Genomic DNA, 55,162 nt, shown 5'->3' on the forward strand with positions numbered 1-55,162 from the left:
CCTTCAACCTGGGGTGGAAGCTGGCCAACGTGGTAAACGGCCATGCCGATGAGTCGACACTGGACAGCTACGACGCGGAGCGCCTGCCTGTCATGCGCGCCCTGCTGGAGAGCGTCAAGGCGCAGTGTGTGCTGCAGTTCAACTTCGACGAAAGCGGCCTCACGCTCAAGCGGCGCATGGCCGAGCAGATCATCCCGTTGCCGGATGTGCAGCGCAAACTGGTGCTGGAGCTGTGCGGGCTGGAAGCGCCGTATCCGCACGAAGCGGGCAACCACGCGCTGACCGGCTGCCGCCTGCCCGACTTCGACCTCCTCACGCTCGATGGCCGGTCGCTTCGGCCGGCCGAGCTCCTGCGCAATCGCAAGTTCCTGCTGCTCGACCTCGAAGGCCAGAGCCGCCAGTTCGAAGCGCTGCAGTGCGCCGGCCTGCCCTTGAACGTCGTCAGCGCCCGCGTCGGCCGCGTACCGGCAGCGATGGACGGCGTGACGGGCATCCTGGTGCGCCCGGACGGCTACGTCGCCTGGGCCAGCAGCGCCTTGGCACGGGCCGGTGAGGTCGAGGCGCAACTGGGTCGCTGGCTCACGCGGAGCAAGCCGTGAACACCCACCGCACCCTCCTGGCCGGTGGCTGGGTCCTCAGCATGGACCCCACCATCGGCGACCTGCGCCGCGGCGACGTCCTGATCGAAGGCGAGCGCATCGTCGCGGTCGCCCCCCACATCGAGACCGAAGCGGCCGAGCGCATCGACGCGCAACGCATGATCGTCATGCCGGGCTTCGTCGACACCCATCGGCACACCTGGCAAACCTGCGTGCGGCATCGCTATGCGGACATCGATCCTCAGATCTACTTCGCGGAAATGCTCGGCGCCAAGGGCGCTGCTTTCCGCACCGAGGACGTCTATGCCGGCACCCTGCTGGGCGCGGTGTCGGCCCTGGACAGCGGAACGACCACGATGCTGGACTGGTCGCATGTCCAGAACACACCGGAGCATGCGGACGCCGCGATCCTGGCCTTGCGCGACGCCGGCATCCGGGGTGTCTTCGCCCATGGCTGGCCGCTGGTCGAGGGGCATTCCTGGATGTTCGACAGCGAACGCGGTCATCCGCAGGACATCCGCAGACTTCGCAGCCAGTACTTCTCTTCGGACGACCAGTTGTTGACGCTGGCGATGGCTGGGCGCGGCCCGGAAATGGCACGCCGCGAGGTCTGGCTGCAGGACCTGCGCCTGGCGCGCGAACTGGACATCCGCTCCACCATCCACATGGGCGCGTATGCGCGCAATGCACCGGTCCGCGCGATCGCCCAGATGCACCAGGCCGGCGTGCTGGGCGACGACCTTACCTTCGTTCATTGCTGCTTCTGCGGGGACGACGAACTGGCCATGATGGCCGACGCGGGCGTGACGGCCTCGTTGGGCGTGCACTGCGAACTGAACGCGCAGGGAATCGGCGATATCCCATTCGACCGGTTGCTGGCCGCCGGGATCCGTCCCAGCCTGAGCGGCGATACCGAAACGAAATGCGCCGGCGATATGTTCACGCAGATGCGCCATGCCTTTGCGCACTACCGCTCCTGGATGGGTGGCGGCCATTCGAAGGCCGCGAACGCACCACCGACCATTACTTTGCGTGACGTGCTCGAGTTCGGCACGATCGCCGGTGCAAAGGCCACCGGGCTGGCGCACAAGACGGGATCGCTGACGCCGGACAAGCAGGCCGACCTCATTCTGGTGCGGCAGGACGACCTGAACCTCACCCCCGTGTCCGACGCCGTCGGGGCCATCGTGCTAGCCGCGCATCCAGGCAATGTCGATTCCGTCTACGTCGCCGGACGCGCGGTGAAGCGCAATGGCCGCATGCTGCACATCGATGTCGACGCGCTGCGCGCCCGCGCCTTCGACTCGCAACGACACGTGCTGGGGGAGATGTGATGCCGGCCATGCCGCAGCTTGATCCCCAACTCGCCGTGGTGGTTGCTGTCCTGCAGGCACGCGGTGCGCCCCCACCGTTCAGCGGCACGCCGGACGAGGCGCGCGGTCGCATGCGCGCCGCTGTCCTTGCCGCGCACGAGCGCTCCGGATTGCCGGATGTGCAGTCTGTGGAGGACACCGTTGCCGCGCACACAGACGTGCGCGTTCCGGTGCGCGTGTACCGCCCGCATTCGCACCAGCCTTCGCTGCCGACCGTCGTCTTCTTCCACGGCGGCGGCTTCGTGCTCGGAAGCGTCGAGCTGATGGACGACATCGCGCGCAAGCTGTGTCGCGACATCGAGGCGGTGGTGGTGTCCGTGGACTATCGACTCGCGCCGGAGCATCCCTTTCCCGCCGCGCACGACGACGCGCTGGCTGCCACGTTGTGGGCGCTGGCCAACGCCGTGGCCCTCGGTGGCGATCCCGCGTGCGTGGCCGTGGCCGGGGAAAGCGCGGGCGGCAATCTCGCTGCCTCGTCGGCTATCCAGGTTCGCGACCGCGGCTTTGCGCTCGCGGGTCAGCTGCTCATCGTGCCCGGCGTCGATTTCGCACGCGACACGGTCAGGCTCGAGAGAAACGATGGGTGTGCGTATCCAATGCTCACGCCGCACGACCTGCGGGAGGTGGCGCGGCTCTACCTGGGCACGGCAGCGGACCGTGCGACGGACTTTCCTCCGTCTCCCCTGCACTGCGCAGACTTGGGCGACTTGCCCGCCACGGTCATCGCCGTGGCAGGGTGCGACCCCCTGTACAACGAGGGGCTGGCCTATGCGGCGCGGCTGCAGGCGGCTGGCATTGCCACGCAGGTGCTGCGCTACGAAGACATGTTCCATCCCTTCTTCGGGTTCTTCGAGGTCTCAGAGGCTGCACGTCGCGCCAATGACGAAATCTGCAGCTGCTTCGCAGCGACCCTGCGTGCCTGCCCCGACGACACAAAGGAGGCTGAGGTATGAATCAAGCCCCCCATGCGTCGGTCCATTCGGTCGACCGCTTCGTGTTCAGCGTGCCCGACCTGCATGAGGCCGAGCAGTTCTACCGCGCCTTCGGCCTGGACGTGCGCCGCGAGGGCAACCGCCTGGCGCTGCACACCTTCGGTCATCCGCATTGCTGGGCCTGGGTCCATGCATCGGGCCGGTCGAAGCAGCTCGAGTACGTGCGCTATGGCGTGCATGCGCATCAGCTGGATGCCTTGCGGGAACGCATTGTCACGGCTGGCCTCGAGGCACAGCCGCACCCGCTGGGCGATGCCGAGGGCGTCTGGCTGCGCAACCCGGACGGCACACACCTGCAGCTCGTGGCAGCGTCGAAGGTGTCGCCCTCGCACAAGTCCCGCCCGGTCGTGACACCGCCCGTCGCACCGGGCCATGGCGCCGCGCCAGCGCGCAGCCGCGCGCTGCAGGTTCGCCCCCGTTATCTGTCGCACGTGCTTTTCTTCACGCCCGACGTGCCGCGAATGATCCGCTTCTCGCAGGAGATCCTGGGCCTGCGGTTATCCGATCATTCCGGCGACTTGATCGCCTTCCTGCATGGCGCCCATGGCTCCGATCACCATCTGGTGGCCTTCGCGAAGTCGCACGCGCCCGGCCTGCACCATTCGAGCTGGGACGTGGGCAGCATCGACGAGGTCGGGCGCGGCTCCGAGCAGATGCGCAATGCCGGCCATGGGCGAGGCTGGGGCGTGGGGCGGCACGTGCTCGGGTCGAACTACTTCTACTACGTGCGCGATCCGTGGGGCAGCTATGCCGAGTATTCGCACGACATCGACTACGTGCCGGCCGACAGCGAGTGGCCCGCGGCAGACCATCCGCCGGAAGACTCGCTGTATGTGTGGGGGCCTTCGTTGCCCCCCGACTTCATCACCAACCTGGAGCATCCGGCATAAGCCGGCCTTGAAAGCCACATCATGAGACTCATCGCCTTTATCGCCAGCAACGGCCTGCCCGCCTTGGGCCTGCGAACCGGTTCGCAGGTCGTCAACCTCACCGAAGTCGGATTGCCGTCGACGCTGGACGCGCTGCTCAAGCACCCCGACGGACTGAGCGCAGTGAAGGATGCCGCCGCCCGCGCGACGCAGCACCTGGCGCTCGCCGAGCTGAAACTGCTGCCGCCGCTTCAGACCCCGTCCAAGGCCTTCGCCATCGGCCTGAACTACGTCGATCACGCCTCGGAAAGCAACTTCGAGCCGCCCAAGCACCCGGTCCTGTTCCAGCGCTTTCCCTCTTCATGGGTCGCACACGGCGAGCCCCTGGTGCGCCCGCGGGTCTCCACGCAGTTCGACTATGAGGCGGAACTCGTGGCCATCATCGGTAAGGCAGGCCGCTACATCGCCAAGGAGGATGCGCTGGCGCACGTGGCCGGTTACGCCATTTTCAACGAGGGTTCCATCCGCGACTACCAGTTCCGCTCCGGCCAATGGCTGTGGGGAAAGAACTTCGATCGCAGCGGCGGCTTCGGCCCCGAATTCGTCACAGCGGACGAACTGCCGGCAGGCGCCACCGGCCTGCAGCTGACCTGCCGACTGAACGGCGAAGTGCTGCAAAGCGCCAACACGCGCGACATGATCTTCGACGTGGCGACCCTCGTTGCCGCGTGCTCGGAAGGCATGGAATTGCAGCCGGGCGACATGATCATCACCGGTACGCCCTCGGGCGTGGGTCTGGCGCGCACGCCGCAGGTCTGGCTTAAGCCGGGCGACGTCTGCGAAGTGGAGATCGAAGGCATAGGCATTCTGCAAAACCCCGTGATCGACGAAGTGTGGGCCTGAGGCCTGATCGTCCTCCCCCGCTACCGCGGGAACAATGGGCAGGCGTGCCGCGCGCAAATGGGGAGCGGCTCGTTTTTGACGGACAGCTCCTCTCAAGCCGAGCCTCTCGAACGTCGGCAACCCATTTGAAGGGGGGCATACCCCAAGGGCGGCTATGCAGCGATTGCCGTAGTCGGGATCGGAACAATCGATGTCTGCAACGAGGCCAATACCCGACAACCAAGGCAGTGTGAATCGCTGCGGGGCTCAGTCCAGATCGGGCTTCGTAGGTAGGGTCAGTACGCCGACGCATGCCCTCGGCGCCCACCGAAGTTGCGCGCTTCGGCGGCCAGAGGGTGCGAGAAACCAGCAGGAGGACACCGTATCCATTGAATGCATCAGCGCGTGTCGAATCCTTCCCGCGCCACCCAGAACGGGCGACGCGCGTTCTCTTCGCGAATGCCTTCACAGACCAGCCTGTGCCAACACTGCTGCGTACACAGCGCCACGACGCCTAGCTAGGTGACGTGCAGGTGAAGCTGGACGCCGCGTCGGGATCGCCGGTGCCGTTGTACTTTGGAAACTGCGGGTGCCTGCACATCGGCCGCTGCATGCCCTTGCCCGGCTCGACGCTGCGCGTGGCCACGATCTCGCGGGCGCTGGGATGGGTGCCGGTTTCGATCCAGTCGAACATCGGGGTGATGAGGTCGACGCTGTCCGGGCCCTTGCCGCCTGCCGGCGTGGCGGCGCAGTGGTCGTTGCCTGCCAGCACGTAGTACTCGACGAACCGGTCGGCCGCGGCCTGCCCGCCCGCTGCGGCGACGACCTTGCGGTAGTAGTCCGTGGTGTTGTTCTGCGTGATCAGCCAGTCGGTGGTGCCGTGCATGAGCAGCATCTTGCCGTTGCGGGCCCGGAACCCGCTCAGGTCGGGGTTGACTGCATCGATCAATCGGGCGAGGTGGTCGAGTCGGTTCGTGTACTGCAGCGGGTCGACGTTCAGCGGGTCTGCGGACGGGTCTTGCGCCACGAAGTACTTCATGTAGTCGCCGCCGAGAATCTGAAACGTGGTGCCTCCGATGGCCTGCCACGATGCGTCGTCGGCGGTCTCGCCGCCGACATAGGGAAAGGCCGGCCATGTGTAGCGACCACCCGCCACATCGGTGGGCTCGTACAGGACCTTGGCGGACGCCAGCTGCGCGTCGGTCAGGCAAGAGTCTGCGTCGGCGCCCGTGCATCGGAGCTTGGCCAGATCGGGCTTGCAGGCCTCGGGGTGGCTGATGATGCCGTCCTTCAGGCCGTCGAGTGCATCGCATTGGGACTGCATGAAGTTCGCGAGGGTCTTGACCTTCGGGATGCTCAGGCCCGCCTCGGGCTGGGCCAGCTGCTTGAGTATTTTTTGATACCAGAGGAACTGGCCCGTGTAGGCATTGGCCGGGGCGCGCGCAATCACGCCGTCGAACAGGTCGGGATGCCGTTGCGCCTGGATCAACGCCTGACGCCCACCGCCCGAACAGCCCTCGTAGACAAACTTCGAGCGGCCGACCGATTCGCCATAGCGCGAGCGGAGCACGGCCTTCGCCGATGCAAGCACCTTGGGCACGGCACCGTCTGCGTAGTCCTGAAGCAACTGGGGGTCCATAGCGAAGGAGCCATTGGGATGCTTGGCCGCATCGTGTCCATGGTTCGTCGCGATGGTCGCGTAGCCGCTTTCCGCGACGCCAGGGCTGTAGGCGCTGGGGTAGATGGCGCCGTCGAAGCCGCCGCCGCCGATGAACAGGACACGCTGGTTCCAGCTGCTGGGCAGCTTGACTTCGAAGGCGAGTTCCGGCGGCATCTCGCCGCGCACGATGCAGGTCTCCGGCGTGGTGTCTGTCTGGGGCGTCAGCGTCGCCTGCGTGATCGTGGCGCCTTCGAAGGCCCGGCTCAGGAAGCTGTTGCACGCGGCCTGCGCGCTTCCGGCAGCGGACGGGAACAGCGCGGGTGGCGAGTTGCCACCACCGCTGCCGCTGCCGCCGCAGGAAGCAAGCAGCGCCGCAGCAGCCACCACGGACCACGAGATGATGCGCCGGTGGGTGTCGCGTCGGCATGTGAGAGGGGCTATCTTCATTCTTTGTCTCCTTGTTGGGGCAATGCCCCCGTGAACGCGCACGCTGGCGCGGAAAGCACTCATGCGGCGGGCGTGAAAAGCACCGTGCCCTGCGCGAGCACGCTGGTCCTGTCGTCTGCGCTCTTGATCGCACCTTGCAATTCGAGAACGCAGCCGCCCTTCGAATGCGCGGCCATCGACGTCACGCGCCACTCGATGAGTACCGTCTCGCTCGCCCGTACGGGACGCAGCAGGTCGACCGAGAAGTTCATGCCCAGCACCTCCCCCCTCGTAGCGAAGTGACTGGCGGTCAGCCCCATCAGCAGCGAGGTGGTGTGGGTCGCACTGGCGATCAAGCCGCCGAAGCGCGTGCCCTGTGCAAACGCGGCATCGTGGTGCAGCGGGTTCTCGTCTCCCGCGGCCAGCGCGAAGGCACGCACTTGCGCTTCGTCGAAGGTGTGGGGTCGCGAGAAGCGATAGCCGGGCCCGACAGGCCCCAGGGCCGCGGCCGCTTCGCACTCAACCATGGCTAGCGAGCCGGGTGATGGCGTCCTGGCTTCCGGCCTGCTGGCGCAAGCGGAACTTCTGGATCTTTCCCGTGGCCGTCTTCGGCAAGGGGATGAAGATCACGCGGCGCGGACACTTGAAGTGCGCCAGCCGCTCGCGGCAGAACGCAATGATCTCTTGCTCGGTGGGCGCGGCGACACCGGCCTTCAGCTCGATGAACACGCACGGCACCTCGCCCCACTTGGGGTCGGGCTGCGCCACCACGGCGGCATGCAGCACCGCCGGGTGTCCATGGACGACGTCTTCGATTTCGACCGACGAGATGTTCTCGCCGCCCGAGATGATCACGTCCTTCGACCGGTCGGTGATCTGCGCATACCCGTTGGCATGCAGGACCGCGACGTCACCGGTGCGGAACCAGCCGTCGGCGAGCGCCTTGCGCGTTGCCGCCTCGTTCTTGAAGTAGCCCATCATCACGGTGTTGCCGCGCAGCATGAGCTCGCCCGCCGATTTGCCGTCGGGCACGACGGGTTCGAGGGTGTCGGCATCGCCGACCATGAGGCCTTCGAACATGGCGGCGCGCACGCCCTGGCGCACGCGCAGCGCCCCCTGCTCGGCGGGCGCTAGGTCGTCCCAGCCGTCCTGCCACACGCAACTCACCGGCGTGCCGGAAACCTCCGTGATTCCGAAGACGTGCTCCACGTCGAAGCCCATCGCCAGCACCGCGTTCAGCACGGCGAGCGGCGGCGGTGAGCCGGCCGTCAGCACGCGCACGGGGCGCGGCAGCCGGGTATCTTTCGCCGCGTCCGCGAGCATCGCCATCACGACCGGCGCTGCGCAGAGGTGATCGATCTGATGGCGCTCGATGGCCTCCAGCACGGCGTCGGCAGACACCCGGCGCAGGCAGACATGGGTGCCCGCCGCCGCAGTCACGGCCCAGGTGAAGCACCATCCGTTCGCGTGGAACATGGGCAAGGTCCACAGGTACTTCGGCGCCCGTGGCATCGCCCAGTTCGTGATCTGCAGCAGGCTCATGAGGTAGGTGCCGCGATGGCTGGCGACCACGCCCTTGGGGTCTCCGGTCGTGCCGGAGGTGTAGTTCAGGGCGATGGGTTGCCACTCGTCGCTGGGCCAGCGACCGGCAAAGTCCGGGTCTCCGTTCGCCAGCAGCGATTCGTAGTCGGTCTCGCCGATGGGTTCGCCGGGTGGTGCGAGGTGGTCGTTGATGTCGATGACCGCAGGCGCACGGTCGAGCAGCTTCAGCGCTGCGGCCACCGTGGCGGCGAACTCGCGATCGACCATCAGCAATTTGCACTCGCCGTGGCGCAGGATGAACGCGATGCCTTCGGCATCCAGGCGATGGTTGATTGCGTTGAGCACCGCGCCGGCCAGCGGAATGCCGAAGTGGGCCTCCAGCATGGCCGGCGTGTTGGGCGCGAGCACCGAGACGGTGTCGCCCGGTTCGATGCCTCGCATCGCCAGCGCGGACGCCAGGCGATGGCAGCGCTCGCGCGTCTGCGCCCAGGTTCGCGTCAGCTCGCCGTGCACCACCGCCACGCGGTTCGGATGCGCGAGCGCCGCGCGGTCGAGAAAGCCCAGCGGCGTGAGCGGCACATGATTTGCCGCGCAGCGTTCGAGGCCCCGTGCATAGGATGGCGCGCTCATGCGGTGGTCTCCTTGGAGGTGTCGTGGAAGGTCGTAAACGCGGAGACTGGCTCGCGCTCGGTGACGAGTGAGTTCTCGACCGACGAGGTGTCGGCGTAGCCCAGGCTCATGCCGCAAACCAGCATCTGGCCGACGGGAATGTTCAGCAGGTCCGCGATCTGGCGATGGAATTTCAGGAACGCGGCCTGTGGGCAGGTGTGAAGGTTGCGGCCGCGTGCGGCCACCATCACGCTCTGCAGGAACATGCCGTAGTCCAGCAGGCTGCCTTCCTGGAGTTCACGGTCCACCGTGAAGAACAGGCCCACGGGCGCATCGAAGAAGCGGTAGTTGCGACCGTGCTGCAGGTGCATGCGCTGCTTGTCGCCCTTGGCGATGCCGAGCAATCCGTAGAGGTCCCAGCCGACCTTGCGGCGCCGCTCCAGGTACGGCGAAAACCATTCCCGCGGGTAGTAGTCGTAGGGCTCAAGCAGCTCGCCCGACCGGCCGGGATCGTCGTCGAGCACGGCAATCGCCGCCGACAGACGGGCCTTGGCAGGCCCCGTCAGCACATGCACATGCCAGGGCTGCATGTTCATTCCGGAGGCGCTGTAGCGCGCCGTCGAGAGGATCGCCTCGACCTCTTCCCGGGGCACCGGCCGGGGCAAGAACGCCCTGACGCTGCGCCGAGTGGCAATGGCCCAGTCGACCGCTCCTTGCAGCGCGTGTGCCTCCAGCGGCGGCGCCATCATTCGGTTCATTGAGGTTTCCTTGCTATTTCGAAGCCGGGCGAATCGCCCCGTCCACACGGCTCGCTTCGCCGGTGGCTGCGCGCGCGGCCTTGGCCTGAGTCGACGCGGCGCGCGACTGGTTCACGAACGAGACCGCTGCCGCGCCGATGACGCCGGCCAGCGCGATCGCCATGAAGTTCTGCTCGATGGGCAGGCTCAGCGACACGAGCCAGCCGATCAGAATCGGCGCAGCAATGGCGCCGATGCGGCCGACACCCGAGGCGAAGCCGACGCCGGTCGAACGCACGGCCGGTGGATAGAAATCGCCAGCGTAGGCATAGGCCAGCAGTTGCGTTCCGAGCGTGGACGCACCCACCACGAACACGGCAACAAACAGCAGCTCGGTCGATTTCGTGTACGCGAGCGCGGCCAGCGACGCAGCCCCGACCACGTAGAACGCCACCAGCACATGCTTGATGTTGAACTTGTCGCTCAGCAGACCGCCGCCGATCGCGCCCACGATCGCGCCGACGTTGAAGACGATCACGAAGTTCAGGGCCGAGCCCAAGCTGTATCCCGCCATGGCCATGAGCTTGGTCAGCCAGGAGTTCAGCGCGTAGACCATGAACAGCCCCGTCATGAAAGCCACCCAGATCATCACGGTGCTGAACGCGCGTCCGGCGTCGAACAGGGTGCGCACCGGCGCGTCGTGCAGGCGGTCGGTGGACGCGCCGACATACACGGTGCCGGCTGCGTTCGGCTGCTCCGGCGCGAGCTTGGCCGCGATCTCCCCGAGCTGCCGCTGGTCACCCTTCTTGAGAAGAAACGACAGCGATTCGGGCATCGTTTTCAGGATGAGCGGAATCAGCAGCACGGGCAAGCCGGCCACATAGAACACCCATTGCCATCCATGGCTCTCGATGAGCTGCTTGGCGGTGAGCGCGACCAGAATGCCGCCCACGGAGTAGCCCGCGAAAACCATCGTCACCAGGCGCGTACGCAGCTTCGCCGGTGCGAACTCGCCCATCTGCGCGGTCACGATGGGCAACACCCCGCCGATGCCGAGGCCCGCGATGAAGCGGGCGACGCTGAAGCCGATGGGTTCGGTGGCCAGCCCAGTCAGCGCCGTGAAGACACTGAAGAGCGCCACGCACACCGCGATCATGCGAGGGCGGCCGATGCGGTCTGCCAGGGTGCCCAGGAAGATCGCGCCCAGCATGGTTCCGAACAACGCCGACCCGGCCATGACGCCGGCGCTCGTGGCATCGACGCCCATGTCTTTCATGATCGATGGCAGCGCGGCGCCCACGACCGCCAGGTCATAGCCGTCGATGACCAGGATCAACACGCACCACCAGAGCACGAGCCCGTGAAAGCCGTTGAACCGGGAGTGCCCCGCCAACGCGTGAATATCGACCTGCTTGCCGGCCTGCTGCATGTTTTCGTCTCCTGTCGTTTGATCTGTCGCGAGATGCGATGTCGACGGGAGGTTAGTTCTGCAGGCGGCACGCTTCCATGCCCGCGCGTCTCGATCTGGATGGGGCGTTCGGACATGTCGGCATCCCTGCCGGACGCCGGAGCTTCGGCTTATTGCGGCGCGGGTGCGGACGAGCGATAGGCGCCCGGGCTGACGCCTGTCCATTTCTTGAAGGCGCGATGGAAGGCGCTGGTTTCCTGGAAGCCGGTGCGGGCAGCGACTTCGGCCACCGTCAGCGACGCGCTCGACAAGAGGTCGATGGCGATGTCCCGCCGCAGGTCGTCCTTCACGCGCTGGTAGCTCACGCCCTCCTGCTGCAAGCGGCGTTGCAGCGTGGTGCCGGAAACGCAGAGTTCCTGTGCGAGCTTTTCGAGTTCGGGCCACGCCTCGGGCATCTGGCTTCGCAACCTGTTGCGCACCTGGGCGCTGGTGCTGGCGTCGTTACGGTACTTGACCAGCAGGTTGGCCGGCGCTTCCCTCAGGAAGTTGTCGACCGTGGCGGGCGACTCCGCAATCTTCAGGTCCAGCAGATCGCTTGCGAAACTGATGTGCGTGGTCTCGCCATTGAATTTCACGCTCTCGCAAAAGCGCGTTCGGTAGTGGCTGTCGTCGCCGGGCGGCGGGCATCGGAACTGCATCTCGCGCAGGGGAATGCGCCGGTGCACGAGCCAGCAGGCCAGGCCATGGACCAAGATGAACCAGGTGCCGTAGCCGAACAGCCGGCGCAGCACGCCGCCGTCATGCAGCACGACGCGCGCCTCGTCGCCGTCGCAGACCAGCTCGCCGCGGAAATCGTCCAGCGTGGCGTGGAGGAACCTCAGGATGCGGCGCAATGCGTGCGCGAGGTTGTCGGCGTTGACGGCGGCGCGCGTCATGAGCGCATAGCTGCCGCGGCGAAGCCCGTGGCTGTCCAGGCCGAAGAACTCGTCGTCCATCAGGTCGGCCAGCGCCACCCACATCTGCGAGTACGCCGCCGCCGAGATGCGCGCGCGCGGCGCGTTCAACAGCTCGCGGTCGATCTTGGCGCTTTCGAGGACGCTGCTGATGTCCATGTTTCTCAGCGCCGCGGCGTGGATCGCCTCGTGCACCAGTTCAATGGACACGGTTCCCTTCAAGCCTGCAGACTTCATACGCACTCGCTCAAGAATCAGTGGTGGGGCGAGCTCTTTATAAGCGCGTTTCGCGCTGTGCAGGATGCGGCCTCAGGGGACCCGCAGCGTCCGCAGCAATGAGATGCCGCCGACCTCTGTCGTGGGCTGTCGCGGAAGTTGTGCGACTAGGTGCTCTGGGAACCGGAAGCGCCAGGCGTCATCGAGGAAAGCCTCGACAGGACGGCGCTGCGGCAGACATCCAGAATTTCATCGGCCAGTGGCGAGTCGTCAGGACACGCCCGCGACAGCACGATGGCACCGACTGCCTGCGCAATGAGGTCGATCCGCCTGGCGCGTGCGTCGCCGCCCTGATCGTCCTCCTCTGGCGCGTCGAACTGGTTTCCCAGGGTCATCAGCAGGTTTTCAATGCCGGTCGCAAACGCCGTCTTGATCGACTCCGGTTGGCGCGCAGCATCTGCGCACAGGGCGGCCATCGTGCAACCGTCACCCGGTGCATCTCGGTGTTCACGGGACAGATAGTGATGGACAAATGCCATCGCATCGACGCCTTCGGCCTTGGCGGCCGTCTGCGCAAAACCGCAGGTCGCGGCTTGCGCCATCAGGTCGGCCTTGGATTCGAAGTGCTTGTAGAACCCGCCGTGGGTGAAGCCTGCGAACGCCATCAAGTCCGCAATCCCCACCCCGTCGTAACCACGCTCGCGAAACAGCGTGGAGGCCGTCTCGACGATGTGCGCCCGGTTCGCCTGTGCCTGCGCCTTGGTGACCTTCATGTCCAGGACCTCTCTAGATGTGCCATCGGTGAAGCCATGAATATACATTGATGTCGATCATCATCAAAATCCTTGACATCAAAGATGATGATCGACATCATTAGGCCAACTTACCTTGGAAGGCTTCCGAAAATGAGCGATACCCACCTGACCGCACCCACCCGCTTCGTCGAAGTGGATGGCGAAAAATTCGCCTATCGCCGCTGGGGCAACACCTCCAGCGGACAGCCCCCTCTGTTCTTCGTCCAACATTTCCGCGGCGGCCTGGACCACTGGGATCCCCTGTTGACCGATGGTCTGGCCGCAGGCCGCGAGGTCATCCTTTACAACGGTCGCGGCATTGCCTCCTCGACCGGCACGCCCCGCAACCGGATCGAAGACATGGCGGACGACATCGCCCTGGTGATCCGGGCGCTGGGTCTGTCCCAGGTCGATCTGCTTGGTTTCTCAATCGGGGGCTTCCAGGTGCAGGAGGTCGTGCTGCGTCACCCGCAACTGGTTCGCAAGCTCGTCCTGCTCGGCACCGGACTGCGCGGCGGCGATCCGAAGATGGAGCCCAGGGTGCTGGAGGTCGCGCCGAACCCCGTACCGACCGCGGATGACTTTCTCTACCTGTTCTTCGGCCGCTCGGAGGCTGCCAAGCAGGCAGGCCTGGCCTTCTGGGAGCGCCGCCACCAGCGCGTCGATCAGGACCCGCCCAGCTCGATGGCCGTCGCTCAAGCCCAAGCCGAGGCGCACGCCGCCTACCTGCAGCCGTTACCGGGTGCGAACCCCTATGCCTTCCTGAACGCCGTCACGCAGCCGACCCTGGTGCTCAACGGCGTCGACGACATCATGATTCCCACGATCAACTCCTGGCATCTGTCGCAGAACATTCCCAACGCGCAGCTGTTGATCTATCCCGACGCCGGACACGGCGCGCAGTTCCAGTATCCCGAGCGCTTCCTGCAACACGCGATCCAGTTCCTCGAGGAGTGATGCCGTAGCGCATCCCCGTCCCCGCCCGATCAACGACGACACAGCAAACAAGCATGACTGACAAGACGCTCTTCGAGCCCTACACACTTGGCTCACTCCAACTGTCCAACCGCATCGTGATGGCGCCGCTGACGCGCAATCGGGCAGGCGCGGGTCTGGTGCCCAGCGAGTACGCCGCCACCTACTACGGTCAGCGCGCCTCGGCGGGCCTGATCATCACCGAGGCCACCCAGATCTCGGCCGATGCCCAGGGCTACCAGGACACCCCGGGCCTGTACACGCCGCAGCAGATCGACGGCTGGCGCAAGGTGACCGACGCCGTTCATGCCAAGGGCGGGCGGATCTTCGTGCAGTTGTGGCACGTGGGCCGCATCTCCCACGTCGACCTGCGCCCTGGTGGCACCGCGCCGGTGGCCCCCTCCCCCATCCGCGCCGCGACCAAGACCTTCGTCAACAACGGTTTTCATGACGTCTCCGAGCCACGTGCCCTGACCCTGGATGAGATTCCAGGCATCGTCGAGGATTTCCGCCAGGCTGCGGCCCATGCGATCACTGCGGGGTTCGACGGCGTCGAGGTCCACGGTGCCAACGGCTACCTGCTGGAGCAGTTCATCAAGGACGGTGCCAACACCCGGACGGACGCGTACGGCGGCTCCATCGAGAACCGCGCGCGCCTGTTGCTCGAAGTCACGGCCGCCGTGGCGAAGGAAATCGGTGCCGAGCGCACCGGTGTGCGCCTCTCGCCGGTGTCGTCGGCCGGCGCCATTTCGTCCAGCGATCCGCAGTCGCAGTACGACTACATCGCCGAGCAACTCAATGCGATGGGCATCGTCTACCTGCATGTGGTCGAAGGCGCCACCGGGGGGCCGCGCGATGCCGCACCGTTCGATTTCGACGCCTTGCGCACTCGCTTCAAGAACACCTACCTGGCCAACAACGGGTATGACCTCGAACTGGCCAACGCCCGCCTGATCGAGGACAAGGCCGACCTGTTCGTCTTCGGCCGCCCCTTCATCAGCAACCCCGATCTGGTCGAAAGGCTGGAGATCGGCGCACCCCTCGCCGCGCTGGACCCCACCACGCTGTATGGCGGTGGCGCCAAAGGCTACATCGACTATCCGACCCTCGCTGATTCCAGCGTCCGGTAGTCGTTTTTCCACGCTGCATGTCGCGGCATGGACTCACCCTTTCGATCACGAGCAAAACACATGACCTCTCATTCCACTGTTCTCATCACGGGCGCCTCGACCGGCATTGGCGCCATCTATGCCGACCGCTTCGCACGCCGCGGCCACGACCTCGTGCTGGTGGCGCGCGACAAGGCGCGGCTGGAAACGCTCGCGGCGCGCCTGCGTGAGGAAACCGGCGCTGCCGTCGATATCCTTGCGGCCGATCTGACCCAACCCGGCGACCTGGCCGCCGTCGAGACGCGACTGCGCGAGGACGCCAGGATCGAGACCCTGATCAACAACGCCGGGGCCGCACTGTCCGGCCCGTTCATCGACCAGTCGACAGACGATGTCGCCCGCTTGGTCAGCCTCAACACCACCGCACTCGTGAGGCTGGCGAGCGCCATCGCCCCGCGCCTGGTGCAGGCCGGCAAAGGCGCGATCGTCAACATCGGCTCGGTGGTCGGCCTGGCGCCCGAGTTCGGCATGTCGGTCTACGGCGCGACCAAGGCCTTCGTGCTGTTCCTGTCCCAGGGGTTGAGCCTGGAGCTCGCGCCCAAGGGCGTCTACGTGCAGGCGGTGTTGCCGGCCGGCACCCGCACCGAGATCTGGGAGCGCGCGGGCATCGATACCCGTGCGATGCCCGACCTGATGGGAGTAGAAGAGCTGGTGGATGCCGCGCTGACCGGATTCGACCGCCGTGAACTCGTGACCATCCCGCCGTTGCACGATGCCGCGCGCTGGGAGGTGCTGAACACGGCACGTCAGGCCCTGGTCGCGGACATTCGGCAGGCGCACGTGGCGGAGCGCTATCGAACCGCCGCCTGAAACGGCAAGAACGCCAGAACGGAAGGAACAGCACATGACATTCAAGGCACTGCTCGCCAGCAAGACCGGCGACACCATTTCAAGCAGCCTGGTCGACTTCAAGGAAGAGGACCTGATGCCGGGCGACGTCACCGTCGCGGTCGAGTACTCGACGGTGAACTACAAGGACGCGATGGCGCTCAGTGGCCGGTCACCGGTCATTCGCCAGTTTCCGCTGATTCCGGGCATCGACTTTGCCGGTGTCGTCGAGTCGTCGACTTATCCCGGCATCGCAGCCGGCGACCGTGTGCTGGCCAACGGCTGGGGACTGAGCCAGACGCACCACGGCGGCTTTGCGCAAAAGGCGCGGGTGAGCGGTGATTGGCTGGTCAAGGTTCCCGAGGTGTTTTCGACCCGGGATGCCATGGCCATCGGCACCGCCGGGTACACCGCCATGCTGTCGGTGCTCGCGCTCGAGCATGGTGGCCTGACGCCCGAGCACGGCGACATCCTGGTGACGGGCGCCAATGGCGGCGCCGGCTCCGTGGCGATCGCGCTGCTGTCGAGCCTGGGCTATCGCGTGATCGCGTCGACCGGGCGTCTCGAGGAATCCGATTACCTGCGTGCGCTGGGCGCGGCGGACATCATCGACCGTCACACCCTGTCCGAAGCGGGCGCACCGATCGCCAAGGAGCGATGGGCCGGGGCCATCGATTCGGTCGGCAGCCATACCTTGGCAAACGTCCTGGCGCAGACCCGGTATCGCGGCGTGGTCGCGGCCTTCGGGCTCGCACAGGGCGCGGACCTGCCGGCATCTGTCCTGCCCTTCATCCTGCGCAACATCACCCTCGCCGGTATCGACTCGGTCAATGCGCCGCAGCCTGCGCGGCTGCAGGCGTGGTCGCGTCTGGCCAGCGACCTGGACCTGGACAAGCTGGCACGGACCACCAAGGTGATCGGATTGGCAGAGGTTCCTGACGTTGCCAGCCAGGTACTCGCAGGGAAGGTCCAGGGGCGCACCATCGTGGATGTGAACGCCTGACCGGATCGCGCATGCCCTTCATCGACGCTCCCAACCTCTCGATCGATGTCGACGGGACTGCATTCGCGTACCGCGACCTGGGGCCGCGCGATGGCGTGCCTCTGGTCCTGCTCAACCACTGGGGCGCGGTCCTCGACAATTTCGACCCGCGGATCGTCGATGGACTTGCCCGCAGGCATCGCATCATCGCCATCGATTACCGAGGGATCGGCGCTTCAGGCGGAACAGCGCCTGTGACCATCGATGCGATGGCGCGGGATGCGATCGCGCTGGTCCACGCACTGGGCTTCGAGAAGATTGATCTGCTTGGCTTCTCCCTCGGAGGATTCGTGGCGCAGGACATCGTGCTGAAAGCCCCCGGCCTGGTGCGCCGACTCATCCTGACCGGCACAGGGCCGGCAGGCGGCACAGGCATCGAACGGGTCGGAGCGGTCTCCTGGCCGCTGATAGTCAAAGGCCTGCTGACGCTGCGGGATCCGAAGACCTTTCTGTTCTTCACCTCCACGGCCAACGGTCGTCAAGCCGCGAAAGCCTTCCTGGAGCGACTGAAGGAGCGCAAGGCGGATCGGGACAAGGGGCCGACGCCCCCTGCCTTCCTGCGACAGCTGAAGGCCATCAAGGCCTGGGGCCGGCAGGTGCCCCAGGATCTGGGCGGCATCCGCATCCCTGTGTTGATTGCGAATGGCGACAACGACATCATGGTGCCCACTGTGAACAGCCATGACATGGCGCGTCGCATCCCAGGCTCGCAACTGGTCATCTACAAAGACGCTGGGCATGGCGGGATTTTCCAGTACCACGGCGAATTCGTGCCCAAGGCGCTGGCCTTTCTCAATGACTGAACGACGGCATCTTTCGCAACCGGCTTCAGGCCGACTTTCCCGACCGCCCCCTGTAGTGCGGGGCTGCCCGAAGCGCATTCAATCAAACACTCTGGAAAAAAGTCGCCCATGAAAGCGTTCATCATCGATCGTTACGGAAAGAATGAAGTTGGCCGCATCGGCGAAACGCCCGAGCCCGAGGTGCGGGACGATGACGTCCTGATCCAGATCCACGCGGCGAGCATCAATGCCCTGGACTCGAAGATCAAGAGCGGCGAATTCAAATTGATTCTTCCCTACCACTTCCCCCTGATCCTGGGCAACGACCTGGCCGGTACGGTTGAGCGGGTCGGCGCTCGCGTTCGCAGCTTCAAACCGGGCGACGAGGTCTATGCGCGCCCCGACGACGATCGCATCGGCACCTTCGCCGAGTTCATCGCCGTCAAGGAATCGTCGCTGGCGCTGAAGCCCAAGAATCTCAGCATGGTCGAGGCCGCATCCGTTCCTCTGGTGGCCCTGACCGCCTGGCAGGTGCTGGTCGAAACCGCCAAGCTGAAAAAGGGGCAGAAGGTCCTGATCCATGCCGGCTCCGGCGGCGTCGGCACCATTGCCATCCAGCTTGCCAAGCATCTCGGGGCATTCGTGGCCACGACCACCAGCACGGCCAACGTCGCCTGGGTGAAGGCCTTGGGCGCGGACGTCGTCATCGATTACAAGCAGCAGGATTTCGCCACGGTGCTCCGCGACTACGACGTGGTGTTGAACAGCCTCGGCAACGGCGAGCTGAACAAATCCCTCCAGGTTCTCAAGCCGGGCGGGCATCTCATCTCCATCTCGGGGCCGCCCACCCCGGCGTTCGCCATCGCGCGAGGACTGGCCTGGCCGCTCAGGCAAGTGCTGCGCCTGTTGAGTTTCAGCATCAGGAACAAGGCAAAGAAGAACGGAGGCCACTACACCTTCGTCTTCATGCGGGCCGATGGGGCGCAGTTGCGAGAGATCACCGCCCTCATCGAGTCAGGCGCCATCCGCCCGGTCGTCGACAAAGTGTTCCCATTTCAGGACACCCACAAAGCACTGGCCTACGTCGACAGTGGGCGCGCCAAGGGCAAGGTCGTGGTGCAAGTGGTGTAGCTGCCGCCTGCCTGCGCTAGCGTCTTTGATCAGGCCCTTGCCCCGCCGACTCAGGCCATCGCACGGCCGACGCGCAAGCCTCCGGTGGCCTTGGCGTTCTGTACCCGCTCTGCATGACCAGGAGATCGACCTTGAGTTCATACACAACCGCCCGCATCGGCAAGCGCGCACTGGTGACCGGCGCATCTAGCGGCATCGGTGCGGCCATCGACGCGTGGACCCACATTTTCGCTGACGCTTGAACCGCCTGTATTCCAACGCGCACGCCTGTGGTTCTGCGCATCGGTGCGCAGAAGCGGGTCAGCGTTCGATGGAAAAGTGGGGCCAATGAGCGTGGGAATCCACATCAAAGGCCTCCCGCAGAAACGCGGAGTTCGAAACCTTCGAGATCCCGAAGGACTTGGACTACGACGTGGCCGTCCCAGCGGACGACATCAGGGCGCCTGGTCACGCCGCAGCAAGCTGGTTGCGCGATCCTGCTCGCTTCAGTGACAACCCGCAGGGAGGCGCGCATCCTTCGCACGTTGCCAGCTCACTGCGCGTCGATCCTCATCCGCGAACCTGTAGGCTTCAACCGGCTCACTAGAAAATCCAGCAGTGCCCGATGCACCGCCGTGCTGTGCCGGCGCTCCAGGTACACAGCGGACAGCCACATGTCGCTGCGAACGAACTCCGACAGCACGGGCACCAGTCGCCCGCTCTCGACGTAAGGCGCGAGCATCACCGAGGGCAAGTAGACGACGCCTGCGCCAAGCAGCGCCGCCTGGATGAGCGGACTGGCTTCCGTCGCATCCAACGGTCCACGGACCGGGACCTCGAGTGGCTGACCGTCGACTTCGAAGCGCCACTTGGGCAGCGGATTCAGATGGCTGCTGAACAGCGCGATGTGATGCGCAAGTTCGCCCGGATGAGCTGGCACACCATGCTTACGCCAGTAAACGGGAGCCGCGCAGACAGTGAGCTCCATCGATACCAGTTTTCGAACGATCAGGTTCTCATTGGCTGACGCGCCGAAGCGAAGCGCGATGTCGACGCCTTCCTCCGCAAGATCGACCATGCGGTTTGTGAGCACGAGACTGATGCTGACCTCCGGATAGTGGCCAAGAAAGGCGTTGATCAATGCCGGCAATTCGGTCAGTTCCATGCCGTAAGGCGCCGAGATGCGCACGCGCCCGCTGGGGATCCGCGCGCGGTCCTGGAGCTCGGCTTGCGTGACGTCGGCCAGTTCGAGCATGGGCCTGCTTCTTTCGAGCAGCAAGGCGCCAGCGTCCGTCAGGCTGACGGCATGGCTGGTCCGGTTCAGCAATCTGACACCGAACCGGCTCTCGAGTGCCGCGATGTATTTGCTGACGGTGCCCTTGGACAGCGAAAGATGCTTGGCCGTGCGGGAGAAGCTCCCCGAAGTGGCGACCTCGCTGAATGTGCGCAGGAGATCCAGGCTGTCCACAAATGTTCTCCTTCTTGTTGGTCAGGGCGACGCTCGGTACAAGCATCTCGGACAGGTGCTCAGACGAGCCCGAGTTTTTTCCTCAGGCTCGCATCCACCGGTCCCGCCGGCATGAAGCGGCGCAATTTCGTCAACAGAGACGCCTCCCCCGGCGGCGTGCAACGCATTCGCCACGGGCCCAGCGCCGCCTCGACGATGGTGCTCGCCACGCCGTGCGGCTCGGGCGCACTGCTCACGCTCTCGGCCACGGAGAGCGTCACCAGCTCGCGTTCGCGGTCATAGCCCGCGATCCGCGCCTTGACACGAGGCGCATTGGCATCGAGGTTGGTCCGGGTGAAGGCCGGCTGCACCAGCGTGGCACGAATGCCGAACTGGCGCACTTCATGGTCCAGCGACTCCGACAGCCCTTCCACTGCGTGCTTGGTGGCCGCATAGAGTCCCATGTACGGAGCCGGAAGCACACCGAGCACGGAACTCACGTTGACGATTCGCCCGCGGCGTTTTTCACGCATGTACGGGAGCACCGCGCGCGTCGTGCGGAGCATGCCGAAAACGTTGGTATCGAACAGCACTGCAGCCTCGGCTGTCGCGGTTTCCTCGACCGCGCCGATGATCATCATTCCCGCGTTGTTGACCAGCACGTCGATGCGCATGGCCCGGTCGATGACGGATTCGATGCCCCTCTGGACAGAGCCTTCGTCGCGGACGTCCATTTCGATGAACTCCACACCAGGCAGCGCGGGTGCTTTGCGCAACTCGCGAACGGTGCCGAAAACCCGGCAGCCTCGCGCCACGAACATTTCCGCGGCGGCACGTCCGATGCCCGAGGACGCGCCAGTCACTACGACGACTGATGAACTCGACATGACTGGTTCCTTCGATCTTGATGAATGATGATGAAGCGCATCAGTGCGCGGGCTGGGTCGCGTTGCCTGGCCTGATCCTGAACCAGATCGAATACATCGCCGGCAGGAACACCAGTGTCAGGATCGTCCCCGCGAAAGTGCCGCCGATCAGCGTGTACGCCAATGCGCCCCAGAACACCGAATGCGTCAGCGGAATGAACGCGAGGATCGCCGCCAACGCCGTCAGGATCACGGGCCGCGCTCGCTGCACCGTCGCCTCGACCACCGCGTGGAAAGGGTCCAGCCCCTCCTGCTCGTTGTGGTGGATCTGCCCCAGCAGAATCAGCGTGTTGCGCATCAGAATCCCCGACAGCGCGATGAGCCCAACCAGCGCATTGATGCCAAATGCCTGCTGGAAGATGAGCAGAGTTGGCACCACACCGATCAGTCCCAACGGGCTGGTAAGGAACACCATGACCATCGCCGACATCGAGCGCACCTGGAGAATGATGATCAGAAGCGTGACCGCCAGCATGATCGGGAACAGCGGCAGCATCGCCGCGGTCGCCTTCTCCGATTCCTCGATGGAGCCGGCCTGGACGATGCGGTAGCCCGCGGGCAGCTTTTCGATGATCGGCTGCAGCTGCTTGGTGATCGCGTTCGACACGTCCGGCGGCTGCGTTCCGTCGGCGATGTCGCCCTGCACCGTGATGGTGGGCACGCGGTCGCGTCGCCGCATGACCGGCTCTTCCATGCGCATCTCGACCTGGCCGACCTGCGACAGCGGAATGCGTTGACCGCCGGCACCGGCGAGCGTGAAGTCCGCGATGCGGGCCGGGTCGAGACGCGTGTCGCCCGCCGAACGGGCGACGACCTGCACGGTGCGGATGTCTTCGCGCACGGTCGTCACTGGCACGCCGCTCAAGAGGAACTGCAGTTGTTGCGCCACGGCATTGGAGCTTAGGCCCACGGCCTGCAGACGGTCCTGATTCAAGGTGAAGTGCAGCGCGGGCGTGCGGGTGCCCCAGTCGGTGCTGACGGTGCGCATCATCGGGCTCGCATCCATGACCTGACGCACGTCGGCCGCGATCTTCCGCAATTCGTTTGCATCCGGCCCCGTGACACGGTAGGCCACCGGGAACGGCGAGTACGGGCCGAACACCAGTTGGGTCACCCGCAGCCGCGCCTCGGGCGCCAAGCCCTGCGCGATGGCCTCGCGCAGCCGCAGCTTCAGGGCGTCACGCTCTTCCTGGCTGGCTGTGCGGATGACGATCTTGGCGAAGGACGGGTCCGGGAGTTCCGGGCCCATGGCGAAGAAGAAGCGCGGTGCGCCCTGGCCGATATAGGAGGTGACAATCTGTGCCTCGGCTTGCTTAGACAGCCAGGCCTCGACTTTCGCCGTCGCGTCGCTGGTCTGCGTGATAGCCGTGCCATAGGGCATCTGCACCTCGACCAGGACCTCGGGACGGTCAGAGATCGGGAAGAACTGCTTCTTCACGACACCCATGCCGAGGATGGACAGCACGAACAGCGCGATAACGGCGCCTGCGACCAGCCACTTGCGTGCGATCACGCGCTCGAGCACGCGACGCAGGCGGTTGTAGCGCGGCGTGTCGTAGATCGCGGCGTGGCCGCCTTCGATTTTCTTGAAGTTCGGCAGCAGCTTCACGCCCAGGTACGGGGTGAACACCACCGCGACGACCCAGGAGGCGATCAGCGCGATGCCGACGATCCAGAACATGTTGCTCGTGTACTCGCCCGCTGTCGACGGCGCAAAGCCGTTGGGCATGAAGCCGACGGCGGTGACCAGCGTGCCCGAGAGCATCGGCGCCGCCGTGTGGCTCCACGCATAGGCCGATGCAGCGATGTGGCTGTAGCCTTCTTCGATCTTCACCACCATCATCTCGATGGCGATGATGGCGTCGTCCACCAGCAGGCCCAACGCCAGGATCAGCGAACCGAGCGTGATACGGTCGAAGTTCTTGCCGGTGGCGGCCATTACCACGAAGACCACGGCCAGCGTGAGCGGCACGGCTGCAGCGACAACCAGGCCCGCGCGCCAGCCCATGCTCAGGAAGCTCACCAGCATCACGACCAGCAAGGCCGCGAAGAACTTCATCATGAATTCGTCGACCGATGCGGCGATGTTGACCGACTGGTCCGTGACCTTCGACAGGCTCAGGCCCAACGGCAGTTCGGCATTGATGGCGCGGGCTTCCGCGTCCAGCGACTTGCCCAGGTCGAGCCCGTTCCAACCCTCTTTCATCACGACGCCGATCAGCAGGGCCGGTTCGCCGCCGCTGCGGATCATGAAGGTGCTTGGGTCTTCATAGCCGCGCTTGACCGTGGCGACGTCCGACAGCTTCAGGGTGCGCCCTTGCGCGACCACCGGCGTGTCCCGGATCTTCTGCAAGGTGTCGAAGGCACCGTCCAGGCGAATGAAGACCTGCGGACCTTTGGTTTCTACCGACCCGGCCGGGCTCAGCGCATTCTGGGCATTGAGCGCGGCGAACACATCCTGCGGGCCGATGCCCAGTGTGGCCAGCCGGTCGTGCGCGAACTCGACGTAGATCCGTTCGGGCTGCTCGCCGGCGATGTTCACCTTCTTCACGCCCGGCACGTGCAGCAGCCGCTGGCGCAGCGTTTCCGCATCGCGCACCAGCACGCGCTGCGGCTCTCCCTTGGCCTTGAGTGCGAAGAGGGCGAAGGTGACGTCGGCGTACTCGTCGTTGATCATCGGGCCAATCACGCCCGCCGGAAGATTGCCCGCTTCGTCGCCGACCTTCTTTCGTGCTTGATAGAACTCTTCTTGCACCTTGGAGGGTGGCGTGCTGTCCTGCAAGGTCAGCGTGGTGAACGCGAGACCGGGCCGCGTGTAGGTTTCGGCGCGATCGTAGTAGCGCAGTTCCTGCAGGCGTTTCTCGACCTTCTCGGCGACCTGGTCCTGCATTTCCTGCGCCGTGGCGCCGGGCCAGGCCGTGATGATGGTCATCACCTTGATCGTGAAGGCCGGGTCTTCCGCGCGCCCCAGCTTGAAGAAAGCGACGAGGCCGGCCAGCGAGATCAGCAGGATCAGGAACAGGGTGATCGCGCGCTCACGGACTGCGAGCGCCGACAGATTGAAACGGCCTTCGCTCATGGACGGGCTCCGCCACCCGCAGGCGCCGCGGCCGCGCCGGCAACGCGCACCTCTTCACCCTCGCGCAGCAGGTGCGCGCCGAGTGCGATCACGCGATCGCCCTGCTTGAGCTCGCCCGTGATCTGGGCGCGGTCGTCTTCCAGCGACTCCACCGTCACCGGCTGCCAGTGCACCTTCGCCGGATCACCGGTGATGACCCAGACCCCCGGCGCCTTGCCGGCGTCGAACAGGGCGCCGATGGGCACCTGCACACCGTTCTTCGCGACGACCTTGCCATCCCCGACGTGAACCGTCACCGTGGCCCCGAGTGGCGCGTTGACCATCTCGCCATCAAGCACATAGCGCGCCTCGAAGGTGCGCGTGAGCTTGTCGGCTGCATCGGAGAGTTGCCTGAGCTTGACGGCCACCGCAACACCTTCCCTGCCGAACAGCGTGGCCTGGCCGACGGAGCCGATGACCGGACGTAGCGTTTCCGGCAACTGGACCACGGCCTCCCTGCGCCCGGCCTGCGCCAAGCGGACCACCGGCTGCCCGGCGTTGACGACCTGGCCAGGCTCGGCCAGCGTCTCGAGCACCGTGCCGTCCGCGTCGGCAACGAGTTCCGAATAACGACTGGAATTGCGCGCAACCTCGGCCTGCGCTTCGGCCGCACCGAGCTGGGCCTGGGCCGCATCCGCCGCCGCCTTGACCTGGTCGTACGCCGAGGCGGAAATGGCGCCGGTGCCGCGCAGATCGCGGTAACGCGCTTCTTCGTCGCTCGCCTGCTTTGCACGCGCCCGTGCAGCGCTGACAGCCTCCTGCTGGGCACGCGCCGCCAACCTCAGGTCGACCGGGTCGATGCGCATGAGCAACTGCCCGCGCTTGACCGTCTGGCCCGCGTCCACGAAGCGCTCCAGCACCTTTCCGGAGACGCGGAAACCCAGGTCGGTTTGAACCCGCGCGGCCACGGTGCCGGTGAACGAGCGCGATGCCGACGCGGCCGTCTGGACGGTGGCTGCGCGCACCAACGGCGCCTGGGTGCGCGGATCGGGCGGCGCCTTGTCGTCGCAGGCGGCCAGCGCGAACGGCAAGGCGCAGACAAGTGCAGATGTAAGGAAGCGGCGCGAGTGCATGAGGGGCCCATAGACGAATCGATCAGGGCCCCGATTCTGATAACAGTGACCATTTTAGTCAATGGTCACAGTCGATTTATATCTTCAAGGAGACAGACTGCGCAGCACCAGACCCGACAGCTGGGCCGGCGCCTGGTCCGTGTAATGAGCGCTGAGCTGCAGGATCACGGGGTTGATATAGGGGTGCATGACCAGATAAATGGCCGCCGCCGCCTCGTCGATCGGCGTCTTGCGCTCGAAGTCGCCCGACTCGCGGCCCTGCTTCAGCAGCTCGATGAGCATCTGCCGGATGCACTCTTCATGGGCAATGGCCGAAGGCCAGCGCTCGCTGGCCGCCGAGATGGCGATCTCGTAGAGCTTGCGGTCCTGGAAGAACAGGCGCAGGCCCGAATCGACAATGGCCTTGAACATACGGCGCAGCTTCTCGGGCGGGCTTTCGACCCCGTCGACCGCCACGCGGATGCCCTCCTGGATCTCGCGCAGGCAGTTCGCGCAGATCATTTCGCCAATCGCCTGCTTGGACTCGAAGAACTTGTAGATGTACGCCTTGGAGAAGCCGATGGCCTTGGCGAGGTCGGAAACCGTGGTCTTCTCGTACCCGTACTGGCTGAAGTGCTCGGTGGCCGCGACGACGATCTGCGCGCGCACGTCGTGATCGGCCGGCCCCCGCGCTACAGGCGGAGAAGAAGTTGCATTGCTCATGACCAGAGCTTACCGCCCGGACAAACAAACGACAACAAGTGACCATATTGAATTATAGTCACACACCTTTTCCTGTCCGCCGTCCCGGAGCAACCCATGTCCCAACGTACTCTTGCCCTGCCCCTGCTGTTCAGCCTCCTCGCAGGCTGCGCTGTCGGGCCTGACTATGTCCGACCTGCCCCGAGCCTGCCGGACCGATTCATCGGCGCGACAGCCCTCGACCAGCGATCCGCCACCGCCACCGCCACCGCCGAGCTGGTGGCCTGGTGGACCGGCTTCGGAGATGCACGACTGGCCCGCTATGTCGAACTCGCGCTGAAACAGAATCTTGACCTTGCGCAGGCATCCGCCCGCGTGACGCAGGCCCGGGCCGGGCTCGGTGCGGCGAATGCGGCGCTGCTGCCCTCGGGCAATCTCGGCGGACAAGCTGCCAGGGCCTACCAGTCGGTGGAGACGCCACTGGGCCAGGTCCTGAACTCGCAGCCAGGGTTCGATCGCTACGGCAACGCCTACGAAGCGAGTCTCGGCGCAAGCTGGGAGCTGGACATCTTCGGCGGCCTGCGCCGGGGACGCGAGGCAGCGCTGGCCGACTACCAGGCATCGGAGGCCGGCGCGACCGCCACGCGCCTGGCCGTGGCCGCGCAGACCGCAGACATCTACATCACGCTGCGCGGTCTACAGGCCCGCCTCGACGTGGCACGGCGGCAAGTCGCCACGCAGCAGGACCTGCTGTCGAAGATCAACCTCCTCTACGGCAAGGGGCTGGCCGCCGAACTCCAACTGAGGCAAGCCGAAGGTGCCCTGGCGCAGGTCCGTGCATCTGTGCCAGTGTTGGAGGCGGGCGAGGCCGCGGCCATGAACGCGCTCGACGTGATGCTGGGCGCGACGCCGGGCGCGCACCGCTCCGAATTGGCGGCGGGGGGTGTCATTCCTGTCGCACCGCGCATCGGCGCCACCGGATCACCCGGCGATTTGCTGCGGCGGCGGCCCGACCTGATCGCTGCCGAGCGGCGCCTTGCGGCATCGAACGCGCGCATTGGCGTGGCCATGGCCGAGTACTACCCGAAACTCTCACTGGGGGGAACGATCGGCAGCGCCACGTCCGTGGCCAGCGGCAATCTGTTCACCGGCGGCGCCAGCCAGGCTGCGGCCCTGCTCGGCCTGCGCTGGCGGCTGTTCGACTTCGGGCGCATCGACGCGCAGATTGCACTCGCCAAGGGGCAGGACGCGGAGTTGCTCGCAGCCTACCGGCTCGCTGCACTGCGTGCGACCGAAGACGTGGAGAACGCCTTCTCCGCCCTGGTCAAGCGTGAAGAACAAGCCGCCTTGCTCGCGCAGGGCGAGGCATCGCTCGGTCGCGCGCGAGGGGCATCGTTCGCGGCCTATCAGCGAGGCGTCATCAGCCTGATCGAAGTGCTGCAAGCGGACGAGAGCCTGCTGCGCGTGGCCGATGCAAGAGCGCAAGCGCAAACGGAGTCGGCGCGCGCGGCGGTCAGCGCGTTCAAGGCGCTGGGTGGCGGCTGGCAGGCTGAACCCCTCGAAGCGGTGGCAATCCGTCCGCATTGAGACACTGAATACGTCCCGGCAACCCGGGCGATCCGACAGACTCACCCGTTGCGTTCGAAAACACCGGTTCGTCCGACCTCCACGCCGAAGGACAGAGAGACGCAGCGACATCGCACAGATGTACAGCTACAAACCTCCTGTGCCGCAGCACGAAGCGAGTGACTCTAGCGTCTTCCCCAATCTCCCCGGGCGAAGCCACACACCGTCACTGCGGCGCCGACGATGGCGCCCCCAGCCACCAGCAGGAAGGCAGACTCGAGGCTGAGCCTCCCCGCGAACACCAGCGCCGCTGCGGACAGCGCGCACACGAAGCGCAAGACACCGGCCGCAAGCGGCCAGCCGACGCGCCGCGCGCCCTGCCCCGCGAAATACAGTGACAACGCGACGGCAATGAAGCCGAACACCGGGCCCATCACCCTCAGGTACTGCCCCCCGACGGCCAATACGTCGGGGTCGCTCGCGAAGTGAGACATCCACAGTCCAGGAAAGAATGCCACGCCGAGGCCCAGCACTTCGAGCAACCCAGCAACGAACAATGCGTTCGCCAGCGCAGCGCGCCGCGCACGCACCACATCGCCGGCGCCAATGCAGGTTCCAACCACGGCGACGGCGGCGGTGCCGAAGCCGAACATCACGGGAACCAGCAACATTTCCAGTCGAGACGCGATACCGTAGCCCGCGATCGTCGACACGTTGAAGGCGCCTGCAGCCGCCGTGATCGCGGCAATTGAAAGCGTCGTCATCGCCGCGTTGAGGGTCGACAGCAAGCCAACGCCAAGGATGGCACCGAAGTGATCACGCCGTAGCGGGTGCCGACGAAGTCGAAGCCTCGAGCCCGCGGATCGCATGGAGGCAACGATCGCCACGAGCGAGCCTGCACTGCACAGCACCTGCGCCACGCCCGCACCGGCGACGCCCATCCGCGGAAACCCCAGCCAACCCAGGATCAGGACGGGAGAAATAATGAGCCCGACGCCAACGCCGCCGAGCATGATCAGTGCTGGAGTTCTGACGTTGCCCGCACCTCGCAAGGCTGACTGCAGCAACGTCGGAATCCAGAACAGCACCGCGCCGCCAAAGAGAATGTCCGAGTATCGAATCGCCTGCTGCAAGGACGCGCCTGTTCCACCCAGTTCACGGTAGAGCATCGGACCCGCGGCGATCACAGCCAAGGCGAACAGTCCGCCTGCGATGATCGCGATCACGACGCTGTGCCACACGAGACTTTCGGCTTCGTCTTGCCGCCCGCCGCCGAGCGCCCGCGCGACCGCCGAAGAAACCCCGCCTCCGACACCGCCGTTGGAGACCATGGTCATAAGCAACATGACGGGCACGACTAACGAGGCCGCTGCGATAGCGTCGACACCCAGCCCGCTCACGAAGTAGGTTTCTGCCACGCTCAGCACCGTCTGCATGAGCATCACGGCGACCGTGGGCACCGCGAGGCGAATCAACAGCGGCAGCAGCGGCGCGTGCAGCAAGGGGTTGGCGACGCCCGAGTTGACCTTGGCGGGCAAAGGGGCTGGCTCCAAGGCTCTGGCGGCGTCAGCAGTGAGGGAAGTTGTCATCAGGTGTCCACCTTTGGCTGGCATGTGCGTGATGGGCACCCGCAACTTCGGGCTCTCCTGCCGACCGTTTTTTTCTTACCGCACGCGGAGCGTGAAGCAGTCGTTGCTCAATTGGCCTTGGCGCGCAGATCGGCCGGGTGCGGCATCGTCGAAATAACTTTGCTGTTCACACGAGAGCCGGAGCCGACATTCTGGTCGGGCCGCAGGTTGTAGTGAACGGCCTCGGCTTCAACGAGAGAACGCGCCGTCGAAACAGCCATGGTCTCGGGACCGCGAGAACCGCGAACCACGTTCTGGTCGGGCGCTTTGGCGGTGCGCACGGCCTCGGCATTCACCTCATCGCGCGTCTTGCTGGAGAAGGCCTTGTGCACACCGTCGTACGCCTCTGCGTGGGCGCCGGCCGCGACCAGGAGGGTCAGAACAGGGGCCGATACGATCTTCATGGCTGTCGTGAGATTCATGGAGGTTCCAAAGAAAAAGGTTGGAGAAAAACGCTTGCGGGTCTCGTCTCGAGAACCTGCAGATCAAGTCTTGCGCCAAATTCGACTTCGGCAGTCATGCGATCAAGACACGCCACGTTTCCGTAGCCGAAACCTTCTGCATCGCAGCAACGGGCCTTCCAGCATGCCCGTCCCGGCGGGCTTTGAGAATCAAGTCGCGCGCCCGAACGTCTGGAGCGCGCGTTCCAGTCGTTCGTCCTGAGATTGATCGCCAGAGAGGAATCGGAAAGACCTGCGCTCGTAAAATCGGCATGCGCACATCAGGCGCGGATCGGAAAACTAGTTCACACGTCACATCGCGATCAAACCTCTTACGTTTGTCTGCTGTAACGAGATCTTCGATTCGCCCGGGTGCACCCATCTGCTCGTAGATATCAACGCCGCGTCGCCATGCTAGTGCTCATTCGCACATTGACTCTCTCGAGCAGTGGACTGCCAGCACCGGAGCCCGAAGCCGAACGCCGCAGACCTAACCGACGATAACCAAAGGCACGTCAATGCTCCCTTATCGGCGGCTGAGAACGCACCGCAAACGGTAGGAACATGCTGCACCCAGGCCGGCAGCTCGTCCCTGCGAGTGGCAGGTACGCAGCGACACCCGACATCCCTCGGCCTCGCGCGAATGGCTACTATCGGCCAAGACCAGTCATTGGCGATAGCAGCAGGACCCGCCCCAGAAGTAGTCTTATCAGAGAAGAAATCCGCATGAAAGACTCATACCGCAGCTTGAAATTGGCCGAAGGTATCTTCAGCGTTGTTTATCTGATGACCTGTCTTGCGGATCGCGTACATGAGGACTTGGGCTTCAACCTGAGCCTGTTGGCCAATGTCGTGTTTGCCGTTCAAGTCGCTACCGTTGCCGCCATCTTGGTATATCTGCCAAGCTTTCTAGCGTCGCTATTTCGTAGTCGATCCGATCGACAACCGGTGCGTGTCATGGTGGGAGTCTTCGGAATTTTGATAGTTTTCTCATCCACGACGGACTTCTTCAACCATATGCGTAACTCCATAGTTCGTTTCCTCGAACGAAAATTAGGTACGCTTCTTCTTATTGGCGCTCAACCTAACCATTCAGTCGAGCGGACCGCCTACGGCATCCGCTCACCTTTGCGTTAGGCCGCAAAACCGACTACCTGTGGCTCGTCACCCGAAAGCCCGCCCCCCCCATGAAGATTGAAGCGCTAGATCATTTGGTATTAACGGTTGCAAGCATCCCAAGGACACTTGACTTCTATCAGCGTGTCCTAGGCTTTGAAGCCAGAGAGTTCAAGGCCGGGCGATTCTCAGTGCACTTTGGACAACAAAAGATCAACCTGCACGAGTTGGGGACTGTTGTCGATCCGAATGTGAAGCACGCTACTCCAGGTTCTGCGGATCTATGCTTCTTGACCGTAACACCTATAGAACAGGTACTTGTGCACCTACAAAACGAAGGCGTTCCGGTCGTGCAAGGGCCAGTCCTAGCTACTGGCGCGCAACGCGCATTGGTTTCCGTCTACTTCTATGATCCCGACGAGAACCTGATCGAGGTAAGCAATGAGGTCTAGCCGTACTGAAACTGCGTGGTTGCGGCCTAAGCATTCGCTCAACCGGACCCATTGCGGCGTGCGGCCAAAGTCCCGCCATTTCATTCTGGGCCTTTAGCCACACGCCGCAACGGTCCGGTTAGCTCAAACGTTGAGCGACCGCTGTACGACCTTGAAATCGCTCAGCGATTTGGCCGCTCCGGGCCCGTTCACGACGGCGGCGCGACCGGCTACAGTCGGCCATAAGCCGCCGTTCGGCGCGGATGAGCGCGCGTCAGCGTGTTGGGCGCGTGCCCATGGCCGTGAGCACGCCCAACCCGATAAATGATGTTCCCGCGAGCCGGTTACCCCAGCGGCCGCCCCAAGCAGCTCGTCTCAGGCGCGGTGCGACGAGACTTGCCGTTAGCACGTAGATGACGTCGGTGCAGCAAGCGATACCAACGAAAACACCACCGAGCGCAACGGTCTGCATCAGCGGGTTGCCGTGAGCGTCCATGAACTGCGGCAGGAAGGCGGCGAAGAACAAGGTGGTCTTTGGATTCAGCGTGAAAGAAAACGTAGTGCCTTGCCCGATGACGCTTGCGACGTTCAGAGATCCGCCCATGGCCGAGACAATGCGCTGAGCGATGAACAATCCCAAGCCTGCACTGCCGCTGGCAGCCTGGACCTGTTGGAATTGCCCGAAAATATCGACCTGCTGGCTCAGGTCAATTCCTATGCCTGTGTCGCTCACTTCGAAATGCGGATTGGTAGCGTTTGGGTGTCGCTGAGACTCAGATCAGTTCGGCATCCGCAGGCGGCGACTCGATCGGCGCGGTGCTCCATTGCAGCCGCAGGCTGTCGTCCAGGTGGCCGTCGCCGAGGATGGAAAGATCGTTGCCGAGCACAATGTTCTTGGCGGGCAGAGGGATCGTCGCGGCTGCGCCCGTGACCTCGAAATCCTGCGGTCCATCCAAGAGGCCCAGCGCCGAAGCGAAGGTATCGGTGGAGCGGCAACCGTGCTCCACGAACGGCCCGGTGCTCGCGCCCATCGCCAGGCCCATGGCGCCAAGCTTCGATTCGGGGTCGATCCGCAGGTAGGTGAAGATCACACGGTCGCCGGCGCTGGGCTCTCGCATCAGCTTCACCTGCGAGGCGAAGCTGGCTTGTCCGCTCCAGGTGATCGTGCAGTCCGGCGGCACGTGGAAGGCGCCGCCTGCCGCCAGCTCCATGGTGGAGTCATAGGTGCCGATCGCATAGCGCACGGGCCGCTTCACATCCTCGCCACAGGTGTCGCGCACCGGCCCTACGTCGGCTCGCCAGCGCGTGCGTATCGGCCCGTCGACGGCGAGGCCCGGGTAGTTTTGCTTGAACCAGTGCGTGTCGATGCGGATGTTCCACTGGCTGACGGTGCGCCGGTTGCTGCGATCCGCACCCAGCTCCACCCACACCGGTCCGCGCGAGCCCGCGCCCACGCGCGGCAGGTCGCAGACGACGAGCTCATGCTCCCAGCGCACCACCTGGCGCTGCGATCCGTCGACGAAGACCTTGCCCTGCCTGCGACCGAAAGCGCCGATGAGGTTGAGCTGGTCGTTCAGTTCATCGACCTCGACATGGTGAATCGACGGCGAGAGGATGTGACTCACCGCGCTGCGCGGATTGGGCTTGGCGATGAAGTAGGCGCCGGTCTTGGTGCCGTTGCCGGTGTCGTGGTTGAGATTCTTGCGCTGCATATGGGCGATCACTTCTTCGCCCGTGAAGGCGCGTTGCTTCGGCGTGTGCGGCTTGAAGAGGTTGGCGCCCAGCATCCGGTCAACACAGTACTTCGGTATGTCAAAGGCGGCCGGCGGCGAGCAGATCTCCGTCCAGCCCAGGTAGAGGCCCGCGTTCTTACGGTGGCAGGCGACGAGAAAGTCGATCACCCGGTCGTTGTCGGCGCTGTTGGCGCTGTTGCAGGCGTTGATGACGACGACGCTGTCCTGCGCGAACTCCCAATAGGTGTCGACGAAGGCAGCGGTGATGCCGTAGCGCGTGTCCTTGAGCATGATCTCCTCGCCCTTGCTGTCCACGGTGGCGAGGCCGTTGTAGGCCGTGAAGTAGGTCAGCCGGAAGGCGGCGAGATCGGCCTGGAAATCGGGTTGTGCCTCCAGGGTGGGGTCGATCAGCGTGGACGACTGGATGGAGTACATCTGCGGTGAGCCCGTATCCTGATGGCGCGTGTGCTTCACGCCGCCATGAGTGTTGATGTAGAAGAAGCCGTCCCCTTTGATTTGGCGCAGGGTCGTAATGTGCGCGTCACCCTCGACGCCTGGTTGCAGCGCGTAGTCATGCGCGCTGAGCCAGCCGGACATTTCCGCGATAGCTGCCTGGCCGTCGAAAGGCGTGAAGAAGGAATGCATCAGACGTGCCTTGCGCTCGCTAGGCAGTTCCGGCGGCTTGGCGGCAGCCAGCCCCGCCGCCTTTTGTGCTTGGCCCGTATCAGCGATGGCGGCGGTCAGCGTCGAAGTTCCGGTGGGCTTGAAGTTGTGCGACACCATGTGCACGCGGCCATCGGCGAAAGTGCCCCAGGCCGTCAGTGAGCGTTCGTCAAAGCCTGTCTCCACATAGTTCGGGTCTTTCGCCATGATCCCCGTCAACTCGGTCAGGTAGGCGATCGACTCGAGCTTGCGCGATTCGAGATCCAAGCATGCAGCTTCCACGGCCCGGATGCTGGCAGAGCGGCTTGCGGGCGCGAGCCCCCCGTCCGTCCGAGGGCCTTCTCCACCGCCTACCGCGAGCGGGCCGCTGCCCCCACCCCCTCCCCCTCCCCCTCCGCCGCAAGCGACAAGCAGCGAAGGAGCACCGAGCCACAGCGCGGCCGTGGATGCGCGACCGAGGAAATTCCGGCGACCACGGGAAGGAGCCAGGGAAGAGAGGGAGGCGGATATCGAAGGAAGAGGGCTTTTCTTGGTTGTCATCGTCAGGTGCAAAAAAGGCAATGCCGGCGCCCATTCCCGGGCGACGCGGCCAGCAACGGTTTGTTGCGGCCGCGACTGTAGGCAGCGCTGGCCGCACTGGGAATTGCGTTTTTTGTGATACCTTTTTTGGATGACCAGACCAGTCACCGTCCGCCAAATCCGCTACTTCCTCGCCGTTGCCGAGGAGCGCAACTTCAGGCGCGCCGCGGAGCGGCTGGCCATCACGCAGCCGCCCCTGTCGCGGCAGATCGCAGAGCTGGAGGCTGAACTGGGCCTGCAACTGCTCGAGCGCAATACGCACGGCGTGCGGCTGACCAGCGCCGGAGAGCTGGCCATGCGCAGCTTCGCGGAGCTGATGCACAGTTTCGACGCGACGCTCGAGCATGTGGCCCAGTCCGCGAACAAGCTGCCGCGTCTTCGCCTGGGCGTTCTGAACTGGGTTCACTTGAACCGACTATCCGCAATGGAACGGAGCTTGGTGGAATCGGGGCATGCGAGCGGGATCGACGTACAAACGACAACGACGATTGCCGCAGCTTCGGCCCTTCGGCGCAACGAGCTGGATGCCGCCATCGTGCTCTGGCCGGCTTCGATGTACCGCCTGCGTGGCAACCTGGTCGATGAGGTCCCCCTCATGGCCTTCGTTCCTGCGACGTCGGATCTCGCGCGCCAGCGGCGCATTGCAGTGCGGGACCTGCAGTCCCTGCCGCCATTCTTCCGCTTCAGTCGCAGCGTGAACACACGCATGTACGACGAGTTCACGCGCGAGTACACGGCGCATGGCTTTCGGCCGAAGGCCGAGGCGCCAGCACCCGATCCGTTGCATGTCTTCGCCCAGATCGGCGCCGGCCGTGGCTGCACCTGCCTGCCTGCGCCCTTTGCGTTGCATCGCTACGCGGGCGTACAGCCCAGGCCGCTGCGGGAGCGGATCATGGTGCCGCTGGTGGTACTGACTGCGTCGCGCGTGACGCAGGAGTTGCACAACGCCCTGGTCAAGGGCGCGACGCGGATGCTCAGCGGGTGAACGGCATCGTTGTGGATGGCGCAAACGTCGAAGGTGCTGATGCTCCCCCGGGCCTTCTCGAAGGCATCATCCCTTCCGCGATCGACACGGCCGCCAACCTTGGACATCGGGGCGCGCGGCAGCGACGCGAGACGGAGCAGTTACTCATGGGTTCAGTCGAAGGCAGCATGGCTTGCAAGCAAATCCCCTCTGTTCATTGCCGGGCTACACCAAGGACGTCACGATATCGCGCACTGAGGGGACGCTGCCTGCAAGGCACCCGAGGCTGGCCCCACGCGCCATGGTGCAGATCGACAGCAGCGCCGCGAGCCCACCGCAAACTCTGTCAATGCGGTACTTCAGGGTTCATAAAGTCGACCAGTTGCCGCCACGCCCCGAACGGTCCTGCGATCGGGAACATCAAGCCGAGTGGCTCGAGCATGTAAAGCGGCCGTAGCTTCAACTCGCGCAGCAAACCGGCATCGAGGAGAGGCCGCACGAAGCTAAGCGGCAGGAACGACAGTAGGTTTTCTTGCTGCGAGAGCCACCACAACATGGCCGTTGAACGAGTGACGACCGGATAGGTGCGGATCGGGTGAGGCAGATTCGCGGTCAATTCGTCGAATCGCTCACGGGCGGCCGAACCCGTGGGGGCGAGTAGCCAGGTCTCGTCGGCGAGTTGCGGCCAGCCCAGGGAACGCTTGCGCGCCAGCGGATGGTCTGCGCGCGCCAAGACCGCGAAACGATCTTCGCGCACCGGCATGAACTGCCAGCCTTCCGGGATCACGGGAGGCCGTCGGCATGCCACGAGATCTGCCTCGCCACGTGCGATGGCCAGCAGTTGATCGTCCCCTTCGGCTTCCGAGAGGTGAACGGTGACATCCGGATGCCGTTGCGCGAAGCGAGGCAGCACGTTGAGCAGGAGCCCGTTCATCGCGCCGACCGAGGCGACGAGGCGGATGGCGCCGCCGATGCGTTGCCGTCGCGCGGTGACGACCTCGGCGCCGTCGGCGACGCCGATCAGCATGCGACGCGCAACGGGCAAGAGGTCTTCGCACGCCTGCGTGGGTCGCGCGCCGCGCGCATGCCGCTCGAAGAGCTGAACTTCCAGCAGCCGTTCCAGGTACGCGAGGCCCTGGGTCACCGACGACTGCGTCATGCCGATCGAGTCCGCCGCCCGCTGGAGGCTGCCCAGCTCTGCCACTTTCAAGAGGATCTGCACATGCCGAAACTTGCCGCGCGCGAGCAGGCGGTTGAAGAGGACGGACGCGTCATGGCTCAAGATATCGGAAAGTCTAATGGAAGAGCGTCATTTTTAATTTGTCGCCGATGGCTTGCTCAGGAATGATGGCAACTCCACAAACGGCGGGCAGCAAGCCACGCGACAGGAGACAAAACGTGAAAAAAAAATGGCCGCTGCTCGCGGTTGTCTGTTGCCTGCTCGGCGCCTTTTCGGCCCATGCGCAGGACGAGGTCTGGCCATCCAAGCCGATCCGAATGATCGTGCCGACCCCGCCCGGCGGCGCCTACGACCGCACCATGCGACCGCTTGCGCAGGAGTTGGCGTCGTTGCTCAAACAACCGGTGGTGATCGACAACAAGCCTGGTGCCGGCAACATCATCGGCGCCCAGGCGGGCGCCGCGGCCCCACCCGACGGCTACACGCTCACGATGACGGGCATGGTGAACACGATCGCCCAAGGCATGTACGACAACGTGCCCTTCAACATCGTCAATGACTTCACCCACGTCGCAATGATCGGCGGCGGCGCGCAATGGCTGGTGGTCAACAGCCAGTCCGGCATCGAGTCCTTCGCCGATCTGATCGCCCGCGCCAGACGCGAGCCGGGCGCGATCAACTACGCGAGCTCGGGCGCCGGCAGCACCGGCCATCTGTTGATGGAACTGCTGCAGAAGGCGACACAAACCTCGTTCGTGCACATCCCCTACAAGGGCGGCGCGCCGGCGCTGATGGATGTGCTGGGAGGCCAGGTCGCTGTCACCGTGATTCCGCCGAGCGGGTCGATGCAGTACATCCAGAGCGGCAAGCTCAGGGTGCTGGCGGTGTCCAGCCCGAAGCGCAGCCCCGAGCTCCCTCAGGTTCCGACTTTCGAGGAGCTGGGCTACAAGCAGCTGACGGTGATCTCCTGGGTGGGCCTGTCGGCACCGAGGAAGACGCGGCCCGAAGTCGTGCGCAAGGTCAACGAAGCAGTGCGCGAAGCGATGACGAGGCCGGAGCTGCAAAAGAAGCTCGACGCCGAAGGCATCACGCCGATGACGATGACGCCCGACGAGTTCACGCGCGTCGTCAAGAGCGATACCGAGCGCTGGGGTGCACTCACACGCAGCCTGCAACTCAAGGCCAACTGAAACCCAAGCCCATCCCTCATGCCTTTTGTCACATCGAACAAACGCGACATCTACTACGAGCGCCACGGCGCCGGCCCGGCGATCCTGTTCCTGCACGGAGCCGGATCGAACGCCGCCACCTGGTGGCAGCAATTGCCGGCCTTCACGCCGCAGTACACCTGTCTCACGATGGACATCCGCTGCTTCGGTCGTTCGGTGGCGCCGCCGGAGGAGTTCTCGCTGGAGCTCTTTGTCGGCGATGCCTTGGCGGTACTGGCGCGCGAAGGCATCGAGCGTGCGACGGTCGTCGGCCAATCGCTTGGCGGGATGATCGGGCTGCGGCTCGCGCTGCGCCATCCCGAGCGCGTCGCCGCGTTCGTCGCTTGCGACACGTCGCTGGCCATCGACCACCCGACGCTGGTCGACAGCATCGAGCGGCGCTTTAAGACAGTTTCCGCGGTAAGCATCGAGCAGCGCTCGCTGGGCGCCTGGTTCTTGAAGGCGCAGCCCGCGCTTGCAGCGCTTTACGCGCAGATCAACCACTTCAACCCGAGCGCTCACAGTATTGAGCCCGAAGCCTGGCGCGAGGCCGTACTGCGTCTGAACCAGCCCGAGAACCTGCTTGCCGTCGCTGAGATCGACCAGCTGGCTTGCCCGACGATGTTTCTCGTTGGCGCCGAAGACCCGATTGTTCCGCCGGCGGTCATGCGCGAACTCGGCCAGCGCCTGCCAGGAAGCGAGGTCGTTGTCGTCGAGGAGGCCGCGCATTCTGCGTACTTCGAGAAGCCGCTGGAGTTCAATCAGACGGTGTTCGACTTCTTGAGACGACGCGCCGACTCCTAGGTCTGCTGTGCAGCGACTTCTGAATCTCGGAGCTTGCCTCCATGCAAAAGCGCGCTCACGACCCGGCCCACGCTGGCGAGCAGCTCGGAGCTCTTCTCTCGCCTGTGCTCGAAAGCTCCGATACATTCTGTTGCCTTGCGCTCCGCAACCGCCCCTTGAAGACGCTGCTGAGACGTCCTATTTTTCTCCCGTTCCAAGTTGGTCGTAGAGAAATGGAGGACAAAGCCATGGCCATGGACATGCTCAAACAACTTGCCGGCTCCCCCTTGCCGGCGACCTTCCGGACCCGGGCGGAGATCGACCAGATCAAGCTGCTGCGGGCCGCCGGCCTCGTGATCGCGCTGACGCCCGCGCCGTCGGATCCCCTCACCCTCTCGGGCAGCCCCGACGCCGCCCAGGTGCTCGCCATCACCGAAAAAGGCCGCGCCGAACTCGAACGCATCCACTACCCCGTGGCCGCACAGGGCCCGTGGCGCGGTGCCGCGTCGCGGTGGCGCGCGAAGCTGCCCCACGCAATCCGCACCCGCCTGATGTAGGGAGGCCGCCATGCGTTCGAAGACGTCCAGCCGCATCCCCTACCGGGGCTTCAATATCGCGATCCAGGTCGACCGCGCCGGCGACCAGATCTTCGGCCACGCGGACTTGTTCGCCGACGACGAGTTCAAGGCCCGGCTCGCCGTCGGCACCCAGGGCCGCCGTACCAAGGAAGTCCGCGACCGGCTGAGACGCCTCGCAAAATCCAAGGTCGACGTGTGGGCGATCACGGGGTCCGCGCGGAGCGCTGCCGCGCCCGGCGATGCACGGCCGAGTCCGGGGTGATGCGCGGGTGAGCTACGGCCGGCGCGCAGCGCTGCTTAATTGAACAACTGGATTCCTTTGATTGGCGGTCGGCGCCGACCGTCCGCTGTTACCAGCGAGCACTTCCAGGAGCTGCTCAAGGAACCAAGTATTTCCTGCAGTATGAGCCGTGCGGGCGAGGTCTGGGGCAGCTCGGCCATGGAGAGCTTCTTCAGTTCACTGAAGACTAAGCGCACGGCCAGAAAGGTAACCGGGTCAGCGAGCAGGGTCGCGCCACCATGCCCGCTGTGGGGTCGGGGGCGGTCAGCAATCACGATGGAGCTGAACCGCGTCCGTCTGGACTGACGCTCCTTCGCGGGCGGCCGGCGAGCGCAAGCGCTGCACATTTGCCGCCCATGCGGGTTGACGCTCTCTTGAGGGCGCCCGCGGGCGCCCTCGCCTTACGACTCATCCGACCTCGACATTGATTCGCCGCGGCTTGGCATGCTCGGCCTTGGGGATACGCAGTTTCAACACGCCCTGCGCCAGCTCGGCGGACACCTTCTCGGTGTCCAGCTCCTTGCTGAGCGTGAAGACGCGGCGAAACCGGCCCAGGCCGACCTCGGTGTGGCTGGTCTTCAGGTCATCCGGCACGCTCAGGCCCGACTCCGCCTCGATGGTCAAGGTCTCCGCTTCGACATGAAGATTCAGCTTGTCGCGCGACACGCCGGGCAGATCGGCGTAGAGCGTGATGCCCCCGGCGTCTTCCACCACGTCGACAGGCGGTGTGAGGGCCGCGCCCTGATAGCGTGGCGCCTGCCCACGATCCATGGGTTCCGGCGCGCTGGGCGATGCGGTCTGTACGTCATTGCTCATGATGTTCACCTCCTTGTTTCACAGGACAGCGATGCGCCGCGGCTGTGCCGAGGCCCGGCGGCGGACCGTGATGCGCAGCACACCGTCGCGCAGCCGGGCCTCGACGGCCTCCGGATCGGCATCGTCCGGCAGCGTGAGGACACGGCGAAACGGCCCCTCGAAGCGCTCGTTGATGTGCACGGCCGCCTTGGCCTGCGCATCGGGAAGCAGGCTCTTGCGCTCGCCCGCGATGGTCATGAGACCACGCTCGAGGTTGATCTCCAGCGTGGCCGGGTCGACGCCGGGGGCGAACGCGAAGATCTCCAGCGCCTGCGGCGTGGCGCCCACGTTCAACGCGGGAAATCCGTTGCTGCCGTAGCCGCGAATGGTGGGTGACAGATCGAACGCCTGCTGCATGTCCCGTTGCAGGCGATCCATCTCGGCCAGCATGTCGCGCGGGAAGAAAGATCGGTACATGGGAAACCTCCTGTCAAATCAATTGAACCTGAACAGAATCGAGCCGCCCCTCACTGGGGCAGGCCGTGCGTGCCCGTCGGCCGCGCAGCGCCATCGCTGTCCGCGCGGTGCCGTGCAAAGATCCTGGAGGGTCGCTGTCGCCAGCGCGCGGTGCGCGACTGCGGGTACGAGAATTTCGCCAACTCCTCGCGCCCCTTCTGCGTGATGGCCAGCACCTGGGCGGCCGAAGGGGAGCCAGACAGAGCGAGCGAGTTCGAGGGCGCGGGGATCAGGGCAACGACGAGCCCGGCGGCCCGAAGCACCCGCACCTGATCGATGTCCGCGGCGCGATAGAACGAGACAGGCAAGCGAGAGCCGGCAATTTGCTTGAGCAAGTTCATGGCCATTGAATACCTCCTTTTCGGTTGACCAATTTCCGACGCAAGCGAACATAGGAGCCTTCGAATCGATTTTCAAGAGGCGGTTTTCGACACCCGCGCGAGACGCAGGCCGACACGAAAAAAACCCGGCCGCACGCGACCGGGCTGAGGTTTACAGCAAGTCCGCGGTGGTGCCGCGGAGACAAAAAGCTACCGCGCCGCGCCGACGCAGGCATGTCAGACAACTTCTGATTCTTGAACGCCAGCGCAATGGCCGGACCGACGCGCTAACGCGCCTGGGCGCGTCGATTCTGCAGGGCGTATTCGGGCAACATCCCTCTCAAGTTGAAGGCATCCTAGACCGTGCCGTTGCGAGAGGGTCAAGCACTTTCCAGGGGCCGCGGTCGCTGCGTCAGCCGTTTTTCGACGGGCACCCTCTGCCTGCAGCAGGCTGCGCCAGGTGTGCGGACATCAAGAGCTTCGGCCCAACCCGGAAAACGAAAGCGGTTGCTGGCCGGAGACTGACATGCGTCGCGTCCAGCGCAGCTCATCCGATGCTGGCCGAGCGCGCAACGGCCATCTGCAAACAGCTTGAGCCGGCCCTTGACGTCACGCGGCGTCGCAGGGATTCCCATCGCCGGACCACGTCTGTTTCCGGGGCGAAGGCCATCCGGCTGAAGTCGATCCTAAGGCGGTGGAAAGATGTAGAACCGTTTTCATTCGTTCGGCACTTCTTTCTCCTTCGTAATTTCCTTCGTTTTGGGAATTCAGGGTTATCACTGTAGAAACGTTTCCACGCCCCCCGCAAACTGCAGTCATGACCGGTTCTGCATCGCCCTTTCTCGCACCCTCCACACGCTTGCCACTGCGGCCGCCCCCCTACGAACCCGAGGTGGCAGCAGCCGTGCAGAGCACCGCCTTCAAGGGCCTGTCACCCCTGAACCTTCGACTGGCGCTCGCGAATCACAGCAAGCTCGGCCCGGCCTTCCAGGCCATGGCACATGTGGTGCTGTTCCAGTGCGCGCTGCCCGAACGGGACCGCGAGATCGCGATCATCCGCACCGGCGCGCTCACGCGGTCCGAGTACGAATGGGGCATGCACATCAGCATCTACGCGGACAGGTGCGGCCTGGATGCCGCGCAGGTGCGCGAGCTCACCGGCAGTGCCGACTGGCATGCGCTGTCGCCAGGCCTGTGGAGCGACAAGGAACGCCTGATCGTGCGCATGGTGGATGAGCTGCACCACCACTGCACGGTGTCCGATCAGACCTGGCAGTCCCTTGGCGCGGGCTGGCCGCAGGAGCAGGTGATCGAGCTGATCTTCGCGTCGAGCTTCTATCACATGGCCGCGCTGTTCCTGAACAGCGCGGCCGTGCCGCTCGAGCCCGGTGCCGAGCGTTTCCCTGCCCCGCTTGCACAGGCGAAAGTGCCGGCATGAAGGCCAAGATCACCATCCGCGAAGTGGCCAAGGCCGCCGGCGTTGCGATTGGAACGGCCTCGCGGGCCCTGAACCGCAGCGGGCGCGTTAGCGAGCAGGCCATCGCAGCGGTCACCAAGGCGGCGCGCGAGCTCGGCTACACGCCGGATTCGGTGGCGCAGAGCATGCGCACCCGCTCGACAGGCGTGGTCGGGTTACTGGTGTCGGATCTGGCCAACCCCTTGTACGCGCGGATCATCACGGCGGTCGAATCGCGCCTGCTGACGGCGGGCTATGCGCTGCTGGTGGCCAGCACCCACAACGACGACCAGCGCGAGAAAACCCTGATCGACCTGTTCCGGCGCCGGCGCGTGGACGGGCTCATCCTCGGTCCCTGCCAGGCCGAGACCCCGGCCTACCTCGACCAGCTGGCGGCGCACGGCCCGGTGATCGCGCTCGATCGCGACTTCCAGGGCAACAACGCGGGCGTGCACGTTGACCACTACCACGGCGCGCTTCAGGCCACGCGCTACCTGCTGAACCTCGGTCATACGCGCATCGCACTGCTGACGCCCGGCAGCGTGTTGCGTCCGGGTCGCGAGCGCATCATGGGCTACAGGGACGCCTATCTGGAGCGTGGTCTGCAGCCCGACCCCAAGCTGATCCGCGCCGAGAAGTCGGCGATGGACTTCGCCTTCAGCGAGGCCCTCTCGCTGCTGGGCTCCCCCACGGCGCCCACGGCCTTCCTGTGCCTGGGCACCCGCATCCTGTCGGGCGTGCTGCAGGCACTGCGTCACTCGGGCCGTTTGGCGCCCGATGACGTCAGTGTCGTCAGCATCGGCGACACCGACCTGTCGCAGCTTTTCAGTCCCGCCATCACCTCGCTGACCTGGGACCTGGAAGCGGTCGGCACCGCCGTGGCCGAGCTGCTGCTGCGGCGGCTGGACAGCACAGCCCCCCTTGAGCAGGAGCGCATCCTGCTCACCACCCAGATGGTGCTGCGCGAATCCTGCGGTCCGGTCGCCAAGGCACCCGCTGCCGTCCGCAAGAAAACGAGAGCGGCCTCATGACGCAGCGTCTGAAAGACAAGGTGGCCATCGTGGTCGGCGCCGGCTCCATCGGCACCGACATCAGCAACGGCGCCGCCTGCGCCGTCACCTTCGCCCGCGAAGGCGCGACGGTGATCTGCGTCGACCGGTCGCCCGAAGCTGCGGCGACGTCGGTGCGTCGCATTCATGACATCGGCGGCATCGCCGAGGCCTTCGAGGCCGATGTGCGCAGCAGCGAGCAGATCGAGCGGATGGTGAACCACTGCCTGGCGCGCTTCGGCCGCATCGACGTGCTGCACCACAACGTCGGCATCGAGGAATTCGGCGAGCTGATCGAGGTGACGGAGGAGTCCTGGGACCGCGTGCACGCCATCAACCTCAAGGGCCCCATGCTCACGGCGCGCGCCGTAGTGCCTCACATGATCCGACAAGGCGGCGGCGCCATCATCAACGTCTCCTCCATCGCGAGCCGCAAGTGGAGCCCGATGCAGTTCCTGTCGTACAGCACCTCCAAGGCGGCACTGAACCACATGACGCGCGTCGTGGCGCGCCAGTACGCGCAGCACCAGGTGCGCTGCAACGTGATCGTTCCGGGCCTGATCGACACGCCGCATGCCGCGGCCCTTTTCAAGAGCGAACAAGAGGCGCAGGCCGGCCGACAGGCACGCAACGCGCGCTGCCCCATGGGCCGCCAGGGCTCGGCCTGGGACGTGGCCAACGCGGCGCTGTTCCTCGCCTCCGACGAATCGAGCTACGTGACGGGCCTGGAGCTTGTGGTCGACGGCGGACTGTCCCTGTAGACGGGTATTCGAGCATCAACGACAAGGAGACAACACCATGCGCACACTGTGGATTGCCGCGCTCGCGGGCCTCGCATTCGCCGCCCATGCCCAGGCGCCCTCGGACTATCCGTCGCGGCCGATCCGCTTCGTCCTGATCTCGGCCGCAGGCAGTGGCGGCGACGCGCTCGGCCGGCTCCTGGCCGACAAGATGGCGCCCCTGGTCAAGGGCGCTTTCGTGATGGACAACAAGCCGGGCGCCAGCGGTGCCATTGCCACCGACTTCGTCGCCAAGGCGCCGGCCGACGGCTACACGATCGGACTGGGCGGCGCGACCACGCACGTGCTGCTGCCCGCGAGCAATCCCAAGCTCTCGTACGACTCGGTCAAGGACTTCGCACCCATCGGGCAGGTCGGCACCGCCTCTATCCTGCTTATCGCGACCAACGACTTCCCGGCAAACAACGCCAAGGAGCTCATTGCGCTGGCCAGGAAGTCGCCCGGCAGCGTGCAATACGCGAGCTGGGGCATCGCCTCGACCGGTCACTTTTGCGGGGAGCTCTTCAATCTGCGCACGCAGGCACAGATGAGCCACATCCCCTACAAATCGGTGGTGCAGATCCAGACCGACATGCTGGGTGGCCACGTCAAGCTGGCCTACGTGGACATGGCATCGGGCTCGCCGATGGTCAAGTCCGGCAAGGTCAAGGCGATCACCGCCTGCACCTCGCGCTCGCCCAGTCTGCCCGACGTCTCGAGCTACGACGACGAAGGCATCGATTTCGCGGGCAAGCGCATGGGCGCGCTGCGCTGGGCGCTGTACGCACCCGCGGGCACCCCCAAGCCGATCGTCGCCAAGCTCTCCGCCGCGCTGAAGCAGGTCGTCGAGATGCCGGACGTGAAGGCGCGTCTTCTGGACCTGGGCATCACCGCCGCGTTCGTCGGTGGCGACGAACTGCGCGCCATGACCGCCGCAGACATCGAGGGCTGGCGGCAGATCGCCAAGGCCGCGAACATCAGCAATGAGTGACGCGGCCCTTCCCCTGCTGCAGGGCCGCGTGGCCTTGATCACCGGTGCGTCCCGTGCGCGCGGTATCGGCCTGGCGACCGCACGGCTGTTCGCCCGCCACGGTGCCCGGGTGGCGCTGCTCGACCTCGACGAAGGGCAGGCACAGGTCGCTGCCGAATCCCTCGGCGTCGAGCACATCGGCATCGGCTGCGATGTGCGCGATGCCGGCGCCTGCAAGGCGGCCGTGGCGCGCGTGCTGCAATGGGCGGGCCGCATCGACGTGCTGGTGAACAACGCTGCCATCACACAAAAACGCGGTGTGCTGGACGTGAGCGCCGAGGACTTCGAGCAGGTCGTGGGCATTGCCCTTCGCGGCACCCTCCAGATGTCGCAGTGCGTGATCCCCACCATGATCGAACAACGCAGCGGCTCGATCATCTGCATCTCGTCGATGTCCGCGCAGCAAGGCGGTGGCGTGTTCGGCGGCAGCCACTACTGCGCCGCCAAGGCCGGCGTGCTGGGCCTCATGCGCGCCATGGCCAAGGAACTGGGCCCCCAAGGCATTCGCGCCAACGCCATCACGCCGGGCTTGATCATGACGGACTTCTCGCGCGGCGCGAACTCCGACGACAACAAGCACGCGCTGGGCAAGACCTTTCCACTGAGCCGTGTCGGCCAGCCCGAAGACATCGCGGGCGCGTGCCTGTACCTGGCAAGCGACCTGTCGTCCTTCGTGACCGGCGCAACGCTCGACGTCAACGGCGGCGCGTACATGCGCTGACCACGCCCCAAGGAGTCCATTCAATGAGCATGCTGTTCGGCGGCGCCCGCCAGGTCGGCTATGTCGTCCACGACATTGAGAAGGCCATGGCCCACTGGTCACGCACGCTGGGCGTGGGTCCGTGGTTCTACAAGGAAGAAGTCGGCACGACCGAGTTCACCTACTACGGCAAGCCCTCGCGCCTGCCCAGGTTGTCCATTGCACTGGCCAATTCCGGCGACCTGCAGATCGAACTGATCCAGCAGCGCGACGACGCACCGTCGCTTTACCTCGATTCGCTGCGCCGCGGCGGCGAGGGCGCCCAGCACCTGGCCTACTGGACCGACGACGGCTTCGACAAGGCCGTGCAACACCTGCTGTCGATGGGCTACATGGAGGGGCACAGCGGCCGCATGGGGATGCGGGGGCGCTTCGCCTACTTCGTCCATCCCGACCTGCCCAGTGGCATGTTCGAAATCTCCGAGATGGCCGGCGGCAAGGGCGAGTACTTCCATCAGATCCGGCGTGCAGCCGAAGGGTGGGACGGCAAGGATCCGATACGCCGCATGGGCGCAACCGGCGCCGCGCCCACGCCATGACGGCCATGGCATACCCCGCTCAGCAACCAGCAGGAGATTCCGTGCAGACCACAACCCTTCAAGCGGCACGCATCAAGACGGTACGCGATCACATGGCGCTCGAGTGCACGCAGGAGTGGGATGCGGTGATCGACACCTTCGAGCATCCCCGCTACGAGATGCACGGCAGCGGCGTGGTGTTCGACGGCGAGGAAGAAGTGCGCGGCTATTTCCGCAGCTCGCGCACGCCCTTTCCCGACCTGGCCAACGAGATCATCGCCATCGCCGCCGACCAGGACACGGTACTGGTCGAGTTCTGGCTCAGCGGAACGCACCTCGGGCCGCTGCATGCCAACGACAAGGTGTTCGATGCCACAGGCCGGAAATTCCGGATCCGCCTGGCGGCAAGTTTCGAGTTCGCACCAGGCTCCGACAAGATCGTGTGCGAGCGGCCCTACTCCGCACCCGATGCGAAGCTGCGCGCGCTCGGGTTGATCTGACGACCCTCTCGCGCTTCGCCTCGGCTGCGCGCGTCGAGAGGAGGCGGGAAGCCACCCAACCTCCTGCTCACTGGCTGTGCGCTATCGTCTTGGCGGCTTGCACTCAACACCGAGTGATGTTTCTCCTGCGCTGCGCAGGCTCTCACAGCGGCCTGTCGCGCATCCGCTCAAGCTCGCCCCGGCCATGAGGCGTGATTCGCAGAACAACCGCTGGCAGGTCATGGGCTTCAGCCTCTTCTGGAAGGATCGCCTCGACAAGCCCCGCGGCAACCAGCACCGCGACGTTGCGGATGTCCATGGGGTCGGTCACGGTCAGCGGCAACGTTTCGTGTTCGACCTTCTTGAGGAAATCCATCGGCATGAAGCGCTCCCTTTCTCGAAGCGGCTCAGTTTAGGTCAAAGGACCTCCCTCAATCCCCGCAAGGCCCTTCTCTCTTCCATGAGCAGAACGGACTTCTCCCGCTCCTGGGGCTGAGCCCACAGTTCACGCACCGGAGAGCCTCAGCACATTGACGGCTTCCCGCAGCGACGCCGTCCTACGCCCACAAGCACCCACCCCTGAGATGTTGGGGACCCACCGACCAGGAGACCCCGATGACAGCCAAGCGCCATGAACCCGATGCATGCTCGCTACTCGACACCGATCACAAGAACGTCAAGAAGATGTTCGCCGCCTACGAGGAGCTTGCCAGCTCAAAAGCTGCCAGCGCCTCGGAGAAGAAGCGAGATCTTGCACTGCAGATCTGCATGGAGTTGACCGTTCACACGCAACTCGAAGAAGAGATCCTCTATCCAGCAGTGCGCGAAGCCATCAAGGAAACTGAACTGCTCGACGAAGCCGAGGTTGAACATGCGAGCGCCAAAGACTTAATTGCGCAGATCCAGGATTCGACCGAAGTCGATGAGATGTTCGATGCGAAGGTGAAGGTCCTGGGCGAGTACATCGACCACCACGTCAAGGAAGAGCGCAACGAGATGTTCCCCAAAGCGCGTGCCGCGCGGGGACTCGACCTGGTTGCCATGCGCGAGCAACTCACCACTCGCAAAGAAGAATTGATGGCGGACATGGCCCTCACGGCCTAGACTGCCCCTAGGCCCCCTTCCTGGAAGCGTTCCGCCGCCCCTTCGCAAAGACGCAGCCGTCAATGCTGGCCCTCACCAAGCCGCAACTTCGCAATTCCACAGGAATGTTGCGCCCACCCGGTATCGCGATGAAGCTTCCGTACTTTGCATGCTCGTGCAACATCAAGCATCTGGAAAGTGTCCCGGGGCAGGCATGGCTTCGCCTGTTACCCCGGGTTCAGATGTATCGCTGCATGAACTGCGGGCAATCGCAAGTGTTTTCGCGGCGCTCCATCGATCGAGCCCTGGCCCTTCAAGATGCTCAACCGGCCAGCTCCAGAGAACTGGATGGGATGCGCCATCGTCCACCGCACTGATGCTCCGGGCGCGCCCAATGGGGCAGCGAGACCGAACGCCGGAGCCAATTCCGCGGTCAGGGGCTGAGTACGGGCACCAATTTCCACCCACGCTGGTTGGCCCTGAGCTCGAGGACCGTCCTCGCAAATTCGGCGGGTGGCTGGTTATCCGGTGGCACGTGGCCCGGCAGGCTCGCAGTCACAAACTTCTTGAACCGCGTGCGGTTGGGGGACGCCGCAGCGTCCTTCGAGATAGTGAACGGCCGAGCCGTGCAAGTCTGCAACCTTGGGGTCGCCAGTACCCCCCATTTTCGCTTCTATGCAGGGGCGCCGGTCCATGACACCGACGGCTTTGCACTCGGGTCAATCTGCGTCATCGACTTTCGTCCGCGGAAGCTGGATGGCAGCCAAAGACGCACCCCGCTGGAACTTGCTGCGCTTGCTTCTGACGAAGTGAAGCTTCGAGAGCTGATGGCCAAGCTTTAGACGAAGCGAGCGCGCAACGGCCATCTCGCATTCAAGGGAATCACTGGGCCCGGCGCCCTCCCTCCCTGGCAGCTCGATCGATCACGTCGGCGACTGCCTTCGGCTGGGTCATGAATACCGCATGGCTTGCCTTGACCTCCTGAACCGTGGCGCCGATGCGCTTGGCCATCTTGTGCAACATCCGGACGTCGAAGGCCCTGTCCTCGGTCGCGATCACCGCCCAGCTTGGCTTGGTCCGCCATGCGGCGTGATTGAGCTTGGTCGCAAACACCGACATGTTGATCGGCACCTGCGAATCACGCAGGAACGCGGCGTCCGCATCGCTGGCATCGCCGGCGAAGCCGATCTTGAACTTCTCCCGATTGACGAATCCGAATCCGTCCGACTGCGTGTCGATCACGAAGTCGGGGGCCGTGAATCCCGCGTACTGTTCGCTTGTGGTCTCGCCGGCGTCGGGCGACAGCGCGGAGACATAGACAAGACCCACCACCTTCGGATGGATGCCCGCTTCGGTGATGACCGTGCCCCCCCACGAGTGACCCACGAGGATAGTAGGACCGTCCTGGCGCGCGAGCGCGCGCTGCGTCGCCGCCACGTCGTCGGCCAGAGACGTCAGCGGGTTCTGAACGATGGTGACCCGGTAGCCTCGGCCGATGAGCTCGTCATAGACGCCGCGCCAGCCCGAACCATCGGCAAAGGCGCCATGCACCAGCACGACGTTTTTCGCCTGCACCTGTTGGGCATGGGCGCCGCCACCGGGACCGACGATGCTGGCGGTTGTCGCAGCTGCGATCAAAAGCTTGCGAATCAGTGAGTTCATGGGATGTCCTATGAGTGGATGGGAGAAGCGAAATGGTAGGAAAGAACGTGTTGAACAGGGTTGCGAATATCACGCCAAAGTTGAAGCTTTGCGCGCAAGAATTGCTGTTCTTCAAAACTGCGTTTCGTGACACGCTGCAGATGCGCAATAAAGCTGTTCGGTCCGAATGGCGCGCGGGAAGCGTTGCCACGCACGCAGTCCCTCGCCATCGCACGCGTGTGCAGCCAGCTGCTTTCGTACCGTGCCGGTGATGGCCGCGGCCTTGCCTAGACCGTCGGGACGGTCCCGCCATCGATCAGGTGTTCCGACCCTGAGATCGAGCCCGCCCGGGGTGACACAAGGAACGTGATCAAGTCGGCAACTTCCTGCGGCCTGGCCGGTCGACCCAGCGGAATGCCGCCGAGCGATTGCATGATGATCTGCTTGCCACCCTCGTAATCCGTGCCGGCCTGGTGGGCCAGGCGATCGGCCAGCGCCACCGACGCTTCGGTCTCGATCCATCCGGGCGACACGCGCAGCACGCGCACGCCCTTGGGCGTCACCTCTTTCGACAACGCCTTGCTGTAGGTGGACAAGGCCGCCTTGGCCGCCGCATACGCGGTCGTCGATTCCGGCAGTGGCAGCAGGCGCTGGATCGAGCTGACGTGGACGATGACGCCAGAGCCCTGCGCGAGCATGGCGGGCAGCAGCGCACGATCGAGCCGCACGGCCGGCATGAGGTTCTGGTTCAGTTCGGCGAACCACTGGGCATCGTCCAGGGCCGCGAAGCCGCCGCCCGGTGCGCTGGAGCCGCCGACCACATGCACCAGGATGTCGAGGCCGCCCCAATGCCCGAGCACCGAGTGCGCCACCTTGGCGGCGCCTTCAGCCGTCGCCAGATCGGCGGTCACATGGACCACGCCCCCGATGGGCCGCGCGGGCGCGGCGCGGGCCGTGGTCATCACCTGCACACCGGCGTCGCGCAGGCCTTGAACGACGGCGGCGCCAACGCCTTTGGTGCCGCCGGTGACCAGCGCGCGCTGGCCCTGGAGTTGAAGATCGAAGCTCATGCCGTGATCTCCAGCGACGCAATCAGGCCGCGTTCGAGGCGAAAGCGATATCGAAGATCGACCGGACTGCCGGGAAAATTGCCGGCCACGTGCGCCCGCACGACCTGGAACTCCCCCGCGTAGTCCAGCGCAAATGGCTCGACCGTGTACGCGTACTGCGTGGATGTCGCGCTCTTCCATTCCTGGATGGCGCGGCGGCCGGTGTGGGTGCGGCCCTCGTCCTTCACGATGGCTTGAGGCGTGAAACAGCGGGCCAGGGCCTCGGCGTTCTGCCGATCGGCCGCGAAGTAGGCGGCGATCGGAGCGGGAAGGATCAGGGTACTCATGGTGACGACTCCTTGGATGTGAAGACCTCAGGATGCGCGTCGATCATCAATAAGTGAATCGCCTAGAATCTTCACGAGCTATGTAGAAGGAAATACAGAATGCGCGGATCGGAGTTTGCCGAGCTCAAGGCCTTTGCTGCCGTGGTGGAACGCGCGAGCTTTGCCCGCGCCGCCGAGCATCTGGGGCTGTCTGCTTCGGCGCTGAGTCAGACCATCCGACAGCTGGAAACCCGGCTGGGTACGCGGCTGCTGAACCGCACGACCCGCAGCGTGGCCCCCACCGCTACCGGGGCGCAGCTGTACGGGCGCATCGCGCCGCTCTTCCGGGACATGGCCGATGCGGTGAATGAAGCCAGCGCGATGGCGGGTCAGACGCGCGGCACGCTGCGCATCAACACCCTCGGCATGGCCGCCTGGCAGGTGATCGGCCCCCGGCTGGGCCGGTTTCACCGGACGCACCCGGAAGTGACACTGGACATCGTGGTCGACAACGGCCTGAGCGACATCGTCGCCGGTCGCTTCGATGCGGGCATCCGCGTCGGGGGCAAGCTGGAGAAGGACATGATCGCAGTGCGCTTGACGCCGGACGTGAAGATGGTGGCCGTGGCATCCCCGGACTATCTGGAGCGTCGCGGCAAACCGCGGTCCCCCGCCGACCTGCACGGCCACGCCTGCATCAACTGGCGCCTGCAGGGCGACGGGAGTGCCTACCGCTGGGAGTTCGAAAAAAAGGGCAAGCGGATCGAAGTGGCGGTGGAAGGACCCTTGGTCACCAACCACTCGGACACTGGCGTCGCTGCGGCACTCCAAGGGCTGGGGATCGTCTATGCCTTCGATCGCGAACGCGTCGATGCACTGCTCGCCCAGGAGCGACTGGTGGAGGTTCTCGCCGACTGGTCGATTGCAAGGCCTGGCCTGTTCCTGTACCACCCCAGCCGGCGCCACTTCCCTGCCGCACTGCGCGCCTTCATCGACTGCATGCTGGAGAAAGACCCCTGAGCGGACTTTCTCTTCCCGGCGATCAGACCGGGGGCCGGGCGGCCCTGCCGGCGTCGCTCGATGGTGACTTCAATATTTCCGCGGATAGGAGCCGGGCAGCCGGAACTCCGCATGGCTCGTGAGCAGCTTGGCAATCTCCGGCTGCGAGGCGTGATCAACGTTCCGATCGTTCATCGGCGGACTTGATCAGACGTTCCCTAGAGATCTCGGAGCAGACGGAAATCTGAGCGAGCGTCGATTGAGCGGCGCAGATCCGTCCGCCTTGCCGCCGCGGCGAGGCGGATCGACGCGCTGCCGGAGGACTCGATTGAGACGCACAGCAGACGTTCAGCGGGCCATACCGACTGACTGCAACCAGTCTGAAAGCGTCTTTCAGCAGGCGCCGCTCGCGGGGCGCTGATACAGCCTCAGCCTCTTGGCAAGCTTCACGAGAAAAAGCGAAGCATTGCGTGATATCAGCACCGTGTTTTTCGCAAACACGAGCCCTCAAGAGAGAGCCGGCTTGGACAGACGGAGTTGATCCAAGTAATTCGCCCAGAGCACCATCATTTCGCGGCGCTGTTCCTTCAACTGGGTGCGGTTGTACGCGGTCCCCAAAGGCCCGCTTTTGCCGTGCGCCAGCTGCTCTTCAATCACCTCAGGATTGACGCGGAGCTGATCAACCATGATCGTTCTCGCCATCGCGCGAAAACCATGCGCAGTCATTTCCGTGTTATTGAACCCCATCCGTCGCAGTGCGGTATTAACCGTGTTGTCCGACATCGGCCTCTCGCCTGTAAGCAAGCTGGGGAAAACGTAGCGCCCATGTCCGGTCAGGACTTTCATACGCTTCAACGAATCAACCGCTTGAGGGGCGAGGGGAACGAGGTGAGGCTCGCCATTGAGCTTTGCCTGCTTCGTCCTTTTCATCGATGCTGCCGGTATGACGACCTGGCTGCCACTGAAGTCGACCCAACTCCATTCCATCGCGCGGATGTTGCCGGGCCGCTGAAAAAGTAGAGCGGACAAGAGCAGCGCTTCTCTTGTTGCGGGCAGTCCGCGATAGCCGTCAATCGCGCGCATGAGGTCCCCCGCCTTCTGGGGATCAAGCACAGCAGCCATGTTCTTTACGATCACCGCCCCCAACGCTCCCCGCAGCTTGGTGGCCGGATCATCTTCACAGCGCCCCGTCGCGATGCCATACCGAAAGACTTGCCCGGCGTACTGGCGCAGGGAAACCGCCGTCTCATTCAACCCCTTCCCCTCGACTCGGCGCAGCGGCTCTAACAAGACGTTTGCGGTGATCTCGCCCAGAGGCAATCCACCAATCCAAGGAAAAAGATTGCTCTCTTGCAGGCGCAACCACTTGGTGCTGTGCGCCTCACTCCACTCCCGCTGCTTGAGCGCGTGAAATTCACGAGCGACCTTCTCGTAGGTTGTCACTGCGGTCGCGCGGACCTTTGCCTTGTCTAGGCGGCGGCGCTGGGTGGGGTCAGCACCGGTTTGCAGCACTTTGCGCGCGTCATCACGAGCCGCTCGCGCATCTTTGAGCTTGACCGCGGGGTAGCTGCCAATCGCGAGCCGCTTCTCCTTGCCGCCAACCGTGTACTTCCAAAACCAGCGCTTGGATTCGTTGGACGCGACTTCCAGGTAGAGATTGCCGCTATCACTGAGGCGCGCGCGCTTCTTGTCAGAGGGGCACGAAGCGTTTTTGCAGGCGAGTTCTGTGAGCATAGGGGAACAAGGCTTTGGGTCTGAGCCAAATATACCGATGTTCCCCGTGCCGTGCCCCGTGGAGGCGTTGGCTTCGCTTGGATCGCGTAGGCTTCTCTCGGACCCTTCTTAACCGTAACCCCTTGATTTTCAAGAGATTCTTGGATCCTCTAGGAATGCCTCGGAACGTCAACTGGAGCGGGTGAAGGGAATCGAACCCTCGTATGAAGCTTGGGAAGCTGCCGTTCTACCATTGAACTACACCCGCAGCAGGCGCGGATTCTAACGTCAGTTCACTCGCACACGGCGCGCGCTCAGGTCTGCAGCGCATCCCTTCGCAGCCGCAGCGCCGCACGCCCTTGCGGCGTGATGAGCAGGACGACAGCGACGCGCGGGCCCGTGCCGCTGGCGGCCGGTGGCAGCACGGCTTCGATGAGGTGCGCAGCGACCAGCATGGTCGCGCAGTGGATGTCGGCTTCGTCGCGGACCGCCATCGGGAACGACGCGTCTTCGATGCGCTCCAGAAAGTCCATGGGCATGGGAAGGCTCCTGAGGAAACGAGGCGCAGTCTAGGTCGTTGCGCCCCCGAAAATGCAGCCCGGATGGGTTGCTTTTGTAACCAAATCGACAGGTCGCACGGTGCGAGCGCCGTGCGAGAACTTTCGCCCGACAGCGCCTCGCCACCCGCGTCTCACCGCCGTGCACGCATCCGTGCGAAATCGCCGCAGGCCAGCACGATGGGCCCGTGCGGATCGGCCCGGAAGCGCGCCACCGCCGCCGCCGAGATCACGTCGAAATGCCGTTTGCAGGCATGCAGCGTGTGCTCGCCGATTTCCTGCGCGCCGAGCGCATCGTGCAGCACGTCTTGCGAGATCTGCGCCAGCACGCGCGCGCCGTCGGGACCGTCGGGGTACACGGCAAACCGTACCGTGGCCGTATCGAAGCAGTAGATGCCTTCGAAGTCCATCGCCTTGTCTCCTTCATCGCAGCGCAAGGATTCGGCGCGCGCGCTGCGCAGCGTGGTGATGGATTTGCACGCATGTTGAAGAAGGAAGCGGCCTACAGCTGCGGTCCGCACGCCTGGCCCTCGCCCGCCCCTCGCGTGCGCGTGCGGCCTCGGCCCACACGAAGACCGGACACCTGGCCGATGCGGCGCGGCCCGAATGCGGGCACACCAGAGGCCATGGCCCGTTCCGACACGCCCCTCGCAACCTACCAGGCGAAGCGCGACTTCGCCGTCACCGACGAACCCGCCGAAGGCGGCAAGGCCCGGCCGCACGCGCCCGCGT

The 55,162-nt window shown here is 64.9% G+C and carries 56 protein-coding genes, 1 tRNA gene and 2 pseudogenes (2 of these 59 cut by a window edge); 30 read left to right on the forward strand and 29 right to left on the reverse strand.

Going from position 1 to position 55,162, the window contains the following annotated elements; genetic code table 11:
• The 5 genes in view from VHAB30_RS12870 to VHAB30_RS12890 are tightly spaced (at most 21 nt apart) and all read left to right on the forward strand, a layout consistent with a single transcriptional unit that may run on beyond the window.
• Positions 1–599, forward strand: the 3' portion of a protein-coding gene (locus VHAB30_RS12870; RefSeq protein WP_159277270.1) for an FAD-dependent monooxygenase. Its footprint begins 913 nt before the window's first position; the window shows 599 of its 1,512 coding nt (coding positions 914–1,512); its start codon lies beyond the left edge, outside the window; its stop codon occupies positions 597–599.
• The gene (locus VHAB30_RS12875) at positions 596–1,933 is read left to right on the forward strand and encodes an amidohydrolase family protein (RefSeq protein ID WP_159277271.1); all 1,338 of its coding nucleotides are present in this window, start codon (positions 596–598) and stop codon (positions 1,931–1,933) included. The genes VHAB30_RS12870 and VHAB30_RS12875 overlap by 4 nt, the downstream gene beginning before the upstream one ends.
• A complete protein-coding gene (locus tag VHAB30_RS12880; protein ID WP_159277272.1) occupies positions 1,933–2,925 on the forward strand; it encodes an alpha/beta hydrolase in 993 nt (330 codons plus the stop codon). Before VHAB30_RS12875 ends, VHAB30_RS12880 begins: the two co-directional genes overlap by 1 nt.
• Positions 2,922–3,854 carry a VOC family protein gene (locus tag VHAB30_RS12885; protein ID WP_159277273.1) on the forward strand — a complete coding sequence of 311 codons (933 nt, stop codon included), beginning with the start codon at positions 2,922–2,924 and terminating at the stop codon, positions 3,852–3,854. Before VHAB30_RS12880 ends, VHAB30_RS12885 begins: the two co-directional genes overlap by 4 nt.
• Positions 3,855–3,875: 21 nt before the next feature.
• Positions 3,876–4,736, forward strand: coding sequence for a fumarylacetoacetate hydrolase family protein (locus tag VHAB30_RS12890; RefSeq protein WP_159277274.1), 861 nt, complete (start codon positions 3,876–3,878; stop codon positions 4,734–4,736).
• A gap of 493 nt (positions 4,737–5,229) precedes the next feature.
• Here VHAB30_RS12890 and VHAB30_RS12895 read toward each other — a convergent pair whose 3' ends face one another.
• The 7 genes from VHAB30_RS12895 to VHAB30_RS12925 form a co-directional block, all read right to left on the reverse strand.
• Complete coding sequence (locus VHAB30_RS12895) at positions 5,230–6,822, reverse strand: tannase/feruloyl esterase family alpha/beta hydrolase (protein WP_159277275.1); 1,593 nt, start codon at positions 6,820–6,822, stop codon at positions 5,230–5,232.
• 59 nt (positions 6,823–6,881) lie between these two features.
• A complete protein-coding gene (locus VHAB30_RS12900) occupies positions 6,882–7,328 on the reverse strand; it encodes a MaoC family dehydratase (protein WP_159277276.1) in 447 nt (148 codons plus the stop codon).
• Positions 7,321–8,973: an AMP-binding protein gene (locus VHAB30_RS12905; protein WP_159277277.1), complete on the reverse strand. Its 1,653-nt coding sequence runs from the start codon at positions 8,971–8,973 to the stop codon at positions 7,321–7,323. The genes VHAB30_RS12900 and VHAB30_RS12905 overlap by 8 nt, the downstream gene beginning before the upstream one ends.
• Positions 8,970–9,710 (reverse strand): nitroreductase, encoded by a 741-nt coding sequence (locus VHAB30_RS12910; protein WP_159277278.1) that lies wholly within the window; start codon positions 9,708–9,710, stop codon positions 8,970–8,972. Before VHAB30_RS12910 ends, VHAB30_RS12905 begins: the two co-directional genes overlap by 4 nt.
• A 13-nt stretch (positions 9,711–9,723) precedes the next feature.
• The gene (locus tag VHAB30_RS12915) at positions 9,724–11,118 is read right to left on the reverse strand and encodes an MFS transporter (protein WP_159277279.1); all 1,395 of its coding nucleotides are present in this window, start codon (positions 11,116–11,118) and stop codon (positions 9,724–9,726) included.
• Positions 11,119–11,267: 149 nt separating this feature from the next.
• Positions 11,268–12,287, reverse strand: a complete 1,020-nt coding sequence (locus VHAB30_RS12920; protein WP_159270786.1) for an AraC family transcriptional regulator — start codon at positions 12,285–12,287, stop codon at positions 11,268–11,270.
• 146 nt (positions 12,288–12,433) lie between these two features.
• On the reverse strand, positions 12,434–13,039 hold the full coding sequence (locus VHAB30_RS12925; protein WP_159277280.1) for a TetR/AcrR family transcriptional regulator: 606 nt from the start codon (positions 13,037–13,039) through the stop codon (positions 12,434–12,436).
• Between the two features lie 132 nt (positions 13,040–13,171).
• On the opposite strand from VHAB30_RS12925, the gene VHAB30_RS12930 reads away from it, so the two are divergent.
• The 6 genes from VHAB30_RS12930 to VHAB30_RS12955 all read left to right on the forward strand — a co-directional run bounded on the left by VHAB30_RS12930 (position 13,172) and on the right by VHAB30_RS12955 (position 18,987).
• Positions 13,172–14,017 (forward strand): alpha/beta fold hydrolase, encoded by an 846-nt coding sequence (locus tag VHAB30_RS12930; protein ID WP_159277281.1) that lies wholly within the window; start codon positions 13,172–13,174, stop codon positions 14,015–14,017.
• Between the two features lie 53 nt (positions 14,018–14,070).
• A complete protein-coding gene (locus VHAB30_RS12935) occupies positions 14,071–15,165 on the forward strand; it encodes an alkene reductase (RefSeq protein ID WP_139701796.1) in 1,095 nt (364 codons plus the stop codon).
• Positions 15,166–15,225: 60 nt separating this feature from the next.
• Entirely contained in the window at positions 15,226–16,014 is a 789-nt protein-coding gene (locus VHAB30_RS12940; RefSeq protein ID WP_070059257.1) for an SDR family NAD(P)-dependent oxidoreductase, read from the forward strand.
• 34 nt (positions 16,015–16,048) lie between these two features.
• Entirely contained in the window at positions 16,049–17,035 is a 987-nt protein-coding gene (gene acuI / locus VHAB30_RS12945; RefSeq protein ID WP_159277282.1) for an acrylyl-CoA reductase (NADPH), read from the forward strand.
• Between the two features lie 11 nt (positions 17,036–17,046).
• A complete protein-coding gene (locus VHAB30_RS12950; protein WP_159277283.1) occupies positions 17,047–17,877 on the forward strand; it encodes an alpha/beta fold hydrolase in 831 nt (276 codons plus the stop codon).
• A gap of 108 nt (positions 17,878–17,985) precedes the next feature.
• Entirely contained in the window at positions 17,986–18,987 is a 1,002-nt protein-coding gene (locus tag VHAB30_RS12955; RefSeq protein ID WP_070059260.1) for an NADP-dependent oxidoreductase, read from the forward strand.
• Positions 18,988–19,519: 532 nt separating this feature from the next.
• On the opposite strand, the gene VHAB30_RS12960 is transcribed toward VHAB30_RS12955, so the two are convergent.
• The 5 genes from VHAB30_RS12960 to VHAB30_RS12980 form a co-directional block, all read right to left on the reverse strand.
• A complete protein-coding gene (locus VHAB30_RS12960; RefSeq protein WP_070059261.1) occupies positions 19,520–20,434 on the reverse strand; it encodes a LysR family transcriptional regulator in 915 nt (304 codons plus the stop codon).
• Positions 20,435–20,493: 59 nt separating this feature from the next.
• Entirely contained in the window at positions 20,494–21,300 is an 807-nt protein-coding gene (locus VHAB30_RS12965) for an oxidoreductase (protein ID WP_159277284.1), read from the reverse strand.
• A gap of 40 nt (positions 21,301–21,340) precedes the next feature.
• A complete protein-coding gene (locus VHAB30_RS12970; protein WP_159277285.1) occupies positions 21,341–24,418 on the reverse strand; it encodes an efflux RND transporter permease subunit in 3,078 nt (1,025 codons plus the stop codon).
• Positions 24,415–25,530: an efflux RND transporter periplasmic adaptor subunit gene (locus VHAB30_RS12975; RefSeq protein ID WP_159277286.1), complete on the reverse strand. Its 1,116-nt coding sequence runs from the start codon at positions 25,528–25,530 to the stop codon at positions 24,415–24,417. The genes VHAB30_RS12970 and VHAB30_RS12975 overlap by 4 nt, the downstream gene beginning before the upstream one ends.
• 84 nt (positions 25,531–25,614) lie before the next feature.
• The gene (locus tag VHAB30_RS12980) at positions 25,615–26,232 is read right to left on the reverse strand and encodes a TetR/AcrR family transcriptional regulator (protein WP_139701802.1); all 618 of its coding nucleotides are present in this window, start codon (positions 26,230–26,232) and stop codon (positions 25,615–25,617) included.
• Positions 26,233–26,328: 96 nt separating this feature from the next.
• On the opposite strand from VHAB30_RS12980, the gene VHAB30_RS12985 reads away from it, so the two are divergent.
• Positions 26,329–27,798, forward strand: coding sequence for an efflux transporter outer membrane subunit (locus VHAB30_RS12985; RefSeq protein WP_159277287.1), 1,470 nt, complete (start codon positions 26,329–26,331; stop codon positions 27,796–27,798).
• A 164-nt stretch (positions 27,799–27,962) separates the two neighbouring features.
• On the opposite strand, the gene VHAB30_RS12990 is transcribed toward VHAB30_RS12985, so the two are convergent.
• Both VHAB30_RS12990 and VHAB30_RS12995 read right to left on the reverse strand, forming a co-directional pair.
• The gene (locus VHAB30_RS12990) at positions 27,963–29,366 is read right to left on the reverse strand and encodes an MATE family efflux transporter (RefSeq protein WP_159277288.1); all 1,404 of its coding nucleotides are present in this window, start codon (positions 29,364–29,366) and stop codon (positions 27,963–27,965) included.
• A gap of 107 nt (positions 29,367–29,473) precedes the next feature.
• A complete protein-coding gene (locus tag VHAB30_RS12995; protein WP_235926633.1) occupies positions 29,474–29,827 on the reverse strand; it encodes a DUF4148 domain-containing protein in 354 nt (117 codons plus the stop codon).
• Between the two features lie 744 nt (positions 29,828–30,571).
• On the opposite strand from VHAB30_RS12995, the gene VHAB30_RS13000 reads away from it, so the two are divergent.
• Entirely contained in the window at positions 30,572–30,982 is a 411-nt protein-coding gene (locus VHAB30_RS13000; RefSeq protein WP_159277289.1) for a hypothetical protein, read from the forward strand.
• Positions 30,983–31,032: 50 nt separating this feature from the next.
• Positions 31,033–31,413: a VOC family protein gene (locus tag VHAB30_RS13005; protein WP_082818216.1), complete on the forward strand. Its 381-nt coding sequence runs from the start codon at positions 31,033–31,035 to the stop codon at positions 31,411–31,413.
• Between the two features lie 253 nt (positions 31,414–31,666).
• On the opposite strand, the gene VHAB30_RS31145 is transcribed toward VHAB30_RS13005, so the two are convergent.
• The 3 genes and pseudogenes from VHAB30_RS31145 to VHAB30_RS13015 all read right to left on the reverse strand — a co-directional run bounded on the left by VHAB30_RS31145 (position 31,667) and on the right by VHAB30_RS13015 (position 34,055).
• The gene (locus VHAB30_RS31145; RefSeq protein ID WP_268894342.1) at positions 31,667–31,966 is read right to left on the reverse strand and encodes a LysE family translocator; all 300 of its coding nucleotides are present in this window, start codon (positions 31,964–31,966) and stop codon (positions 31,667–31,669) included.
• Positions 31,940–32,128, reverse strand: a pseudogene (locus VHAB30_RS31150) (sensor histidine kinase); the annotation flags it as partial. The pseudogene VHAB30_RS31150 and the gene VHAB30_RS31145, both read right to left, overlap by 27 nt.
• 37 nt (positions 32,129–32,165) lie before the next feature.
• A complete protein-coding gene (locus VHAB30_RS13015) occupies positions 32,166–34,055 on the reverse strand; it encodes a hypothetical protein (RefSeq protein WP_159277291.1) in 1,890 nt (629 codons plus the stop codon).
• 403 nt (positions 34,056–34,458) lie between these two features.
• Here VHAB30_RS13015 and VHAB30_RS13020 point away from each other — a divergent pair, with 403 nt between their 5' ends.
• Complete coding sequence (locus VHAB30_RS13020) at positions 34,459–35,352, forward strand: LysR family transcriptional regulator (RefSeq protein WP_139701809.1); 894 nt, start codon at positions 34,459–34,461, stop codon at positions 35,350–35,352.
• Positions 35,353–35,677: 325 nt separating this feature from the next.
• Here the strand turns inward: VHAB30_RS13020 and VHAB30_RS13025 are convergent, their stop codons facing one another.
• Positions 35,678–36,613: a LysR family transcriptional regulator gene (locus VHAB30_RS13025; RefSeq protein WP_159277292.1), complete on the reverse strand. Its 936-nt coding sequence runs from the start codon at positions 36,611–36,613 to the stop codon at positions 35,678–35,680.
• A gap of 116 nt (positions 36,614–36,729) precedes the next feature.
• Between VHAB30_RS13025 and VHAB30_RS13030 the strand changes: the two genes are divergently transcribed.
• The 5 genes and pseudogenes from VHAB30_RS13030 to VHAB30_RS31155 form a co-directional block, all read left to right on the forward strand.
• Positions 36,730–37,701 carry a Bug family tripartite tricarboxylate transporter substrate binding protein gene (locus VHAB30_RS13030; protein ID WP_216850713.1) on the forward strand — a complete coding sequence of 324 codons (972 nt, stop codon included), beginning with the start codon at positions 36,730–36,732 and terminating at the stop codon, positions 37,699–37,701.
• Positions 37,702–37,719: 18 nt separating this feature from the next.
• On the forward strand, positions 37,720–38,523 hold the full coding sequence (locus tag VHAB30_RS13035) for an alpha/beta fold hydrolase (RefSeq protein ID WP_070059271.1): 804 nt from the start codon (positions 37,720–37,722) through the stop codon (positions 38,521–38,523).
• A gap of 227 nt (positions 38,524–38,750) precedes the next feature.
• The gene (locus VHAB30_RS13040) at positions 38,751–39,059 is read left to right on the forward strand and encodes a hypothetical protein (protein ID WP_139701812.1); all 309 of its coding nucleotides are present in this window, start codon (positions 38,751–38,753) and stop codon (positions 39,057–39,059) included.
• A gap of 10 nt (positions 39,060–39,069) precedes the next feature.
• Positions 39,070–39,342 (forward strand): hypothetical protein, encoded by a 273-nt coding sequence (locus VHAB30_RS13045; protein ID WP_095744407.1) that lies wholly within the window; start codon positions 39,070–39,072, stop codon positions 39,340–39,342.
• Between the two features lie 81 nt (positions 39,343–39,423).
• A pseudogene (locus VHAB30_RS31155) lies at positions 39,424–39,570 on the forward strand (IS3 family transposase); the annotation flags it as partial.
• A gap of 198 nt (positions 39,571–39,768) precedes the next feature.
• Here the strand turns inward: VHAB30_RS31155 and VHAB30_RS13050 are convergent.
• From VHAB30_RS13050 to VHAB30_RS13060, 3 genes are all read right to left on the reverse strand, one after another.
• Positions 39,769–40,131, reverse strand: coding sequence for an Hsp20/alpha crystallin family protein (locus VHAB30_RS13050; RefSeq protein ID WP_070059545.1), 363 nt, complete (start codon positions 40,129–40,131; stop codon positions 39,769–39,771).
• Between the two features lie 63 nt (positions 40,132–40,194).
• Entirely contained in the window at positions 40,195–40,632 is a 438-nt protein-coding gene (locus VHAB30_RS13055) for an Hsp20/alpha crystallin family protein (RefSeq protein WP_062472360.1), read from the reverse strand.
• A 50-nt stretch (positions 40,633–40,682) separates the two neighbouring features.
• Complete coding sequence (locus tag VHAB30_RS13060) at positions 40,683–41,018, reverse strand: hypothetical protein (protein ID WP_159277294.1); 336 nt, start codon at positions 41,016–41,018, stop codon at positions 40,683–40,685.
• 790 nt (positions 41,019–41,808) lie between these two features.
• Here VHAB30_RS13060 and VHAB30_RS13065 point away from each other — a divergent pair.
• The 7 genes from VHAB30_RS13065 to VHAB30_RS13095 are packed head-to-tail and all read left to right on the forward strand — an operon-like array spanning position 41,809 to position 47,083.
• On the forward strand, positions 41,809–42,429 hold the full coding sequence (locus VHAB30_RS13065) for a carboxymuconolactone decarboxylase family protein (RefSeq protein WP_159277295.1): 621 nt from the start codon (positions 41,809–41,811) through the stop codon (positions 42,427–42,429).
• Entirely contained in the window at positions 42,426–43,478 is a 1,053-nt protein-coding gene (locus tag VHAB30_RS13070; RefSeq protein ID WP_159277296.1) for a LacI family DNA-binding transcriptional regulator, read from the forward strand. Before VHAB30_RS13065 ends, VHAB30_RS13070 begins: the two co-directional genes overlap by 4 nt.
• Positions 43,475–44,257, forward strand: coding sequence for an SDR family NAD(P)-dependent oxidoreductase (locus VHAB30_RS13075; RefSeq protein WP_070059277.1), 783 nt, complete (start codon positions 43,475–43,477; stop codon positions 44,255–44,257). Before VHAB30_RS13070 ends, VHAB30_RS13075 begins: the two co-directional genes overlap by 4 nt.
• Before the next feature lie 37 nt (positions 44,258–44,294).
• Complete coding sequence (locus VHAB30_RS13080) at positions 44,295–45,266, forward strand: Bug family tripartite tricarboxylate transporter substrate binding protein (RefSeq protein WP_159270766.1); 972 nt, start codon at positions 44,295–44,297, stop codon at positions 45,264–45,266.
• On the forward strand, positions 45,259–46,026 hold the full coding sequence (locus VHAB30_RS13085; RefSeq protein ID WP_070059279.1) for an SDR family NAD(P)-dependent oxidoreductase: 768 nt from the start codon (positions 45,259–45,261) through the stop codon (positions 46,024–46,026). The genes VHAB30_RS13080 and VHAB30_RS13085 overlap by 8 nt, the downstream gene beginning before the upstream one ends.
• A 23-nt stretch (positions 46,027–46,049) precedes the next feature.
• Positions 46,050–46,604: a VOC family protein gene (locus tag VHAB30_RS13090; protein WP_159277297.1), complete on the forward strand. Its 555-nt coding sequence runs from the start codon at positions 46,050–46,052 to the stop codon at positions 46,602–46,604.
• A gap of 41 nt (positions 46,605–46,645) precedes the next feature.
• Entirely contained in the window at positions 46,646–47,083 is a 438-nt protein-coding gene (locus tag VHAB30_RS13095; RefSeq protein ID WP_235926634.1) for an ester cyclase, read from the forward strand.
• A gap of 142 nt (positions 47,084–47,225) precedes the next feature.
• On the opposite strand, the gene VHAB30_RS13100 is transcribed toward VHAB30_RS13095, so the two are convergent.
• Positions 47,226–47,444: a hypothetical protein gene (locus VHAB30_RS13100; protein WP_062472384.1), complete on the reverse strand. Its 219-nt coding sequence runs from the start codon at positions 47,442–47,444 to the stop codon at positions 47,226–47,228.
• Between the two features lie 233 nt (positions 47,445–47,677).
• On the opposite strand from VHAB30_RS13100, the gene VHAB30_RS13105 reads away from it, so the two are divergent.
• Entirely contained in the window at positions 47,678–48,166 is a 489-nt protein-coding gene (locus VHAB30_RS13105) for a hemerythrin domain-containing protein (RefSeq protein ID WP_139701815.1), read from the forward strand.
• Between the two features lie 861 nt (positions 48,167–49,027).
• Here the strand turns inward: VHAB30_RS13105 and VHAB30_RS13110 are convergent.
• The 3 genes from VHAB30_RS13110 to VHAB30_RS13120 form a co-directional block, all read right to left on the reverse strand.
• Positions 49,028–49,807 carry an alpha/beta fold hydrolase gene (locus VHAB30_RS13110; RefSeq protein ID WP_139701817.1) on the reverse strand — a complete coding sequence of 260 codons (780 nt, stop codon included), beginning with the start codon at positions 49,805–49,807 and terminating at the stop codon, positions 49,028–49,030.
• A 266-nt stretch (positions 49,808–50,073) separates the two neighbouring features.
• On the reverse strand, positions 50,074–50,856 hold the full coding sequence (locus VHAB30_RS13115; RefSeq protein ID WP_062472393.1) for an SDR family oxidoreductase: 783 nt from the start codon (positions 50,854–50,856) through the stop codon (positions 50,074–50,076).
• Positions 50,853–51,182: a nuclear transport factor 2 family protein gene (locus VHAB30_RS13120; protein ID WP_159277299.1), complete on the reverse strand. Its 330-nt coding sequence runs from the start codon at positions 51,180–51,182 to the stop codon at positions 50,853–50,855. Before VHAB30_RS13120 ends, VHAB30_RS13115 begins: the two co-directional genes overlap by 4 nt.
• 99 nt (positions 51,183–51,281) lie before the next feature.
• Here VHAB30_RS13120 and VHAB30_RS13125 point away from each other — a divergent pair, with 99 nt between their 5' ends.
• Positions 51,282–52,181 (forward strand): LysR family transcriptional regulator, encoded by a 900-nt coding sequence (locus VHAB30_RS13125; RefSeq protein ID WP_159277300.1) that lies wholly within the window; start codon positions 51,282–51,284, stop codon positions 52,179–52,181.
• Positions 52,182–52,667: 486 nt separating this feature from the next.
• On the opposite strand, the gene VHAB30_RS13130 is transcribed toward VHAB30_RS13125, so the two are convergent.
• From VHAB30_RS13130 to VHAB30_RS13145, 4 genes are all read right to left on the reverse strand, one after another.
• On the reverse strand, positions 52,668–53,894 hold the full coding sequence (locus VHAB30_RS13130; RefSeq protein ID WP_159277301.1) for a tyrosine-type recombinase/integrase: 1,227 nt from the start codon (positions 53,892–53,894) through the stop codon (positions 52,668–52,670).
• Between the two features lie 173 nt (positions 53,895–54,067).
• Positions 54,068–54,141: transfer RNA gene (locus VHAB30_RS13135), tRNA-Gly, on the reverse strand.
• Between the two features lie 46 nt (positions 54,142–54,187).
• The gene (locus VHAB30_RS13140) at positions 54,188–54,412 is read right to left on the reverse strand and encodes a hypothetical protein (RefSeq protein ID WP_062472399.1); all 225 of its coding nucleotides are present in this window, start codon (positions 54,410–54,412) and stop codon (positions 54,188–54,190) included.
• Between the two features lie 152 nt (positions 54,413–54,564).
• Entirely contained in the window at positions 54,565–54,840 is a 276-nt protein-coding gene (locus VHAB30_RS13145; RefSeq protein WP_159277302.1) for a hypothetical protein, read from the reverse strand.
• A 216-nt stretch (positions 54,841–55,056) separates the two neighbouring features.
• Between VHAB30_RS13145 and ligD the strand changes: the two genes are divergently transcribed.
• Positions 55,057–55,162, forward strand: the start of a protein-coding gene (gene ligD, locus VHAB30_RS13150; RefSeq protein ID WP_159277303.1) for a DNA ligase D. Its footprint extends 2,432 nt past the window's final position; the window shows 106 of its 2,538 coding nt (coding positions 1–106); its start codon is at positions 55,057–55,059; its stop codon lies off the right edge, out of view.

The sequence above is a fragment of the Variovorax boronicumulans genome, assembly GCF_009811375.1.
In the GTDB taxonomy this organism is placed as follows: domain Bacteria; phylum Pseudomonadota; class Gammaproteobacteria; order Burkholderiales; family Burkholderiaceae_C; genus Variovorax; species Variovorax boronicumulans.

Bases quoted from the DNA above. Each gene is read 5' to 3' on its own strand.
- VHAB30_RS12920 (WP_159270786.1), bottom strand. From the start codon at position 12,287: ATGAAGTCTGCAGGCTTGAAGGGAACCGTGTCCATTGAACTGGTGCAC.
- VHAB30_RS12940 (WP_070059257.1), top strand. From the start codon at position 15,226: ATGACCTCTCATTCCACTGTTCTCATCACGGGCGCCTCGACCGGCATT.
- VHAB30_RS12925 (WP_159277280.1), bottom strand. From the start codon at position 13,039: ATGAAGGTCACCAAGGCGCAGGCACAGGCGAACCGGGCGCACATCGTC.
- VHAB30_RS13000 (WP_159277289.1), top strand. From the start codon at position 30,572: ATGAAAGACTCATACCGCAGCTTGAAATTGGCCGAAGGTATCTTCAGC.
- VHAB30_RS13130 (WP_159277301.1), bottom strand. From the start codon at position 53,894: ATGCTCACAGAACTCGCCTGCAAAAACGCTTCGTGCCCCTCTGACAAG.
- VHAB30_RS12885 (WP_159277273.1), top strand. From the start codon at position 2,922: ATGAATCAAGCCCCCCATGCGTCGGTCCATTCGGTCGACCGCTTCGTG.
- VHAB30_RS13005 (WP_082818216.1), top strand. From the start codon at position 31,033: ATGAAGATTGAAGCGCTAGATCATTTGGTATTAACGGTTGCAAGCATC.
- VHAB30_RS12915 (WP_159277279.1), bottom strand. From the start codon at position 11,118: ATGCAGCAGGCCGGCAAGCAGGTCGATATTCACGCGTTGGCGGGGCAC.
- VHAB30_RS13050 (WP_070059545.1), bottom strand. From the start codon at position 40,131: ATGGATCGTGGGCAGGCGCCACGCTATCAGGGCGCGGCCCTCACACCG.
- VHAB30_RS12970 (WP_159277285.1), bottom strand. From the start codon at position 24,418: ATGAGCGAAGGCCGTTTCAATCTGTCGGCGCTCGCAGTCCGTGAGCGC.
- VHAB30_RS12880 (WP_159277272.1), top strand. From the start codon at position 1,933: ATGCCGGCCATGCCGCAGCTTGATCCCCAACTCGCCGTGGTGGTTGCT.
- VHAB30_RS13075 (WP_070059277.1), top strand. From the start codon at position 43,475: ATGACGCAGCGTCTGAAAGACAAGGTGGCCATCGTGGTCGGCGCCGGC.
- VHAB30_RS12975 (WP_159277286.1), bottom strand. From the start codon at position 25,530: ATGCACTCGCGCCGCTTCCTTACATCTGCACTTGTCTGCGCCTTGCCG.
- VHAB30_RS12900 (WP_159277276.1), bottom strand. From the start codon at position 7,328: ATGGTTGAGTGCGAAGCGGCCGCGGCCCTGGGGCCTGTCGGGCCCGGC.
- VHAB30_RS13105 (WP_139701815.1), top strand. From the start codon at position 47,678: ATGACAGCCAAGCGCCATGAACCCGATGCATGCTCGCTACTCGACACC.
- VHAB30_RS12985 (WP_159277287.1), top strand. From the start codon at position 26,329: ATGTCCCAACGTACTCTTGCCCTGCCCCTGCTGTTCAGCCTCCTCGCA.
- VHAB30_RS13125 (WP_159277300.1), top strand. From the start codon at position 51,282: ATGCGCGGATCGGAGTTTGCCGAGCTCAAGGCCTTTGCTGCCGTGGTG.
- VHAB30_RS13060 (WP_159277294.1), bottom strand. From the start codon at position 41,018: ATGGCCATGAACTTGCTCAAGCAAATTGCCGGCTCTCGCTTGCCTGTC.
- VHAB30_RS13020 (WP_139701809.1), top strand. From the start codon at position 34,459: ATGACCAGACCAGTCACCGTCCGCCAAATCCGCTACTTCCTCGCCGTT.
- VHAB30_RS13035 (WP_070059271.1), top strand. From the start codon at position 37,720: ATGCCTTTTGTCACATCGAACAAACGCGACATCTACTACGAGCGCCAC.
- VHAB30_RS13080 (WP_159270766.1), top strand. From the start codon at position 44,295: ATGCGCACACTGTGGATTGCCGCGCTCGCGGGCCTCGCATTCGCCGCC.
- acuI (WP_159277282.1), top strand. From the start codon at position 16,049: ATGACATTCAAGGCACTGCTCGCCAGCAAGACCGGCGACACCATTTCA.
- VHAB30_RS12965 (WP_159277284.1), bottom strand. From the start codon at position 21,300: ATGTCGAGTTCATCAGTCGTCGTAGTGACTGGCGCGTCCTCGGGCATC.
- VHAB30_RS13115 (WP_062472393.1), bottom strand. From the start codon at position 50,856: ATGAGCTTCGATCTTCAACTCCAGGGCCAGCGCGCGCTGGTCACCGGC.
- VHAB30_RS12955 (WP_070059260.1), top strand. From the start codon at position 17,986: ATGAAAGCGTTCATCATCGATCGTTACGGAAAGAATGAAGTTGGCCGC.
- VHAB30_RS12950 (WP_159277283.1), top strand. From the start codon at position 17,047: ATGCCCTTCATCGACGCTCCCAACCTCTCGATCGATGTCGACGGGACT.
- VHAB30_RS13045 (WP_095744407.1), top strand. From the start codon at position 39,070: ATGCGTTCGAAGACGTCCAGCCGCATCCCCTACCGGGGCTTCAATATC.
- VHAB30_RS13100 (WP_062472384.1), bottom strand. From the start codon at position 47,444: ATGCCGATGGATTTCCTCAAGAAGGTCGAACACGAAACGTTGCCGCTG.
- VHAB30_RS12890 (WP_159277274.1), top strand. From the start codon at position 3,876: ATGAGACTCATCGCCTTTATCGCCAGCAACGGCCTGCCCGCCTTGGGC.
- VHAB30_RS12930 (WP_159277281.1), top strand. From the start codon at position 13,172: ATGAGCGATACCCACCTGACCGCACCCACCCGCTTCGTCGAAGTGGAT.
- VHAB30_RS12895 (WP_159277275.1), bottom strand. From the start codon at position 6,822: ATGAAGATAGCCCCTCTCACATGCCGACGCGACACCCACCGGCGCATC.
- VHAB30_RS13090 (WP_159277297.1), top strand. From the start codon at position 46,050: ATGAGCATGCTGTTCGGCGGCGCCCGCCAGGTCGGCTATGTCGTCCAC.
- VHAB30_RS12980 (WP_139701802.1), bottom strand. From the start codon at position 26,232: ATGAGCAATGCAACTTCTTCTCCGCCTGTAGCGCGGGGGCCGGCCGAT.
- VHAB30_RS12935 (WP_139701796.1), top strand. From the start codon at position 14,071: ATGACTGACAAGACGCTCTTCGAGCCCTACACACTTGGCTCACTCCAA.
- VHAB30_RS13070 (WP_159277296.1), top strand. From the start codon at position 42,426: ATGAAGGCCAAGATCACCATCCGCGAAGTGGCCAAGGCCGCCGGCGTT.
- VHAB30_RS13140 (WP_062472399.1), bottom strand. From the start codon at position 54,412: ATGCCCATGGACTTTCTGGAGCGCATCGAAGACGCGTCGTTCCCGATG.
- VHAB30_RS13055 (WP_062472360.1), bottom strand. From the start codon at position 40,632: ATGTACCGATCTTTCTTCCCGCGCGACATGCTGGCCGAGATGGATCGC.
- VHAB30_RS13065 (WP_159277295.1), top strand. From the start codon at position 41,809: ATGACCGGTTCTGCATCGCCCTTTCTCGCACCCTCCACACGCTTGCCA.
- VHAB30_RS13040 (WP_139701812.1), top strand. From the start codon at position 38,751: ATGGCCATGGACATGCTCAAACAACTTGCCGGCTCCCCCTTGCCGGCG.
- VHAB30_RS13085 (WP_070059279.1), top strand. From the start codon at position 45,259: ATGAGTGACGCGGCCCTTCCCCTGCTGCAGGGCCGCGTGGCCTTGATC.
- VHAB30_RS12990 (WP_159277288.1), bottom strand. From the start codon at position 29,366: ATGACAACTTCCCTCACTGCTGACGCCGCCAGAGCCTTGGAGCCAGCC.
- VHAB30_RS13110 (WP_139701817.1), bottom strand. From the start codon at position 49,807: ATGAACTCACTGATTCGCAAGCTTTTGATCGCAGCTGCGACAACCGCC.
- VHAB30_RS12995 (WP_235926633.1), bottom strand. From the start codon at position 29,827: ATGAATCTCACGACAGCCATGAAGATCGTATCGGCCCCTGTTCTGACC.
- VHAB30_RS12910 (WP_159277278.1), bottom strand. From the start codon at position 9,710: ATGAACCGAATGATGGCGCCGCCGCTGGAGGCACACGCGCTGCAAGGA.
- VHAB30_RS12905 (WP_159277277.1), bottom strand. From the start codon at position 8,973: ATGAGCGCGCCATCCTATGCACGGGGCCTCGAACGCTGCGCGGCAAAT.
- VHAB30_RS13120 (WP_159277299.1), bottom strand. From the start codon at position 51,182: ATGAGTACCCTGATCCTTCCCGCTCCGATCGCCGCCTACTTCGCGGCC.
- VHAB30_RS13145 (WP_159277302.1), bottom strand. From the start codon at position 54,840: ATGGACTTCGAAGGCATCTACTGCTTCGATACGGCCACGGTACGGTTT.